Annotated in this window: 45 protein-coding genes, 1 tRNA gene and 1 pseudogene (1 of these 47 cut by a window edge); 16 read left to right on the top strand and 31 right to left on the bottom strand. The window is 54.5% G+C overall.

The features are described 5' to 3' along the window. Window positions 1-1,458, bottom strand: a 1,458-nt coding sequence (locus L6R44_RS19710) for a hypothetical protein (protein ID WP_237425178.1), incomplete at its 3' end; no start/stop codon positions are given. Between the two features lie 48 nt (window positions 1,459-1,506). After that, window positions 1,507-1,601 (bottom strand) — tRNA-Sec (locus tag L6R44_RS19705). Window positions 1,602-1,892: 291 nt separating this feature from the next. Between L6R44_RS19705 and L6R44_RS19700 the strand changes: the two genes are divergently transcribed. Together L6R44_RS19700 and yicI are read left to right on the top strand one after the other, a co-directional pair. After that, window positions 1,893-3,284: a glycoside-pentoside-hexuronide family transporter gene (locus tag L6R44_RS19700; protein ID WP_237425177.1), complete on the top strand. Its 1,392-nt coding sequence runs from the start codon at window positions 1,893-1,895 to the stop codon at window positions 3,282-3,284. Between the two features lie 12 nt (window positions 3,285-3,296). Beyond that, a complete protein-coding gene (gene yicI, locus L6R44_RS19695) occupies window positions 3,297-5,615 on the top strand; it encodes an alpha-xylosidase (protein ID WP_237425176.1) in 2,319 nt (772 codons plus the stop codon). Between the two features lie 63 nt (window positions 5,616-5,678). Here yicI and L6R44_RS19690 read toward each other — a convergent pair whose 3' ends face one another. Both L6R44_RS19690 and xanP read right to left on the bottom strand, forming a co-directional pair. Continuing rightward, window positions 5,679-7,382 carry an AsmA family protein gene (locus L6R44_RS19690; protein WP_237425175.1) on the bottom strand — a complete coding sequence of 568 codons (1,704 nt, stop codon included), beginning with the start codon at window positions 7,380-7,382 and terminating at the stop codon, window positions 5,679-5,681. A gap of 119 nt (window positions 7,383-7,501) precedes the next feature. Continuing rightward, the gene (xanP, locus tag L6R44_RS19685; protein WP_119916675.1) at window positions 7,502-8,893 is read right to left on the bottom strand and encodes a xanthine/proton symporter XanP; all 1,392 of its coding nucleotides are present in this window, start codon (window positions 8,891-8,893) and stop codon (window positions 7,502-7,504) included. A gap of 225 nt (window positions 8,894-9,118) precedes the next feature. Between xanP and gltS the strand changes: the two genes are divergently transcribed. Further along, a complete protein-coding gene (gene gltS, locus L6R44_RS19680; protein WP_237425174.1) occupies window positions 9,119-10,321 on the top strand; it encodes a sodium/glutamate symporter in 1,203 nt (400 codons plus the stop codon). 2 nt (window positions 10,322-10,323) lie between these two features. Here gltS and recG read toward each other — a convergent pair whose 3' ends face one another. The 5 genes from recG to gmk are packed head-to-tail and all read right to left on the bottom strand — an operon-like array spanning window position 10,324 to window position 16,190. After that, window positions 10,324-12,405 carry an ATP-dependent DNA helicase RecG gene (gene recG, locus L6R44_RS19675; RefSeq protein WP_237425173.1) on the bottom strand — a complete coding sequence of 694 codons (2,082 nt, stop codon included), beginning with the start codon at window positions 12,403-12,405 and terminating at the stop codon, window positions 10,324-10,326. A gap of 3 nt (window positions 12,406-12,408) precedes the next feature. Further along, window positions 12,409-13,098, bottom strand: coding sequence for a tRNA (guanosine(18)-2'-O)-methyltransferase TrmH (trmH, locus tag L6R44_RS19670; protein WP_045328600.1), 690 nt, complete (start codon window positions 13,096-13,098; stop codon window positions 12,409-12,411). Between the two features lie 4 nt (window positions 13,099-13,102). Continuing rightward, window positions 13,103-15,217, bottom strand: coding sequence for a bifunctional GTP diphosphokinase/guanosine-3',5'-bis pyrophosphate 3'-pyrophosphohydrolase (spoT, locus tag L6R44_RS19665; RefSeq protein ID WP_032644393.1), 2,115 nt, complete (start codon window positions 15,215-15,217; stop codon window positions 13,103-13,105). A gap of 19 nt (window positions 15,218-15,236) precedes the next feature. Then, the gene (gene rpoZ / locus L6R44_RS19660; protein ID WP_000135058.1) at window positions 15,237-15,512 is read right to left on the bottom strand and encodes a DNA-directed RNA polymerase subunit omega; all 276 of its coding nucleotides are present in this window, start codon (window positions 15,510-15,512) and stop codon (window positions 15,237-15,239) included. Between the two features lie 54 nt (window positions 15,513-15,566). Beyond that, window positions 15,567-16,190, bottom strand: a complete 624-nt coding sequence (gene gmk, locus L6R44_RS19655; protein ID WP_032644394.1) for a guanylate kinase — start codon at window positions 16,188-16,190, stop codon at window positions 15,567-15,569. A gap of 251 nt (window positions 16,191-16,441) precedes the next feature. Here gmk and ligB point away from each other — a divergent pair, with 251 nt between their 5' ends. Beyond that, window positions 16,442-18,112 carry an NAD-dependent DNA ligase LigB gene (ligB, locus tag L6R44_RS19650; protein WP_237425172.1) on the top strand — a complete coding sequence of 557 codons (1,671 nt, stop codon included), beginning with the start codon at window positions 16,442-16,444 and terminating at the stop codon, window positions 18,110-18,112. 2 nt (window positions 18,113-18,114) lie between these two features. On the opposite strand, the gene L6R44_RS19645 is transcribed toward ligB, so the two are convergent. Both L6R44_RS19645 and L6R44_RS19640 read right to left on the bottom strand, forming a co-directional pair. Then, a complete protein-coding gene (locus L6R44_RS19645) occupies window positions 18,115-18,732 on the bottom strand; it encodes a trimeric intracellular cation channel family protein (protein WP_023334014.1) in 618 nt (205 codons plus the stop codon). 204 nt (window positions 18,733-18,936) lie between these two features. Beyond that, window positions 18,937-19,800, bottom strand: a complete 864-nt coding sequence (locus L6R44_RS19640) for a YicC/YloC family endoribonuclease (protein ID WP_237425171.1) — start codon at window positions 19,798-19,800, stop codon at window positions 18,937-18,939. 125 nt (window positions 19,801-19,925) lie between these two features. On the opposite strand from L6R44_RS19640, the gene rph reads away from it, so the two are divergent. Both rph and pyrE read left to right on the top strand, forming a co-directional pair. Beyond that, entirely contained in the window at window positions 19,926-20,642 is a 717-nt protein-coding gene (rph, locus tag L6R44_RS19635; protein ID WP_006177715.1) for a ribonuclease PH, read from the top strand. A 67-nt stretch (window positions 20,643-20,709) separates the two neighbouring features. Continuing rightward, window positions 20,710-21,351: an orotate phosphoribosyltransferase gene (gene pyrE, locus L6R44_RS19630; RefSeq protein ID WP_032644404.1), complete on the top strand. Its 642-nt coding sequence runs from the start codon at window positions 20,710-20,712 to the stop codon at window positions 21,349-21,351. An 82-nt stretch (window positions 21,352-21,433) separates the two neighbouring features. Here the strand turns inward: pyrE and slmA are convergent, their stop codons facing one another. The 3 genes from slmA to coaBC all read right to left on the bottom strand — a co-directional run bounded on the left by slmA (window position 21,434) and on the right by coaBC (window position 23,798). After that, window positions 21,434-22,030 carry a nucleoid occlusion factor SlmA gene (gene slmA / locus L6R44_RS19625; protein ID WP_008502690.1) on the bottom strand — a complete coding sequence of 199 codons (597 nt, stop codon included), beginning with the start codon at window positions 22,028-22,030 and terminating at the stop codon, window positions 21,434-21,436. 120 nt (window positions 22,031-22,150) lie between these two features. Next, complete coding sequence (gene dut, locus L6R44_RS19620) at window positions 22,151-22,609, bottom strand: dUTP diphosphatase (protein WP_008502691.1); 459 nt, start codon at window positions 22,607-22,609, stop codon at window positions 22,151-22,153. Then, on the bottom strand, window positions 22,587-23,798 hold the full coding sequence (gene coaBC / locus L6R44_RS19615) for a bifunctional phosphopantothenoylcysteine decarboxylase/phosphopantothenate--cysteine ligase CoaBC (protein ID WP_237425179.1): 1,212 nt from the start codon (window positions 23,796-23,798) through the stop codon (window positions 22,587-22,589). Before coaBC ends, dut begins: the two co-directional genes overlap by 23 nt. A 171-nt stretch (window positions 23,799-23,969) precedes the next feature. Between coaBC and radC the strand changes: the two genes are divergently transcribed. From radC to mutM, 4 genes are all read left to right on the top strand, one after another. Further along, window positions 23,970-24,638, top strand: coding sequence for a RadC family protein (gene radC, locus L6R44_RS19610; protein WP_032644406.1), 669 nt, complete (start codon window positions 23,970-23,972; stop codon window positions 24,636-24,638). A gap of 218 nt (window positions 24,639-24,856) precedes the next feature. Then, window positions 24,857-25,093, top strand: coding sequence for a 50S ribosomal protein L28 (gene rpmB / locus L6R44_RS19605; RefSeq protein ID WP_002436699.1), 237 nt, complete (start codon window positions 24,857-24,859; stop codon window positions 25,091-25,093). 22 nt (window positions 25,094-25,115) lie between these two features. Then, on the top strand, window positions 25,116-25,283 hold the full coding sequence (rpmG, locus tag L6R44_RS19600; RefSeq protein ID WP_003024094.1) for a 50S ribosomal protein L33: 168 nt from the start codon (window positions 25,116-25,118) through the stop codon (window positions 25,281-25,283). Between the two features lie 72 nt (window positions 25,284-25,355). Next, on the top strand, window positions 25,356-26,165 hold the full coding sequence (gene mutM / locus L6R44_RS19595; RefSeq protein ID WP_023309890.1) for a bifunctional DNA-formamidopyrimidine glycosylase/DNA-(apurinic or apyrimidinic site) lyase: 810 nt from the start codon (window positions 25,356-25,358) through the stop codon (window positions 26,163-26,165). 2 nt (window positions 26,166-26,167) lie between these two features. Here mutM and coaD read toward each other — a convergent pair whose 3' ends face one another. The 7 genes from coaD to rfaQ all read right to left on the bottom strand — a co-directional run bounded on the left by coaD (window position 26,168) and on the right by rfaQ (window position 33,060). Beyond that, a complete protein-coding gene (coaD, locus tag L6R44_RS19590) occupies window positions 26,168-26,647 on the bottom strand; it encodes a pantetheine-phosphate adenylyltransferase (RefSeq protein WP_032644407.1) in 480 nt (159 codons plus the stop codon). 3 nt (window positions 26,648-26,650) lie between these two features. After that, window positions 26,651-27,421: a glycosyltransferase family 2 protein gene (locus L6R44_RS19585; protein ID WP_237425170.1), complete on the bottom strand. Its 771-nt coding sequence runs from the start codon at window positions 27,419-27,421 to the stop codon at window positions 26,651-26,653. Continuing rightward, a complete protein-coding gene (waaA, locus tag L6R44_RS19580; RefSeq protein ID WP_032644409.1) occupies window positions 27,421-28,695 on the bottom strand; it encodes a lipid IV(A) 3-deoxy-D-manno-octulosonic acid transferase in 1,275 nt (424 codons plus the stop codon). The genes L6R44_RS19585 and waaA overlap by 1 nt, the downstream gene beginning before the upstream one ends. Window positions 28,696-28,761: 66 nt before the next feature. Continuing rightward, window positions 28,762-29,751 (bottom strand): glycosyltransferase, encoded by a 990-nt coding sequence (locus L6R44_RS19575; RefSeq protein WP_032644410.1) that lies wholly within the window; start codon window positions 29,749-29,751, stop codon window positions 28,762-28,764. Between the two features lie 11 nt (window positions 29,752-29,762). Beyond that, complete coding sequence (locus tag L6R44_RS19570; protein WP_237425169.1) at window positions 29,763-30,863, bottom strand: glycosyltransferase; 1,101 nt, start codon at window positions 30,861-30,863, stop codon at window positions 29,763-29,765. A gap of 2 nt (window positions 30,864-30,865) precedes the next feature. Next, complete coding sequence (locus tag L6R44_RS19565; protein WP_237425168.1) at window positions 30,866-31,993, bottom strand: glycosyltransferase family 4 protein; 1,128 nt, start codon at window positions 31,991-31,993, stop codon at window positions 30,866-30,868. Beyond that, the gene (rfaQ, locus tag L6R44_RS19560; protein WP_237425167.1) at window positions 31,990-33,060 is read right to left on the bottom strand and encodes a putative lipopolysaccharide heptosyltransferase III; all 1,071 of its coding nucleotides are present in this window, start codon (window positions 33,058-33,060) and stop codon (window positions 31,990-31,992) included. The genes L6R44_RS19565 and rfaQ overlap by 4 nt, the downstream gene beginning before the upstream one ends. A 150-nt stretch (window positions 33,061-33,210) precedes the next feature. Between rfaQ and L6R44_RS19555 the strand changes: the two genes are divergently transcribed. After that, window positions 33,211-34,167 carry a polysaccharide deacetylase family protein gene (locus L6R44_RS19555; RefSeq protein ID WP_237425166.1) on the top strand — a complete coding sequence of 319 codons (957 nt, stop codon included), beginning with the start codon at window positions 33,211-33,213 and terminating at the stop codon, window positions 34,165-34,167. A gap of 24 nt (window positions 34,168-34,191) precedes the next feature. Here L6R44_RS19555 and L6R44_RS19550 read toward each other — a convergent pair whose 3' ends face one another. The 6 genes from L6R44_RS19550 to rfaD are packed head-to-tail and all read right to left on the bottom strand — an operon-like array spanning window position 34,192 to window position 40,389. Next, a complete protein-coding gene (locus L6R44_RS19550; protein ID WP_032644414.1) occupies window positions 34,192-35,406 on the bottom strand; it encodes an O-antigen ligase family protein in 1,215 nt (404 codons plus the stop codon). Then, complete coding sequence (locus tag L6R44_RS19545; protein WP_237425165.1) at window positions 35,394-36,302, bottom strand: glycosyltransferase family 2 protein; 909 nt, start codon at window positions 36,300-36,302, stop codon at window positions 35,394-35,396. Before L6R44_RS19545 ends, L6R44_RS19550 begins: the two co-directional genes overlap by 13 nt. Before the next feature lie 5 nt (window positions 36,303-36,307). Continuing rightward, window positions 36,308-37,417, bottom strand: coding sequence for a glycosyltransferase family 9 protein (locus L6R44_RS19540; protein WP_237425164.1), 1,110 nt, complete (start codon window positions 37,415-37,417; stop codon window positions 36,308-36,310). 3 nt (window positions 37,418-37,420) lie between these two features. Continuing rightward, window positions 37,421-38,404: a lipopolysaccharide heptosyltransferase RfaC gene (gene rfaC / locus L6R44_RS19535; RefSeq protein WP_237425163.1), complete on the bottom strand. Its 984-nt coding sequence runs from the start codon at window positions 38,402-38,404 to the stop codon at window positions 37,421-37,423. 3 nt (window positions 38,405-38,407) lie between these two features. Further along, a complete protein-coding gene (rfaF, locus tag L6R44_RS19530; protein ID WP_237425162.1) occupies window positions 38,408-39,454 on the bottom strand; it encodes an ADP-heptose--LPS heptosyltransferase RfaF in 1,047 nt (348 codons plus the stop codon). 2 nt (window positions 39,455-39,456) lie between these two features. Further along, on the bottom strand, window positions 39,457-40,389 hold the full coding sequence (rfaD, locus tag L6R44_RS19525) for an ADP-glyceromanno-heptose 6-epimerase (RefSeq protein ID WP_237425161.1): 933 nt from the start codon (window positions 40,387-40,389) through the stop codon (window positions 39,457-39,459). A 215-nt stretch (window positions 40,390-40,604) separates the two neighbouring features. On the opposite strand from rfaD, the gene kbl reads away from it, so the two are divergent. From kbl to L6R44_RS19510, 3 genes and pseudogenes are all read left to right on the top strand, one after another. Continuing rightward, window positions 40,605-41,801 carry a glycine C-acetyltransferase gene (gene kbl, locus L6R44_RS19520; protein ID WP_237425160.1) on the top strand — a complete coding sequence of 399 codons (1,197 nt, stop codon included), beginning with the start codon at window positions 40,605-40,607 and terminating at the stop codon, window positions 41,799-41,801. A 9-nt stretch (window positions 41,802-41,810) separates the two neighbouring features. Continuing rightward, entirely contained in the window at window positions 41,811-42,836 is a 1,026-nt protein-coding gene (gene tdh / locus L6R44_RS19515) for an L-threonine 3-dehydrogenase (protein ID WP_032644421.1), read from the top strand. A 282-nt stretch (window positions 42,837-43,118) separates the two neighbouring features. Continuing rightward, a pseudogene (locus L6R44_RS19510) lies at window positions 43,119-43,454 on the top strand (IS4 family transposase); the annotation flags it as partial. 151 nt (window positions 43,455-43,605) lie between these two features. Here L6R44_RS19510 and L6R44_RS19505 read toward each other — a convergent pair. Further along, the gene (locus tag L6R44_RS19505; protein WP_237425159.1) at window positions 43,606-44,685 is read right to left on the bottom strand and encodes a glycosyltransferase family 9 protein; all 1,080 of its coding nucleotides are present in this window, start codon (window positions 44,683-44,685) and stop codon (window positions 43,606-43,608) included. A 315-nt stretch (window positions 44,686-45,000) separates the two neighbouring features. Between L6R44_RS19505 and L6R44_RS19500 the strand changes: the two genes are divergently transcribed. Beyond that, complete coding sequence (locus L6R44_RS19500; protein ID WP_237425158.1) at window positions 45,001-45,801, top strand: glycosyltransferase family 2 protein; 801 nt, start codon at window positions 45,001-45,003, stop codon at window positions 45,799-45,801. A gap of 3 nt (window positions 45,802-45,804) precedes the next feature. On the opposite strand, the gene L6R44_RS19495 is transcribed toward L6R44_RS19500, so the two are convergent. Genes L6R44_RS19495 through gpmM form a run of 3 tightly spaced genes read right to left on the bottom strand, consistent with a single transcriptional unit; the run spans window position 45,805 to window position 49,578 of the window. Then, the gene (locus L6R44_RS19495; RefSeq protein ID WP_237425157.1) at window positions 45,805-46,737 is read right to left on the bottom strand and encodes a divergent polysaccharide deacetylase family protein; all 933 of its coding nucleotides are present in this window, start codon (window positions 46,735-46,737) and stop codon (window positions 45,805-45,807) included. Window positions 46,738-46,740: 3 nt separating this feature from the next. After that, the gene (gene envC / locus L6R44_RS19490; protein WP_229267856.1) at window positions 46,741-48,000 is read right to left on the bottom strand and encodes a murein hydrolase activator EnvC; all 1,260 of its coding nucleotides are present in this window, start codon (window positions 47,998-48,000) and stop codon (window positions 46,741-46,743) included. Between the two features lie 33 nt (window positions 48,001-48,033). Continuing rightward, window positions 48,034-49,578, bottom strand: coding sequence for a 2,3-bisphosphoglycerate-independent phosphoglycerate mutase (gene gpmM, locus L6R44_RS19485; protein WP_032644428.1), 1,545 nt, complete (start codon window positions 49,576-49,578; stop codon window positions 48,034-48,036). 246 nt (window positions 49,579-49,824) lie between these two features. Here gpmM and L6R44_RS19480 point away from each other — a divergent pair, with 246 nt between their 5' ends. After that, window positions 49,825-50,039, top strand: the start of a protein-coding gene (locus L6R44_RS19480) for a rhodanese-like domain-containing protein (protein ID WP_023309913.1). It continues 217 nt past the right edge of the window; the window shows 215 of its 432 coding nt (coding positions 1-215); the start codon lies at window positions 49,825-49,827; its stop codon lies off the right edge, out of view.

Raw genomic sequence — 50,039 nt, 5'->3', positions numbered from 1 at the left:
ATTTAATATATTTTTTGGTGATTTAAATAATTCTTCAAAAAAACAGATTCTATCTTTAAGTAAATGGAAGTCTCTTGTTTTTTCCTTTAGGGTGTTAAGTGTGTTTTTATTTTCTTCTAAAGCAAAAAGTTTAATGTATTTTATATAAAGGTTTGCGCCAGAAATGGATTTTACAGCATTAATTCCTGCTCGTCTGTTCCAGTTAAGAATGTCAGCTATTAATTTATTAACAAGCCTTTTATAATACATCATATTTAAGAATGGTAAGGTAGAGTTAATTATATTTTCAATATTGCTTACATTACCATTTGTTGGAATTATAGATTCAAGAGCAATCCAAAGGTTAATTAACTGATTTTGCTCGGAGCCACTATTTAAAGCAAGTGAATGTAGTTGTGCAGCATTCGTAAATTTATCAAAAGAATCTTCTTCAAGTCTGAATTTGGAAATGAATTCATTAAGTATTCGTGATGATTTTTGTGCTTTCATGTCAACGCATTTATGCATGGCGTTAACTTGTTTTCCTCTTTTAGTAAGTTGTTCACTTTGTTTATTTATTATCAAACAGTCATCTTTGAAATCTAAAGTTTCCTTATGATGGAATAATGAAAAGAGAGTCCCGAATATTTTTAGTAAATGATCAGCTTTTGCTTTTGCAGAGTCGAAATCACGCGCGGGTATATCATCTAATAATAAATATACACCATCATGTCTTGATAATATATTTCGCGTATTTTTATCTGAAAAAATGCCTTCTTTTATCGGAAATTCTTTGTCAATGACAATTTTGAAATTTTCGCACGCGTCTTTTAATTTTTCAAAAAGAAAGGATGCTTTATATATAACGGTGTATTTTTCTGTTTTGCTTGGGAATTTTTTAAAAAAGTCATTTATATCTGAGTTACTTTCAATTCTTTCAGAGTCATGGTAGAAATATTTTAATGTTGCATCATATATATATTTGTCGCTAAACCCAAAGTTTAATAACGTTGTGGCATAACTGCGAGCAAGTTTTCTTATTCTGTTGAAATCTGAGTTCGCTATTATAGCATCTCTAAGTAATTCTTCATTTTTTTCTTTATATTTTCTTAATGAAAGGTAATTAGATAGAATTTCAATGGTGGTTTTCTTAGATGAAATGTCTATTTTCTCATTCTTTAATATGGTATTTATATCTTTCAATTCCTCATCAATAAGTCTTTGAGCTATTTCATCTTTCTCAAGGTTTTCGCAAAGTTCACTCAGAACATGTTTAATATTTGGTTCTTTTATATCACCAGACTCAACGGCGGCAATGACGATTAATGCCTCATTACAAAGTAAGCTGGCGTTCATTGCGGATGGTTTATATGTGTCGAGGCTGAAGGTAAAAAACATTTCCTCAAAAGTTTGCGCGAAATAAAGTAAATGTTGTGACTGACTTGGATTAACCCATTTTCGAATGCCACGATAGCGCATAACATTGCCCTCAAATTGCTTAAAATTTATGGGAATATAGTGCATTTTTGGCGGAAGATCACAGGAGTCGAACCTGCCCGGGAACGCTGGCGTCCCCAACTGGATTTGAAGTCCAGCCACCTCACCGGAGATGACGATCTTCCGCGCCTCGATTGCTACATGGAGGCGGGGCGCATTATAGCTACTTTCAGGCATTTACCACATACCCCGACACACTTTTTTCACCCCTCTTTTGACCTGTACCCCCCTGTTTCAGTTAATTCTTAAGAAAATCCTCAGGTTAGCATTTCGTGCTCATCAACTTTTATCCCGATCACAAAAAACAAGAAACGTAATGTTCTAACCAGAAAACGCAATACCCGCTCATGAAACAATGGTTTAAAACCAATGCAACCGGTCTCAGCGCCCCCTACCGCGTGAAGGATGAATAAAATATGAGCGAAGTACTATCAGTAAAAGAGAAGATTGGCTACGGCATGGGAGACGCCGCCAGCCACATCATTTTTGATAACGTCATGTTGTATATGATGTTTTTCTACACCGATATTTTCGGTATTCCCGCCGGCTTTGTCGGCACCATGTTCCTGCTGGCCCGTGCGCTGGATGCAATCTCAGACCCGTGCATGGGGCTGATTGCCGACCGCACCCGCAGCCGCTGGGGCAAGTTCCGCCCGTGGATTTTGTTCGGCGCCATTCCTTTCGGCATCGTCTGCGTGCTGGCCTACACCACGCCGGACCTCAGCCTCAACGGCAAAATGGTGTATGCCGCCATTACCTATACGCTGCTGACCCTGCTCTACACCGTGGTTAACATCCCGTACTGCGCATTGGGCGGGGTGATCACCAACGACCCGACGCAGCGTATCTCCCTGCAATCCTGGCGCTTCGTGCTGGCGACGGCGGGCGGCATGCTCTCCACGGTGCTGATGATGCCGCTGGTGAACCTGATTGGCGGCGACGATAAGGCGTTCGGCTTCCAGGGCGGCATCGCCGTGCTGTCGGTGGTCGCGTTCCTGATGCTGGCGTTCTGCTTCTTCACCACCAAAGAGCGCATCCAGGTGCCGCCGAGCACCACCTCCATGCGGGAAGACCTGCGCGACATCTGGCACAACGACCAGTGGCGCATTGTCGGCGTGCTCACCATCCTCAACATCCTCGCCGTCTGCGTGCGCGGTGGCGCGATGATGTACTACTGCACCTGGATCATGGGCTCGCCGGAGGTGTTCGTCGCGTTCCTTACCACCTACTGCGTCGGCAACCTGATCGGCTCCGCGCTGGCGAAACCGCTCACCGACTGGAAGTGTAAGGTCAGCATTTTCTGGTGGACCAACGCCGCGCTGGCGGTGGTGAGCGTGGCGATGTTCTTCGTGCCGATGCATGCCACCGTGGTGATGTTCGCCTTTATCTTCGTCATCGGCGTGCTGCACCAGCTGGTGACGCCGATCCAGTGGGTAATGATGTCCGATACCGTCGACTACGGCGAATGGACCAACGGCAAGCGCCTGACCGGGATCAGCTTTGCCGGCACGCTGTTCGTGCTGAAGCTCGGCCTGGCGCTGGGCGGGGCGATGATCGGCTGGATGCTGGCAGGCGGCGGCTACGACGCGGCAGCCAAAACTCAGAACAGCGCGACCATCAGCATCATTATCGGCCTGTTTACCCTAGCCCCGGCGGTCTGCTACGTGCTGAGCGCCATTATCGCCAAACGCTACTACACGCTGAAAACCCCTTTCCTGACCAAAATCCTGGGCGAGCTGGCGCAGGGCGCGCGCCGCAATCAGCAGGCGTTTGAAAACCTGCCGGTCAGCAAAGAATTGCAGAACTAAGAGGACGAAAGCATGAAAATCAGTGATGGAAACTGGCTTATTCAACCGGGCCTGAACGTAACCTATCCGGTTCAGGTGTTCGACGTGGAGCAGCAGGGAAATGACCTGGTGGTGTTTGTTGCGCCGCGCGACGTGCGCGAGCGCACCTGGCAGCTCGACACGCTCATGTTCACGGTGCGCCTGTTTGCCCCGCAGGAGGGGATTGTCGGGGTGCGCATCGAGCACTTCCAGGGCGCGCTGAATAACGGCCCGCACTATCCGCTGAACGTGCTGAAAGACGTGAAGGTCGAGATTGAAAACAACGCGGAATTTGCCGAGCTGAAAAGCGGCAGCGTCAGCGTGCGCGTCACCAAAGGCGAGTTCTGGGCGCTGGACTTCCTGCGCAACGGCCAGCGCATTACCGGCAGCCAGCTGAAAAACAACGGCTACGTGCAGGATACCAACACCGACCGCAACTATGTGTTTGAACGTCTTGACCTCGGCGTGGGCGAAACGGTCTACGGCCTGGGCGAGCGCTTCACCGCCCTGGTGCGCAACGGCCAGACGGTCGAAACGTGGAACCGCGACGGCGGCACCAGCACCGAGCAGTCTTACAAAAACATCCCGTTCTACCTGACCAACCGCGGCTACGGCGTGCTGGTCAACCATCCGGAAAACGTCTCGTTCGAAGTGGGGTCCGAGAAAGTCTCCAAAGTGCAGTTCAGCGTCGAGGGGGAGTACCTGGAGTACTTCGTGATCGACGGCCCGACGCCGAAAGAGGTGCTCAACCGCTATACGCGGTTTACCGGACGTCCGGCGCTGCCGCCCGCGTGGTCGTTCGGCCTCTGGCTCACCACCTCGTTCACCACCAACTACGATGAAGCGACGGTTAACAGCTTTATCGACGGCATGGCCGAGCGCGATCTGCCGCTGCACGTCTTCCACTTCGACTGCTTCTGGATGAAGGCCTTCCAGTGGTGTGATTTTGAGTGGGACCCGGTGACCTTCCCGGATCCGGAAGGAATGATCCGCCGCCTGAAGGAGAAAGGGCTGAAGGTCTGCGTATGGATTAACCCGTACATCGGCCAAAAGTCGCCGGTATTCCAGGAGCTGAAAGAGAAGGGCTACCTGCTCAAGCGCCCGGACGGCTCTCTGTGGCAGTGGGACAAGTGGCAGCCGGGGCTGGCAATTTATGACTTCACTAACCCGGAAGCGTGCCGGTGGTATGCCGACAAGCTGAAAGGCCTGGTGGACATCGGCGTTGACTGCTTTAAGACAGACTTTGGCGAGCGCATCCCGACGGACGTGCAGTGGTTTGACGGATCCGATCCGCAGAAGATGCACAACCACTACGCCTACATCTATAACGAGCTGGTGTGGAACGTGCTGAAAGAGACGGTGGGCGAAGAAGAGGCGGTGCTGTTTGCCCGCTCGGCGTCCGTGGGCGCGCAGCAGTTCCCGGTGCACTGGGGCGGCGACTGCTACGCCAACTACGAGTCGATGGCCGAAAGCCTGCGCGGCGGGCTGTCGATTGGCCTCTCCGGCTTCGGATTCTGGAGCCACGATATCGGCGGATTCGAAAACACCGCCCCGGCGCACGTTTACAAGCGCTGGTGCGCGTTCGGGCTTTTATCCAGCCATAGCCGCCTGCACGGCAGTAAATCCTACCGCGTGCCGTGGGCGTACGATGACGAGTCCTGCGACGTGGTGCGCCACTTTACGCAGCTGAAGTGCCGGATGATGCCGTATCTGTATCGTCAGGCGGCGCTGGCGCGCGAGTGCGGTACGCCGATGCTGCGGGCGATGATGCTGGAGTTCCCGGACGATCCGGCGTGCGATTATCTCGACCGCCAGTACATGCTGGGGGATGCGGTGATGGTCGCGCCGGTGTTCTCCGAGGCGGGCGACGTGCAGTTCTGGCTGCCGGAAGGCCGCTGGACGCACCTGTGGCATAACGACGAAATCCAGGGCAGCCGCTGGCATAAGCAACAGCATGATTTCCGGAGCCTGCCGGTCTATGTGCGCGATAACACCCTGCTGGCGCTGGGCAATAACAGCCAGAAACCAGACTATGCTTGGAACGAGGGCACGGCCTTCCAGCTGTTTAAACTTGAGGATGGCGCAACGGCGGTGAGCGAGGTGCCTGCGGCGGACGGTTCAGTGGCATTTACGCTGAAGGCGTCGCGTCAGGGCGACGTTGTGACCCTGACCGGCGCGGGCGAGGCGCGAAACTGGTCGGTGTGCTTGCGCAACGTGCAGAAGGTGGGCGGCGTGAAGGGCGGTTCACACGCGGGAAGCGAGTGGGGCGTGGTGGTGAAAGGCGAAGGGGATGAGGTGGTGGTTTACCTTTAATTGTATTGTACGGTCTGAGGCCCTCTCCCACAGGGAGAGGGAATGGTTTGCTCCCTCTCCCTTTTAGGGAGAGGGCTGGGGTGAGGGTGGTGTCGTTACCTCTCCACCCGTCATGGTCTGCTCTACCTGCTGTTTATCCATATTCACCGCGCTCAGCTTGCCGTTTACCGTCGGCTTCAGCGGTGCATTCGCCTGCATGCTGCCGCTGGCGGTGAGCTGAATATTGCCATCACCCGTCACCGGTAGCGCTGGCCAGCCCCACTGCTGCAGCACGTTGAGCGGCACGCCGCGCCCGTTCAGGCTTACGGTGGTCTGCCGCTGCGGAAGCTGCGAAACCGTCGCCGTCGCTTCCAGAATGCCTTTCTCGGTAAACGCGCTCAGGTCGGTAATGTTCACCGTGGCGGCGTTCGCATTCAGCGCCAGCGACGGACGGCGCACGTCCACGCGGTTGAAGGTTGCCGCCGCGCCGTTCAGGGTTGCGCTGCCGCCCCACACGCCCCACTGGCGATCTTTCGCCAGCTGCAGGTTAGCGCCGTAGCCGTCCAGGGAGGTGATCTGCCACGGGAAGGCGGGATCGATGTCGATGACCAGGTTGCGGCTCAGGCCGAATTTTTGCAGCGTGACGCTGTTCAGCCATTCCGGCAGCGGCTCAATCCACAGCGTTTTCCAGTTCTGCGGCAGGGTGTACTCCAGACCGGCGAGGGCGACATCGTCCAGCACCAGCGCTTTACCGTCGCGCAGCCAGTTACCGGAAGTGCGCACCATGCCGCCCTCCCAGCGGGAGGTGAACTGGCGCAGCGCCATACCCTGCGGGGAAAACTCCGCGTTCAGGATCGGGTCAAACAGATGAAGCGAGCCGTAGATAAACTCGCTGGCGTTCATGGACAGGCGACCCTCCTGGCTCTGCCAGTCGCCTTTGCTCAGCGTCAGGTTGCGCAGGCTTAAATCAAGATCGGTCACCGCCCAGTCCGGCCCCTGCAGCCGGGCGTCGGTCACGTCCAGACGGCCTATTTGCAGTGAAGGAAGGGTGGCCAGCGGCGCAAAGAAGTCTCTCAGGGTTTTATCGCTCTGCAGGCGAATCTCGTTCAGGCGCATCGTGTCGATAATCCAGCTTCCGTCGGCGTTGCGCAGGGCGGAGCCGGTGAGTGAGCCGCGAGCCATATCGGCACCGATGGTGTTAAGCACCACTTCCTTGCCGTTCAGCTGGCCCTCGATCAGCACGTTGGTGGCCGGTACGCCGTTGAGGGTCAGCGAGCCTGCGCTCATCTGAATCTGTGCGCTTTTCCCCAGTACGTTGCCTGCTTCCGGCTGCCATGGGCTGACGCAGCCCGTCACCTTCTGCGCGCTCAGGTCCCATTCGGTATTCGGGCTGTTAAAGGCCATGTTGTTCAGCTGCAGGCGATCCGCCTGGAAAGGCAGCGGCGCGGTCTGCGGGGAGAGATTCAGCGTGCCGTCGAACAGGGTAATGGTGTCCATGTGCAACGGGTCGGTTATCTGACGGCTGCTCAGGCCAATATCGACTTTTTTGGCTACCAGCGTGGCGGGTTGACCGTCCCGACCAAAGGTGACGTTTTCCAGAATGATGTGGGAAGGCGACGAAAAGCGGTGATTCATCTTGTCGAAACTGAGTTCGTAATCGGTATTCACCGTTACCCAGCTGCTGACCTGAGCAGCGCCCCAGCGGGTCTGGAGCAGAATGTAGAACGCCAGCAGCACAACGAGCAGGGCTACCAGAAGATAGACAAGCAGCTTTCCAATAAATTTCATGGTCTTCCATCCCGCAAAACGCACATAAGGGAGTTATGCACGATTTATGCGCAATCCTCAAGGCGGGAATGGTGTAATTAGATGTCACGGCAGGCATTGACTGCCTGCCGTGAAGGGGATCAGTTCTTTTCAGGCGGGAAAACGAGGTTCAGCACGATAGCGGTAATACCGCCTGCGGCAATGCCGGAAGAGAGCAGGTTTTTCACCCAGTCCGGCGCAAACTGCAGGATCAGCGGCTGCTGGGAAACGCCCAGCCCCACGGCCAGCGACAGCGCGATAATCATGATCGCGCGGCGGTTCAGCGGCTCGCGGGAAACGATACGCACGCCGGAGGCCGCGATAGTCCCGAACATGACCAGGGTTGCGCCGCCTAACACCGGCTCAGGGATGTGCTGAACAAAGCCGCTCACCGCCGGGAAGAGGCCGAGGACGATCAGCATCAGCGCCACCACAAAACCGACGTAGCGGCTGGCGACGCCGGTCAGCTGGATCACGCCGTTGTTCTGGCCGAAGCAGGAGTTCGGGAAGGTATTGAATACCGCAGAAACAAACGAGTTCAGGCCGTTCGCCAGCACGCCGCCTTTCAGGCGCTTCATGTACAGCGGGCCGGAAACGGGCTGCTCGGAGACGTCCGAGGTGGCGGTGATATCGCCGATGGTTTCAAGAGAGGTGATCATAAAGACCAGCATCAGCGGCAGGAGCAGGCCCCAGTCAATGCCCAGACCGTAGTACAGCGGCGTCGGAACGGTAATAAGCGCGCTGTTGGTCGGCGCGGTGTTCTCCGGCAGCATGCCCAGCGCCCACGCCAGCAGATAACCGGCTGCCATGGCGATCACCAGCGAAGCCACGCGCAGGTAAGGGTTACGCTGGCGGTTAAGCAGAATAATGATCGCCAGCACCACGCCCGCCAGCAGCAGGTTTTTCGGCGCGCCGAAGGTGTGGTCGCTCATGGCGGCATAGCCGCCGCCGATGGAGGTGAGGCCCACCTGGATCAGCGACAGGCCGATAATCATCACCACCACGCCGGAAACCAGCGGGGTGATGACGCGGCGCGCCAGATGCAGGATGCGGGAGATGACCATCTCCGTGCAGCTGGCCAGCATCAGCGTGCCGAACAGCGCCGCCATCATGGTTGGGACATCCGCACCGCCGGTTTTCAGCGCCGTACCGCCCATGATCAGCGGCGCCACGAAGTTAAAGCTGGTCCCCTGAATCGACAATAATCCCGACCCCACCGGACCCCACGCTTTAATTTGAATAATCGAGGCCACGCCGGAGGCGAAGAGAGACATGCTGATAATGTGCTGCGTGTCCTGCGCCGGTAAGCCGAGCGCCTGGCAGATCAGCAGCGCCGGGGTGATCACCGCGACAAACATCGCCAGAAGGTGCTGGCAGGCGGCGAAAAGCGTCTGCGGCAGCGGCGGGCGATCCTCAAGGCGGTAGATCAGTTCGCTATTTTGCTTCTGCGCAATCGGTTGCGCATCTGGCGACTCTATGGTGTTAACGGACATCGGCGGCAATCCCACGGTGGAAAAGCGGGCATTTTATCTGACCACCTGGTAAAAGCAAACGATTGCCAGCAAAAAAAGGGAAGAAAATCTGCCGCTGTGAGCAGGTTTTCTACAACCCGTCGGGAAAAAAAATTACACTTTTTCGCGCCGGGGCTCATGAAGAGCACAAACCGGCCTAGGATAACGCCGCGTGTGTATGGAACACGCGCAAAACAGGAGCCTTCTATGATTCATCTCGATACGTTGTCGACCCTTGTTGCCGCAACGCTGGTCTTACTGCTTGGCCGTAAGCTGGTACACAGCGTTTCCCTTCTTAAGAAATACACTATTCCTGAACCTGTCGCCGGCGGCCTGCTGGTGGCGCTGGCCCTGCTTATACTGAAAAAAAGCATGGACTGGGAAATCGATTTTGATATGTCCCTGAAAGATCCGCTCATGCTGGCCTTCTTTGCCACCATCGGCCTGAACGCCAACCTGGCGAGCCTGCGTGCGGGCGGTAAGGTACTCGGGGTATTCCTGATTGTGGTGGTGGGGCTGCTGCTGATGCAAAACGCGATTGGCATCGGCATGGCAACGCTGCTGGGGCTGGATCCGCTGATGGGTCTGCTGGCGGGATCAATTACCCTTTCGGGTGGTCACGGTACCGGCGCGGCGTGGAGCAAGCTGTTTATTGAGCGTTACGGCTTTGAAAACGCAACGGAAGTGGCGATGGCGTGCGCCACCTTTGGCCTGGTGCTGGGCGGCCTTATTGGCGGCCCGGTGGCCCGTTATCTGGTCAAACACTCCACCACGCCGGACGGCAGGCCGGACGATGAGCTGGTGCCGACCGCGTTTGAAAAGCCGGACGTCGGGCGCAGCATTACCTCGCTGGTATTGATTGAAACCATTGCGATGATCGCCATCTGCCTGACCGTGGGTAAAGTGGTTGCGCAATGGCTGGCAGGGTCCGCGTTTGAGCTACCGACCTTTGTCTGCGTGCTGTTTATTGGGGTGATCCTGAGCAACGGTCTGGCGCTGATGGGCTTCTACCGCGTGTTTGAGCGAGCGGTATCGGTGCTCGGCAACGTCTGTCTGTCGCTGTTCCTGGCGATGGCGCTGATGAGCCTCAAACTGTGGGAGCTGGCCTCGCTGGCGCTGCCGATGGTGGCGATTCTGGCGGTTCAGACCCTGTTTATGGCGCTGTACGCCATGTTCGTAACCTGGCGCATGATGGGCAAAAACTATGATGCGGCGGTGCTGGCGGCGGGTCACTGCGGGTTTGGTCTGGGGGCGACCCCAACGGCTATTGCCAACATGCAGGCGATCACCGAACGGTTCGGGCCGTCGCACATGGCGTTCCTGGTGGTGCCGATGGTCGGAGCGTTCTTTATTGATATCGTCAACGCGCTGGTGATTAAGCTGTACCTGATGCTGCCGATGTTTGCCTGAGATCAGGCGTTGGAATAGCGCTCGGTTTCCGGCATCCAGCGCTCAATTAACGCTGCCGCCTGTTCGGGGTAGCGTTCATGAATATGGCGGGCGAGACGCTGAACCTCGGGGATCATGGCCTGATCGCGCAGCAAATCCGCCACTTTGAATTCGGCATTACCCGTCTGACGCGTGCCCAGCAGTTCGCCGGGGCCGCGGATCTCCAGGTCTTTTTGCGCAATCACAAAACCGTCGTTGCTGTCGCGCAGCACCTGCAGACGCATCTGGGCGGTTTTTGAGAGCGGCGCTTTGTAGAGCAGCACGCAGTGGGACGCTACCGCACCGCGGCCAACGCGCCCGCGCAGCTGGTGGAGCTGGGCAAGGCCGAGACGCTCCGGGTTCTCGATGATCATCAGGCTGGAGTTGGGGACGTCCACGCCCACTTCAATCACCGTCGTCGCGACCAGCAAATGCAGCTCCCCCTGCTTAAACGACTGCATCACCGCCTGTTTTTCAGCAGGCTTCATGCGCCCGTGTACCAGACCCACGTTCAGCTCCGGCAGCGCCAGCTTAAGCTCTTCCCACGTGGCTTCCGCAGCCTGCGCTTCCAGCAGTTCAGATTCCTCGATCAGTGTACAAACCCAGTAGGCCTGGCGCCCTTCGTGGGTGCAGGCGTTGCGCACGCGGTCGATGATATCGCTGCGGCGCGTGTCAGGAATGGCGACCGTGGTGACCGGCGTACGGCCCGGGGGCAGTTCGTCGATGGTGGAAGTATCCAGGTCGGCGTAGGCGGTCATCGCCAGGGTGCGCGGGATCGGCGTGGCGGTCATGATCAGCTGATGCGGATGGAAGCCCTGCTGCAGGCCTTTTTCCCACAGCGCCAGGCGCTGGTGCACGCCGAAGCGGTGCTGTTCGTCGATAATCACCAGCGCAAGGCCGCTAAACTGCACCTGCTCCTGGAAGATAGCGTGCGTGCCGACAATCATCTGCACCTGGCCGCTGGCGATGGCCTCCTGCTGCGCGAGACGCGCTTTGCCTTTTTGCTTCCCGGCAAGCCAGCCCACTTCAATCCCGAGCGGCGCGAACCAGGCGCGGAAATTGTTTGCGTGCTGTTCAGCCAGCAGCTCGGTCGGCGCCATGAGCGCGACCTGTTTACCGTGGGCAATCGCGCGCAGGGCGGCCAGCGCGGCAACCAGCGTTTTACCGGACCCCACGTCGCCCTGCACCAGGCGCATCATCGGCACGTCGAGCGCCATATCGCGTTCGATCTCGGCCGTCACGCGCGCCTGCGCGCCGGTTGGCTTAAACGGCAGCGAGGCCAGCAGCTTATCCTTGAGCGCATCATTCTGGCTTAACGGCTGCGCGTGGAAACGCTGCGCGCCCGCGCGTAGCGCCAGCATGCTCAGGTTATGGGCCAGTAATTCCTCAAGGATAAGACGCCGTTGGGCGGGGTGTTTGCCGCTCTCTAAATCGCTGAGCAGCAGCGTTGGCGGCGGGCGGTGCAGGGTGCGCAGCGCCTCGGGCAGGCTCATCATGCCCTGCGCCAGCTCGGATGGCAGAAGTTCGGTAATGGCGCAGGTATCCAGCAGCTCCAGCGCCTGATCGGTGAGCTTGCGCAGCGTTGCCTGCTTGATGCCTTCCGTCGTCGGGTAAACCGGGGTGAGCGTCTCCTGCAGCTCCGGCGTGCTGAGATCGCCCTGCACGCGGTATTCCGGGTGGATCATCTCTGCGCCGTATTTCCCGCGTTTGGCTTCGCCATAGGCCAGCACCCTGCGGCCCGTCGCCAGGCTATTTTTCATCGCCGCGCTGAAGTTGAAAAAACGCATGGTGAGAATGCCGGTGCCGTCGCTGATCTGGCAGGTCATCATCCGGCGTCCGCCGAATGTGATGCTGCAGTTCAGGACTTCACCTTCAACGGTGGCGTAAATAGCGGGAAGGAGATCGCCAATCTTATAGAGCTGGGTGCGGTCTTCGTAACGCAGGGGGAGGTGAAGCAGGAGATCCTGCACCGTGTGCAGGCCAATTTTTGCCAGCTTGTTGCTTTGCGCCGCGCCCACGCCCGTCAGGCTGTTCAGCGGGATCGCATCCAGCAGGCGGCCTTTCATCGCTTACCCGGCGTACTGCATGGTGGCCCACCACTCGGCATCGGCTTCAATTTCGCCCTGCGCGTTGACGTGGGGGTAAGGCAATTTTTTCTGCTTCGCAACGCGAGCCAGCACCGGATAGCCGCCTTCGAACAGCAGGCGCTGCTGTTCCTCTTCCGGCAGCATGCTGTTGCTGCGCTCGTACATGCCGGCGTTCTGACGCTGGCGCTGCGCTTCATACAGAATGAGCGCGGAGGCCACGGAGACGTTGAGAGACTGGACCATGCCGATCATTGGAATGATGATGTCCCGATCCGCCAGATCCAGCGCTTCCTGAGTGATCCCGGTTTTCTCCTGGCCCATCAAAATGCAGGTCGGGCGGGTGTAGTCGATCTCGCGGAAATCTACGGCTTTAGCGGACAGGTTGGTCGCGAGGATCTGCATCCCGCGTCCTTTCAGGTGCGATACGGCTTCGCCAATGGTGTGATGATGTTTGACAGACACCCAGCTGTTGCTGCCTGCCGCCGCCGAGACCGTATTGCGCATACGGCCGTCAGGCCAGACGGCGTGCACTTCATGCACGCCGACGGCATCAGCGGTACGGACGATAGCAGAGACGTTATGCGGTTTATGAACCTGTTCCATGCAGACCGTCAGGTCAGGCTGGCGCCTGGCGAGCATTTCGCATATCCGCGCGTAGCGTTGTGAATTCATACCGCTAGTTTCGGTTACGGGTGACTTTAATCACGTCCGGCATGACGCGGATCTTGCGCATAATGTTCGCCAGATGCACGCGGTCGCGGGCGGTAAGACGAATAAAGGCGCTATATACGCGGCCGTCTTTTTCTTCCGTATTCAGGCTCTGAATGTTGGACGAGGCCGTGTTGATCGCTGCCGTCAGGTTCGCCAGAGCACCCTGGTGGTTGAACATATCCACCTTAATTTCGGTGATAAATTCCTGCGCCGTCTCTTTATCCCACTCGACCGCCATAAACTTCTCGGCTTCTTTCTGATAGCCGCGAATGTTACGACAGGATTCGTGGTGGATAACCAGCCCTTTGCCAGGGCTGACGTGCGCAATAATCGGGTCGCCTGGGATTGGACGGCAACATTTTGCGAAGGTGATCAGCACCCCGTCCGCGCCTTTGATCGGCAGATGCGCATGGCCGGATGCGCCTGGAGCAGAAGGTATCGCTTCGCCCTGCTGCAGGTTTTTCGCTACCACGACGCTCATGGCGTTACCCAGGCCAATTTCCGCCAGCAGATCGTCCAGCGACGTGAGCTTCATACGGTCAAGTTCGCGCTGAATATGCTCAGGTGGAATCTCGGCCAGCTTGCGGCTGCCGCCCAACGCGTGGTTGAGCAGACGACGCCCCAGGCTGACGGAATCATCACGCTTGAGGTTTTTCAGCAGCTGGCGAATTTTGGCGCGCGCTTTGGAGCTTACGACAAAGTTCAGCCAGGCCGCGTTCGGACGTGCGCCCGGCGCGGTAATAATCTCTACCGTCTGGCCGCTGGAGAGCGGCTGAGACAGCGGATAAGGCTGTCTGTCGACGCGTGCGCCGACGCAGGCATGCCCGATATCGGTATGCACGGCGTAAGCGAAGTCGACCGGCGTTGCGCCCGCAGGCAGTTCGACAATGCGGCCTTCCGGGGTGAAAACGTAAATCTCATCCGGGAAGAGATCGGATTTCACGCTCTCGATAAATTCAAACGAGCTACCCGCACTCTGCTGAAGCTCCAGCAGGCTTTGCATCCAGCGCTGGGCGCGGATTTGTGCGGTTGTGCTGCTTTCGCCACCGTGCTCTTTATAGGCCCAGTGCGCGGCGACCCCCATCTCTGCCATCTGGTCCATGTCTTCGGTGCGAATTTGCACCTCAACAGGGACGCCGTGCGGACCGATCATCGAGGTATGCAAAGATTGATAGCCGTTCGCTTTTGGAATGGCGATGTAATCTTTCATGCGCCCCGGACGCGGTTTGTAGAGGCTGTGCATTTGCCCCAGCACGCGATAGCAGGTGTCCGAGTCGTGGACGATTACGCGGAAGGCGTAGATGTCCATGATCGAGTGAAAACGCTGCTCTTTGAGCACCATTTTGCAGTAGATGGAGTACAAATGTTTCTCGCGACCGCTGACGCGGCACGGAATTCCCGCTTCCTGTAAGCGCCCTTCAATTTCCGAGAGGATCTTCTGAATCATCTCTTTACGGTTACCGCGTGCGGCTTTCACCACCTCTTTAATCACGCGATAGCGGTTCGGGTACAACGCTTCAAAACCCAGCTCTTCCAGCTCGGTTTTAATGTGGTGAATACCTAAACGGTGCGCCAGCGGACTGTAAATTTCGAGGGTTTCACGGGCAATGCGGCGACGTTTATCCGGGCGAAGTGAGCCCAGCGTGCGCATGTTGTGGGTACGGTCAGCGAGTTTGATGAGAATGACGCGGATATCCTGCACCATCGCCATAATCATCTTGCGGAAGTTTTCGGCTTGCGCCTCTTTCTTGTCGCGGAAATTCAGCTTATCAAGCTTAGAGACCCCTTCCACCAGTTCGGCAACGCTTTTACCAAACAGCTGTTCCATGTCCTGGTAAGTGGCAGGGGTGTCTTCGATCACGTCGTGCAGCAGGGCGGCCATCAGCGTTTCGTAGTCGAGTTTCATCTCGGCCAGAATACAGGCCACCGCTACCGGGTGCGTGATATAGGGTTCACCGCTTGAACGTGTCTGGCCCTCGTGAGCGTCACGTGCAACGAGATACGCCTGCTGAAGACGCTTAATCTGGTCTTCAGGCAGGTAGGTTTGAATCAGTTGATTCAGGCTTTCAAACAGATACAAGGGCGACCCGCAGGTTTAATTAACGACGACCTTCAGCAATAGCGGTAACGGCCTGCAGTTCTGCGGCTTCCTGCTCTTGCTGCTCCTGGCGCTCACGTACGTCGAGGATCTGGTTGTTGATCAGACCTTCTTCGATTTCGCGAAGTGCAATAACGGTGGTTTTATCGTTTTCTTCCGGTACCAGCGGATCTTTACCGCCTACCTGCATCTGACGAGCGCGACGCGCGGCGACCAGCACCAGGTCAAAACGGTTACCAATTTTCTCTACAGCGTCCTGAACAGTTACGCGTGCCATACTTAAAATGCTCCACAGGTGAAGAAATGACTGGGCATGATACTGAAAGTGGGTTCAGTCTGCCAACAGTTTGGTGATTAATGCGTCATGTCGCTGCTTCTGGCGGCTCATACGCAGGCGTTCTGCTCGAAGGATGGTTTTGAGATCGCTCAGCGCGGCATCAAAATCATCATTCACAATAAGGTAATCATATTCCGCGTAATGGCTCATTTCTGCAACTGCCTGTTCCATACGCTTTGCGATCACGTCTTCGCTGTCCTGGCCGCGGCCACGCAGGCGGCGATCCAGCTCATCTTTCGATGGCGGTAAAATAAAGATACTGCGCGAGTCAGGCATTTTCTTGCGAATTTGCTGTGCACCCTGCCAGTCGATATCCAGGAACACATTCACGCCCGTGGCCAGAACCTGCTCAATGGTTTCACGCGAGGTACCGTAGTAGTTACCGAATACTTCAGCGTGTTCAAGAAACGCGTCTCTGCCGATCATCGCTCTGAATTCGTCGTGATCCACAAAGAAATAGTGTTCGCCGTGCACTTCACCCGGACGCGGCGCTCGCGTGGTGTGAGAAACAGAAACCTGTGTGTCGTACAGCGGTTGGGTTTTTAACAGTGCCTGAATAAGGCTGGATTTACCCGCGCCACTAGGGGCAGAAACAATATAAAGCGTGCCTTGAGCCATGAGAGTCTTTTGTATGTGTTAACGAAGAAGTCCTACATACGGGCTTATTATACACGTCACCGCCGTGTGACGTAGCCTTTGTCACACTTTTTCCCCTTGATTATTGAATTTTGCGTGCCGTTTTCAGGTTTTATCCGTGGTTTTCAGCAATCAAAAGAAATACCGGATAGCGTCTCGCATTGTGAAGCGTTGCCGTTAGCCTTGCTTCAGGCATCCGGGTATACCTTCTGCAATGCAAAGGAGGGGTGGCGATGTGGCAATGGATTAGCGGGTTAGTAATGCTGTGGTGTGGCTATAGCGCAGCGGTGTGTCCGGTGTGGTCACAGGCAAAAGCAGAGAAAGAGATGGCGTCGTTAAGTGCGCAAATCAAGCGCTGGGATGAGGCTTACTGGAAGCAGGGCGTGAGTGAGATCAACGATGAGGTCTACGACCAGCTTCACGGGCGGTTAACGCAGTGGCAGCGCTGCTTTGGCAGTGAGCCTTTAGAGGAGAAACTCCCTGCGCTGGCGGGAAGCGTAAAACATCCTGTTGCCCATACGGGCGTACATAAAGTGGCCAGCAAAGAGGAGTTGAGGCAGTGGATGGGTGCCCGACAGCACCTGTGGCTGCAGCCCAAAGTTGACGGAGTGGCGGTAACGCTGGTGTATCGTGACGGGAAGCTAGCTCAGGCCATCAGTCGCGGTGATGGCCTGAAAGGGGAAGACTGGACCGGAAAGGTGCGTTTAATCCCGTCTATTCCACAAACGCTCACCGGCGCGCTGGCGAACAGCGTCTTACAGGGCGAGCTTTTTTGGTTAAGCGACAACCACATTCAGCAACAGATGGGCGGAATGAACGCGCGCGCAAAGGTGGCGGGAGCGATGACGCGGCAAAAGGATGACGCGCTATTGAGCAAGATCGGCGTATTCATCTGGGCCTGGCCGGACGGACCGAAAGATATGCGAACTTCCTTAGCTGAACTGTCTCAGGCCGGTTTTACGCTCTCTGCACGGTATTCGCTTCCCGCCGAATCTGTAGATGTCGTTGAGAAACAGCGCGAGGCCTGGCACGTGACCGCATTACCCTTTGCCACGGATGGCATTGTGGTGCGTTCGGAGGATGAACCTGCGGGCGAAGGCTGGTTACCGGGAGAAGGTCACTGGGTTGTTGCATGGAAATATTCTCCTGCAGCCAAGGTTGCTGAGGTGAGCGGCATTCATTTTTCCGTGGGGCGAACGGGCAAAATTTCCGTTGTAGCAGCGCTGGAACCGGTGCAACTGGATGATAAACAGGTGCAGCGGGTGAGTCTGGGCTCGGTTGAGCGCTGGCAGAGGCTGGATATTGCCCCGGGGGATCAAATACAGATCAGCCTCGCCGGTCAGGGTATCCCCCGGTTTGATAAGGTGCTCTGGCGCGGGACTGACAGGCATAAGCCGGAGCCGCCGGCCTCGCGTTATCATGCGCTTAGCTGTTTCTATGCTTCGCCGGAATGTATGGAGCAGTTCTTTGCCCGGCTGACGTGGCTCAGCTCAAAGCAGGTATTCGATATCGAAGGATTAGGCGAGTCAGGGTGGCGAACCCTCTGGCAGGCGCATCATTTTGACCATCTCTTTTCATGGCTGTTATTAACTCAGGAACAGCTGCAGGCTACGCCGGGTTTTTCCTCTGCGCGCGGGCTCGCGCTCTGGCATCGATTTAATCTGGTGCGCGAGAAGCCGTTTATCCGCTGGCTTATGGCTTTGGGTGTTCCATTGACCCAGGCTTCGCTGAAGGCGATGGGAGACGTATCGTGGCAGAAGATGATCGGACGTAACGTAAAGGACTGGCAGACCCTGCCGGGAACGGGCGAGGAGAAAGCGCGACAAATCGTTAACTGGATGCACGCACCTCAGATTGATGTGCTGGCGAAATGGCTCGCTGCACAGCACATCAACGGGTTCTGAAGCTAGTGTGCGCTGTGTTTGTAATGAAAAACGGGCAGCCCGAGCTTCAGACGCAGCGCCAGCATGCGGGCCGTAAAGCCAAACAATAGCGTGGAGATAACCACTACATCGTGGTTAGAAACGTAATGCTGCAGGGCGATATAGAGCACCGCTGCGGCGAAGGAGATGCCGGCATACAGCTCTTTTTGAAAGACCAGAGGAATGCGTTTGCAGAACATATCGCGCAGTACGCCGCCGAACACCCCCGTGACCACCGCAGCAATGGTGGCGATAACCGGCCCTTCACCCATATCGAGCGCGATTTGCGCGCCGATGATAGAAAAGACGATCAGCCCCAGCGCATCCAGCACCAGGAAAAGGCGGCGCAGGTGGGGCATAACGGGGGCAACGATGGTAGTAAGTACGGCAGCCGTCGCCACGATAATCACGTACTCGGGGTGTTTAACCCAGCCGAGCGGGTAATGGCCAAGCAGGATATCGCGCACGGAACCGCCGCCCAGCGCGGTCGCGGTAGCAATAATGATTACGCCGAAGGTGTCCATACGGCGACGTCCGGCAGCAAGTGCGCCGGTCATGGCTTCTGCGGTGATGCCAATAAGATAAAGAATGTGAAGCAGCATAGACCCTCCGGTGTGAACGCGTGGAGGTTAGCGATTTGTGCGCAAGATCACGATTGAGATTTTCTAAGGCGAGTCGGTTTGCCTTATAAATTTTTATCACATTTTACTGTATATGTTTGATGAAATAGGGCAGGGCGGAAAAGTGATAGCAGTGAAGGATTAGAAATAGTAATGGGTGGTGCGGCCGACACCACCCGAAAGGCATCACTCGATATTCTGGATCTGCTCGCGCATCTGCTCAATCAGCACTTTCAGCTCAATCGCTGAATTGGTCACTTCTGCATTGATCGACTTAGACGCCAGGGTGTTCGACTCGCGATTGAACTCCTGCATCATAAAGTCCAGACGGCGGCCGACAGCTTCTTTCTTCTTCAGAATGTTGTAGGTCTCTTTGACGTGCGCTTCCAGACGGTCCAGCTCTTCAGCGACATCAATACGCTGCGCCATCAGCACCAGCTCTTGTTCCAGACGGGTATTCTCCAGCTGAACTTCCGCTTCTTCCAGTTTGGCGACAAGGCGCTCGCGCTGCCAGTGCAGCACTTCTGGCATATGGGTGCGGACTTTGGCCACTTCGGCGCTCACGCCTTCAAGACGCTGCTCAATCATCGCTTTCAGCGCCTGGCCTTCGGTTTCGCGGGCAACGATAAAGTCGTCCAGCGTGCCGTCGAGGGCTGCCAGGATTTCAGCGGCAATGGCGTCCAGATCCTGCTCACCGGCGGCCATAACGCCAGGCCAGCGCAGAATATCAACCGGGTTGATTTCGCCTTCGTCGCTCTGCATTTTCACCCAGTTCGCCGCATTGACGAGCTGTTTCGCCAGTTTTTCATTGAGGATGAGTTCACCCTGCGCGCTGGCATCGGGCTCAAAGCGCAGGTTACATTCCACTTTCCCGCGCGTCAGACGTGTACGGATACGTTCACGTACAACAGGCTCAAGGCTGCGAAACTGCTCCGGCATACGGAAATACGTTTCCAGGTAACGCTGGTTTACCGAGCGCATTTCCCATGTGGCGCTACCCCAGCTACCCTTGATTTCACGCCGGGCGTAGGCGGTCATACTGCGGATCATAGACATTCCCGTTTTTAAAGGAGAGATGGGGGGATTATAGCTTTCGGGGGCTTCACAGGATAGGAATAAGCGCCCTTTATCCGTATAATGCGCAGCCACATTCGTTTCAAGCCGGAGAATCCATCATGCGTCCATCAGGCCGTAGCGCCAATCAGGTGCGTCCCGTCACCCTGACCCGTAACTATACAAAACACGCTGAAGGCTCCGTGCTGGTTGAGTTTGGTGACACTAAAGTGCTGTGCACCGCCTCCATTGAAGAAGGCGTTCCGCGCTTCCTGAAAGGTCAGGGTCAGGGCTGGATCACCGCAGAATACGGCATGCTGCCGCGTGCGACCCATACCCGTAACGCCCGTGAAGCGGCAAAGGGTAAGCAGGGCGGTCGTACCATGGAGATTCAGCGTCTGATCGCGCGTGCGCTGCGCGCCGCCGTTGATCTGAAAGTTCTCGGCGAGTTCACCATCACGCTGGACTGTGACGTGATTCAGGCAGACGGCGGCACGCGTACCGCGTCCATTACCGGTGCCTGCGTGGCGCTGGCGGATGCCCTGAACAAGCTGGTTGCTGCCGGTAAGCTGAAAACCAACCCAATGAAGGGCATGGTTGCGGCGGTTTCCGTGGGTATCGTTAACGGCGAAGCGCTTTGCGATCTGGAATACGTTGAAGATTCCGCTGCAGAGACCGACATGAACGTGGTGATGACCGAAGATGGCCGCATCATTGAGGTGCAGGGCACGGCGGAAGGCGAGCCGTTCACCCACGAAGAGCTTCTCTCCCTGCTGGCGTTGGCCCGAGGGGGAATCGAATCCATTGTAACGACGCAGAAAGCGGCGTTAGAAAATTGATTTTAAAGGCGACCAATGAGTCGCCTTTTTTTTGCCTGTAAGACAGAAAAACCAAAGGAGCAAATCCATGAAATCGTATCAGCGCCAGTTTATTGAGTTTGCGCTTAACAAGCAGGTACTTAAGTTTGGCGAATTTACGCTGAAATCCGGGCGCAAAAGTCCCTATTTCTTCAACGCCGGGCTGTTTAATACCGGGCGCGATCTGGCATTGTTAGGCCGTTTCTATGCCGAAGCGCTGGTGGATTCCGGGATTGATTTTGACCTGCTGTTTGGTCCGGCCTATAAAGGCATTCCGATTGCGACCACCACCGCGGTGGCGCTGGCGGAACACCATGACCGCGACGTGCCCTACTGCTTCAACCGCAAAGAGGCCAAAACCCACGGTGAAGGCGGGAATCTGGTCGGCAGCGCGCTGCAGGGCCGCGTCATGCTGGTGGACGATGTGATCACCGCGGGCACGGCAATCCGTGAATCGATGGAGATTATCCAGGCAAACGGTGCGACGCTGGCTGGCGTGCTGATTTCACTGGATCGCCAGGAGCGTGGTCGCGGAGAAATTTCCGCTATTCAGGAAGTCGAACGCGATTACGGCTGCAAAGTGACGTCGATTATCACCCTGAAAGATCTGATTGCGTATCTGGAAGAGAAGCCGGAGATGGCGGACCATCTGGCGGCGGTACGTGCATACCGGGAAGCGTTCGGGGTTTAATTGCTACGCCCGGTGGCGCTACGCTTACCGGGCCTACCCGTTCGTAGGCCGGATAAGGCGAAGCCGCCATCCGGCGATGGCATTACTGTAATTGTGCTGCCACTAACGGCCAGCGGGCGTCAAAATCGTCCGTTGGACGGTATTTGAACTCGCTACGCACAAAGCGGGAGAGCATCCCTTCACAAAACGCCAGTATCTGGCTCGCCAGCAGCGTTTCATCAATGCTGTAACCCTCGCCTTCACGCATTTTCTTCTCGCGCAGTACCTGGCGCAGCTGTGCTTCAATACGCTCGAAAAGCTGGTTAATGCGGCCCTGCAGTCTGTCCTGTTCAAACATCAGCGCGTGGCCGGTGAGGATGCGGGTTAAGCCCGGATTGCGTTCACCGAAGCCCAGGATTAACAGCACAATCAGACGCAGACGCGCGGTGGTGTCTTTTTCGTCTTTCAGAATCAGGTTGATGCGCGTGATCAGGCTGTCTTCAATAAATTCGATCAGGCTGTCGAACATCCGGGTTTTGCTCGGAAAATGACGGTACAGCGCCGCCTCAGACACGCCTACAGAGGCGGCCAGTTTAGCGGTGGTGATGCGTTGACTGCCATCGCTGGATTCAAGCATCAGAGCCAGAGATTGAAGTATTTCTTCGCGACGATTCCTTTTCGCGGTTTGTTTTTCTGCCATGTTACAAAATACCCCTGAAAATAAGCACTTGCCAGGCTGGCATCCACACAGCGACCGCAAACTGGCGTTTGCGGTTTGTTATTGCATTATGGCGCTGTGAGATGCGTATCTGTCGGGCCGTTATTTGCGCCCGGAATGGCCGAAGCCGCCTTCGCCACGGTCGGTGGCGTCAAAGTCTGCCACCAGGTTAAATTCTGCCTGTACCACCGGTACAAAGACCATCTGTGCGATACGCTCGCCCGGTTCAATGGTGAAGCTGTCCTGGCCACGGTTCCAGACGGAGACCATCAGCTGCCCCTGGTAGTCGGAGTCGATCAGGCCGACCAGGTTACCCAGCACCACGCCGTGCTTATGACCCAGGCCAGAACGCGGCAGGATCACCGCTGCCAGTGACGGGTCAGCAATGTGAATCGCCAGGCCCGTTGGCACCAGGGTAGTGGCGCCCGGCGCCAGCTCTACGGCGTCATCGAGACAGGCGCGCAGGTCAAGACCGGCAGAGCCGGAGGTGGCATAGGTTGGCAGCGGGAATTGCTCGCCAACACGCGGGTCCAGAATCTTAACGTCGATTTTTTTCATCATAACGGGTAACGATCTCGTCGAGTAATTGTTGGCCCAGGAGTTCCTTGCGCTCAAGCGGTAAGACTTTATCTCCATCCTGCCAGAAAAGGTGCAGTGCGTTGCTGTCGCTGTTAAATCCTTGTGTGGCCAGCGATACGTCGTTCGCGCAAATCAAATCGAGGTTTTTGCGGGTACGTTTTTGCCGGGCATATTCTTCCACATTATTCGTTTCTGCGGCAAACCCAACAACGTATGGACGATGGTTTTTTAGTGCGGCGACACCGGCAACAATGTCCGGGTTTTTCACCATTTTTAGTGTTAATTCATCGCCTTGCTTTTTAATTTTCGCCTCGGCGATCGTCTCGGCACGATAGTCTGCCACGGCCGCACAGCCGATAAAAATCTGCTGGCGTTGCGCATGCGCCTGTACGGCGGCTTCCATCTCCAGCGCGGTGGTAACGTCGATACGCTTAACAAACGCAGGTGTAGGCAGCGATACCGGGCCGCTCACCAGCGTGACGTTCGCGCCGCGTCTTGCGGCGGCGGCGGCAATCGCAAAGCCCATTTTGCCGGAGCTGTGGTTGGTGATGTAGCGCACCGGATCCAGCGGCTCGCGCGTGGGGCCCGCGGTAATCATGATGTTGAGATGTTGCAGATCGTTGACAGGCGAAAAATGGGCTGCGGCCATATCAACAATCGTCAGCGGATCAAGCATGCGGCCCGGGCCGACGTCGCCGCAGGCCTGGCTGCCGCTGTCCGGACCCCAGATAAGCAGGCCGCGTGAGGCCAGCGTCTCCAGATTGTGCTGGGTGGCCGCGTTACGGTACATCTGCTGGTTCATGGCAGGAACGACGGCGACAGGCGCAGGCGTGGCCAGACAAATGGTGGAGACCAGGTCGTTTGCCATACCGGCCGCCACGCGCGCGATTAAATCCGCCGTGGCGGGGGCGAGGATAACCAGGTCAGCCCATTTACCCAGCTCAATATGGCCCATTGCGGCTTCGGCGGCCGGGTCGAGCAGGCTGTCAGAAACCGGGTATCCTGATACGGCCTGCAGGCTCAGGGGAGTGATAAAGGCTTTACCGCCTTCGGTTATCGCGACCCGCACGTCTGCTCCGCGCTCGCGCAGACGACGCACCAGTTCCGGCGCTTTATAGGCAGCAATGCCGCCGCTCACGCCAAGAACGATTTTTTTACCGGCCAGGCTCATCATGATTCTTTCCTGTTGGGTTTCACCAGAGAGCGGGCATTTTATCACAATCCCCAAAGCGGGGTGATTTTGTGCTTCGTCCACTTTGCGAGGCGCTACGCAAGAACGCAATCTAGCCGTCGAGCGACGGATTGCCCTGTGGCAGCATGAGGTAAAAAAGGGAGAAAGAGCATGGAAGAAGAGGATGAGCTGCTGCTACCGCGCGAAAAACTACTGCGTTATGGCGTCACCCTGTTGAAAGACGATGAACTGCTGGCGCTCTTTTTGCGTACCGGAACGCCCGGAAAAACGGTGTTCACGCTGGCAAAAGAGCTGATATTACATTTTGGTTCGCTGTACGGTTTACTGACCGCCGATCTGGCGCAGTTTAAGCACGTTGAGGGGATCGGCGTGGCAAAATATGCCCAGTTGAGGGGCATTGCTGAACTTGCCCGCCGTTTTTACAATGTCCGCATGGAGGAGGAAGATCCGATCCTGACGCCCGCGATGACGCGCGAATTTGTGCAAAGCCAGTTAACCGATATTGAACGCGAGATCTTTATGGTGATCTTTGTCGATAACAGAAACCGGGTGCTGAAACATAGCTGTCTCTTTGCGGGCACATTGAGCCACGTTGAGGTGCATCCGCGTGAAATTGTGCGCGAAGCGATAAAAGTGAATGCAGCGGGCGTGATCCTCGCGCATAATCACCCCTCTGGCTGTGCAGAACCGAGCAGAGCTGACAAAGAAATCACCGAGCGCATTATCAAATGCTGTCAATTCATGGACATTCGTGTGCTGGACCATCTGATAATTGGCCGCGGAGAGTACCTTTCTTTTGCAGAACATGGCTGGATTTAGGCTATTTCTCGCGATCCATCGGGATCTTTGTCTGTTCGGGACTTGAGCACACCGCCGAGTCAGCGTATACTACGCCACCTTTGAGAATCTCGGGTTTGGCATTTGGGCCTGGCAATCGAGAGTTCACTTAGAACTATGCGATGACCGGGCTGTAAAGCCTGACGAGGCGCCGATACCCCATACGAAGCTCGAGCTAATTTGATTTTTGGAGAATAGACATGTCCCGAGTCTGCCAAGTTACTGGCAAGCGTCCGGTGACCGGTAACAACCGTTCCCACGCACTGAACGCGACTAAACGCCGTTTCCTGCCGAACCTGCACTCTCACCGTTTCTGGGTTGAGAGCGAGAAGCGTTTTGTCACCCTGCGCGTATCTGCTAAAGGTATGCGTGTAATCGATAAGAAAGGCATCGATACAGTTCTGTCCGAACTGCGTGCCCGTGGCGAAAAGTACTAAGTACTTAAAGAGGAAATAAATCATGGCTAAAGGTATTCGCGAGAAAATCAAGCTGGTTTCTTCTGCTGGTACAGGTCACTTCTACACCACCACGAAGAACAAACGTACTAAGCCGGAAAAACTGGAACTGAAAAAATTCGATCCAGTTGTACGCCAGCACGTACTGTACAAAGAAGCTAAAATCAAATAATTTTAGCCTCCTTGTATCGAAAAACCCCGCAACTGCGGGGTTTTTTGCATTCTGTATCTCAACGGAGGAACCATGCCTGAATTACCTGAGGTAGAAACCAGCCGTCGCGGCATTGAGCCCCATCTGGTCGGCGCGACGATTCTTCACGCGGTTGTCCGTAACGGACGTTTGCGCTGGCCGGTGTCCGATGAGATCCACGCGTTAAGTGACAAACCTGTTCTTAGCGTGCAGCGCCGCGCGAAATATCTGCTGCTGGAGCTGCCCGACGGCTGGATTATTATCCATCTGGGGATGTCCGGGAGCTTGCGCATCCTTACCGAAGAACTGCCCGCGGAAAAGCACGACCACGTCGATCTGGTGATGAGCAACGGCAAAGTGCTCCGTTACACCGACCCACGGCGCTTTGGCGCGTGGCTTTGGACGAAAGAGCTGGAAGGCCATAACGTGCTCGCGCATCTGGGCCCTGAACCGCTCTCAGACGCGTTTAACGCGGAATACCTGAAAGCGAAGTGCGCGAAGAAGAAAAGCCCGATTAAGCCCTGGCTGATGGATAACAAACTGGTGGTCGGCGTGGGGAATATCTATGCCAGCGAATCGCTGTTTGCGGCCGGGATCCATCCCGATCGGCTGGCCTCTTCGCTGTCGGCGCAGGAGTGCGAGCTGCTGGTTCGGGTGATAAAAGCCGTATTGCTGCGCTCGATTGAGCAAGGCGGGACTACGCTGAAGGACTTCCTGCAAAGTGACGGCAAGCCGGGCTATTTCGCCCAGGAGCTGCAGGTGTATGGCCGTAAAGGCGAACCGTGCCGAGTCTGCGGCACGCCAGTTATTGCCACGAAGCACGCCCAGCGCGCCACGTTCTACTGCCGTCAGTGCCAGAAATAGGGCTACTTTAGCTTTTCCATCAACGCCTGGTGGACGTTAGCCGGCAGGAAATGAGTGACATCGCCGTGATGGCGCGCCACCTCTTTTACCAGCGTGGAAGAGATAAACGACCACTCTTTGGAGGGCATCAGGAACACGCTCTCCAGCTCCGGCATCAGGTGGCGGTTCATGTGCGCCAGCTGCATCTCATATTCGAAGTCTGCCACCGCGCGTAAACCCCGAATCAGAATATTGGCCTGCTGGGCGCGGGCGAAGTTAGCCATCAGATCGCTAAACCCGACCACCTCAACGTTCGGCAGATGCGAAATGGCATCGGTGGCGAGCTTTACGCGCTCGTTGAGGTCAAACATCGGCTTTTTGCTGGGGCTGGCGGCAATCGCCAGGATCACCTTATCGAACATGCACGCCGCACGTGTGATGATATCAAGATGACCGTTGGTGATCGGATCGAAGGTACCCGGATAAATCGCTTTTGTGCTCATGGCTCACGTTTTCTCTGAGTAGCCGCGGCAGAGCGCCCACAGCTCGGTGTATTTGTTAAAAGTATACTGGGCATTCACGACGGCGAGTAACCATCCCTGTTTACCGTCCAGCACGCCACCACGCAGCAGCAGCGTTTTCAGAAACGCGCCCAGCGTGTGGGTGAATATACCCGTCAGCGAGGCCTTCTTGCCGCGCTGGTGACGCTCCTGCGCCCATGCGGTGGCATAGTTAAGCTGTTTGCGCTGGAAGCTCGCGAAATCACGGCAGGTCAGGTGCAGCAAATCGCCCGTCAGGGGGATGACCTGAGCGCTATCGCAGCTCAGGGATTCATGGACCAGATTGTTGTTGTACTGATAACGCTCGCGCTCGTAGAGGCGCATTACGCGATCAGGATACCAGCCGCTGTGGCGCATAAAACGGCCAAGGAAATAGTTTCGGCGGGCAATGCTGTATACGGCGCCAGGCTGGGGCGAGGAAAGCACCGCCTGAATGGCCTGCTGGAGTTCTGGCGTAACGCGCTCGTCAGTATCAAGCACCAGGACATAATCACCGGAAGCAAAACCCTGCGCGCGCTGGCGCTGGATGCCATAGCCTTGCCAGTCCGTATTGGTAAAGACCTTTGCACCCGCTGCGCGGGCAACGTCCACCGTGTTGTCCGTGCTGCCGGAGTCAAGAATGACTATCTCGTCAGCCCAGGCAACGGAGGCAAGGCAGTCCGGAAGCAGGTCGGCGGCGTTTTTGGCGATCATCACGACCGACAGACGCGTTGACATCAGTGGCTCCGCTGGGGCAGGTAAGGTTGCAGAAGCTGCAAAAGACGGGTGAGCGCACCCTGATTCTGGTGCAGCACTTCAACGGCATGGCGGCCGTACCACAGGCGATAATCTTCGTCAGTCAGCAGGGTCGAAACCTCTTTAACCACCGAATCCGCATCGGTCACGGTAATTAAACCCTCCGCCTGCTGTAATTTCGCGCAGATATCTTTGAAGTTAAACGTGTGCGGCCCCATCAGCACCGGAATGGCGTGAGCTGCCGGCTCGAGCGGGTTATGACCGCCGCGTTCGACCAGGCTGCCGCCGACAAACGCGAGGTCAGCAATGCCGTACAGCAGCATCAGTTCGCCCATCGTATCGCCAATCACCACCTGGGTGCTGCCGGAAGGGATCTCACCGCTGCTGCGCAAGGTGAAGCTGAAGCCGCCTTTCTGGACCATTTCACGGGCATCTTTAAAACGCTCCGGATGGCGGGGCACGAGGATCAGCAGTAAATCAGGGAATTTTTCCAGCAGCTTGCGGTGAGCCTGCAGGATGATCTCTTCTTCACCGTCATGGGTGCTGGTGGCAATCCAGACCTGACGACGCGGGGCCCACTGGCGACGCAGCGTGATCGCGCGGGCGGCGAGTTCAGGGGTAACGGAAATATCAAATTTCAGGCTGCCCGTTACCGCAAGCTGGTTGCGTTTGAGGCCCAGAGAGATAAAGCGTGCCGCATCTTCTTCATTCTGCGCGGCAATCAGCGTGATCTTGCTGAGCAGGCGGCGCATAAATTTACCCAGCTTGCCGTACCCTTTCGCCGAGCGCTCGGACAGGCGCGCGTTGGCAATCACCAGCGGGATTTTACGGGCATGCAGGGCGGAAATCATGTTCGGCCACAGTTCGGTTTCCATCACAATCACCAGCTTCGGGCGAACGGTATTCAGGAAACGATTCATGGCGCAGGGCAGATCGTAAGGCAGATAGACGTGCTGCACGTCTTTACCGAAAGCGGATAACGCGCGCTCCGAGCCGGTTGGCGTCATGGTGGTGACGGTGATCGGCAGCGACGGGTAGCGGTGACGCAGGGCGCGAACCAGCGGGATCGCCGCCAGCGTTTCACCGACAGAAACGGAATGCAGCAAAATACCGTCCGGTACGACCTTATTGCGGCAGAAGCCATAGCGTTCAGCCCAGCGTTTACGATACGCAGGCGCTTTCCGGCTACGAAGCAATAGTCTCAGCCACACCAGTGGCTGAATGATGTAGAGCAGAGCGGTATACAACAATTCCAAGCGATTATCCGTTTTTTTAGTTTCGGCGGGCAAATTCTAAGCATTTAGGCCAGGTAAAGCTATCTCTTATGCCAGATACCGTTTTAAACGGAAATAACGTCGACCCAGCCGCCAGCGCAAACGCGGACTTTTAGCACTTTTCCAGATGAGTTTCCAGATGCCTGTTTCGAAGAACTCTCTAATAATTAATGATTTCTTCTTTTCATCCTTCATGTTGTCGAAGGTATGAATAATGCCCAGCCCCTCTTTGGCAATTTGCCAGTGGCAGGCAGGGATCCCTTTCACCTTATCCGGGTAGCGCTGATTGATGGCATCGAGCATCTGCAGGATTTTCATGTAGTGACGCGCGGAGCGAATCAGCGTGTCGTCATTGTCCGGCATATGGGACACCGATGCAGAGTGAATGTAGTAGTCGTAATAACGTTCACTGGTGTACTGAACCCGCTCAGCCGCGAGCAGGACTTCGGTGGTCCACGGAATATCCTGATGGCGCAGACCCGGTTCGAAATGGAAGCTGTGTTTACGAATAAAATCGTGACGATAGATATTCAACCAGGTGACGTGAAGGAATTTACGCGAATCCAGCGCCATTTTTAACCACGCAGGGCCCGTCATGACCCCTGTCGACGCCAGTTTGTCTTCAGGGAAGATCGGCCGTGAGGGTTTCTTGTTATTCTCCCAGACGTAGTTCCCGTTACAGGTGGCGACATCCAGATCCTGCGTGACGGCCATATCCAGCAGGCGCTGGTACATGCCGGGTTTAAATACATCATCAATATCCGGGAAGGAGAGATATTGACCCGTCGCAACGGCCAGACCGGTATTACGCGCGATGGAGACGCCCTGATTTTGCTGTTCGATTACCTGCATCTGCGGGAGTTTTTCGCGCCAGTTTTCAACGATCTCCATCGAACGGTCGGTAGAGCCGTCATTGACAATGATGACTTCCATGCTGTCGATGCGTTGATTTACAAGACAGGTAAAAAACTGATCCAGGAAAGCTTCACCGTTATAAACGGCAACCACCACGCTTAACAATGGGGCTGAATTTTGCATAAGAAACCTGATTATTTTTGATTGTCGACCAGAGCAATATATTGCTGGCAAATGGCTTTGATACCGAACGACGCGATGGTTGCATCGCCAAGGACCGGCGGGGCGGTATAAATATCCGCCAGCGTTTTTGCCAGTGATTCGTCGTTCAACTCTGCCAGCCCGCGCGCTAAGTCTCCGGTAAGGATTTCGGCTGGGCCGCCCGGGCAATTTGTACTGACCGGTGGCGTCTGGCAGATAATGGCTTCAACCAGCACATTACCAAAACCTTCGCAGTCAGAACTTAACACTAAAAGGCGTGCCCCTTTAATCCAGGGATAGGGGTTGGAATCGAACGGCCGGAAAACCGTTTTGTTTTCAATACCCAGCTCGGCAGCCAGCTGCTTGAGTTTTTGAATTTGAGCGTCAGATCCGTTGCCCATCATGACCAGCGTTGTGTCAATTTTACTCAGGGCGAACGCACGCAAAAGGCGATCGTGGCGTTTGTGCTCATGGAAGCGGCCAACGTGAATAATGTAATCCTTTCCCTGCATTTCAAAGGGTGCGTCCGCCAGACGCTGAATTTCAGGAATATCAAAAGGATTATGGATAACCGCTTTGCGTCGAAGGGTAAGCGCCAGCGTCTCGGAAAGATCTTTCAACACGGCGCCTGAGACGGCGACAACGTTTCGGTTTTCGTAGGTATGACGAATTTTAAGGTGTTTAAACCAGCGTGAAAGCCCGCTGCGATGGCGAAGATAGGAGAACGAGAACATGCCATGTACGCAGAACCAGACTTTGTCGCGTTCCAGCGCGCGGCTGTGCGCCACAATGCGGTCTGTTTTATGCAGGTGAGAGAACGCCACGTCAAATTTGCCGCTGCGCTCAGCCCGCTCAATCGCCCGATCCAGCAGCTGGGCGCGGCGTGGGATCTCCGTCAGCTTCCGCCACGGTTTTTTGCAGGTATCCTGAACAACCTGATAATCGATGCCTTCCGGGATGGTGTAGTCGCACACTTTCCGCAGAGAGAAGAGAGAGACCTGATGCCCCATTTCTATTAACCCGCGGGAGAGTGTAAGAACCGTTTTTTCAGCTCCTCCACCGGGTAAACCATCAATAATCATTAGGATGCGCATTTTTAATCCAGTAATTTTTGATAAAGCGAAATAAGCTGACTTGACAGTTTTTCAGGGGTGGCGTCTTTCACACGTTCCCGTGCCGCGCGTCCCATATCGTTATTTTTTTCCAGAGAAGGAGTGGCGGATATCGCTTCCTTCAATGTGTTGATATCAAGTGCGTCACAATAAAATCCGTTCTGGCCCTGCTGAATAAATTCTGCTCCACCGCAACTCTCTGAAGTAATGACGGGCAAGCCGCAGGCCATCGCTTCAAGAATGACGTTAGGGAAGGGATCATACAGAGTTGGCAACAGTAAACCATCGGACAGCTGATAAAAAGGTAGCGTTTCTTTTTGCATCCCCAGGAAACGGATTTGCCCTTCGCAGCCAAGTGAACGGGCAAGGTCGCGATAACGGCTTTCTGCTTTATCCTGGCCAACCACAATCAGCCACGCCGCTGTTCCAGCGATAGCGCGTATGGCGCTCGCCAGGCCTTTTCGTTCAAACCCTGAACCGACAAAACAGAACACCACGGCATCGGCCGGCAAGCCGAACTGCTGACGCAGCGCGGCACGCTGTGCTTCCTGAGCCGGAACGAAGCGGCTGGAATCAATTGAATTATAAATTACATGTATTTTATTTGCGTCAATATCAAAGTCTTCGACGATTTCGCGCTTGATCATCTCCGCGTTACAGATGACAGCTTTTAGCTCAGGCGCCTGGTACATTTCTCGTTCGGCATGCATCACGTAGCGGTGATAGCGATCAACCATCAGCATCTTTGCACGCCACGCGGGTAGAATGCGCGCGCGCTGCAGTAGCCAGCGGCGGTGGACGCCATCGCCTGCGCGATAGATGTCGCAACCCGGGATACGCTCATGGCTTTGCACAATATCAAACTGCTGCTGCTGCCACAGCGCGCGCGCGGCCTGTGCAAATCCGCGTTCACGACTGATGCGACCCCATTTTTGCGGATTGCAAATGTGAATATGCCAGTCGTCTTGCTTCTCTCCCTGCCACTCACGCGTGATGACGTTGAGTTCTAAATTTTGGTTGCTCAACGCGGTAAGGGCGCGCGAAACGAAGCGTTCCGCTCCGCCATCAGGGCGATACTTTTGGCGAACTATCGCCAGGCGATGGGGTTTCATGACAGATATCTCCTCGCGGCGGAGACGACAGCATCAACGGGAATGGCGTCGAGATAGCGTTCTTTCGTTTTGGTATCAATGGCGTCCGGATCGGGCAGCGGGCCGTAGTCGCCAGCCCAGATGACCTGGCCGTTGACCTGCCATGGAGACCAAAACGTCAGTTTGGAAGGACCAAACAGCGCCACGCAGGGCGTCTGCAGCGCGGCGGCCATATGCATCGGCACGGAGTCCACGCCAATAAACAGAGAGGCGCGATCGATAAGCGCGGCCAGCTGGCGTAGCGTTAATTGACCCGCCAGCGAGACGACGCCGGTCTTCGGCGCGGCAGCGAGAATGCGTTCGATCATTGCCAGCTCCTTTTTATCCGGCCCCGCGGTGAGAACTACCGTATGACCATCCTGCTGCAGCGCAGTAATAGTCTGCGCCATTTTGTCTTCATCCCAGCATTTGAAAAACCAGCGGGATGTCGGCTGAATCACGATGTAGCGTTCACCCACTCCGTTTTGCACCAGTTTTTGATGCGCGCGCTGCCAGTCTTCTTCAGTGTAGGCCATGGTGACGGCGGGCTGCGCCGGGACCGGTAATGGAGACAGAATGGAGAGGTTTTGCTCAACGGTGTGCAGGGATGGGTGATTCGCAACGGGGACTAATTCACTGTGACAAAAACGCCAGAATGCATTGTTGCGTTTGTTAAAGGCAAATCCGAGGCGAACCGGCGCGCCGGTGAAGCGGGTGACAATCGCGCTACGCCACTGATCCGCAAGGTTAATCACCAGATGATAATGCTGCTTTCTTAACGCCCGCAGCAGCTGCCACTCTTTTTGAAGATGCTTCAGCGTGCCCAGCTGCTTCCATTTTCTATCGATGCCATAAAGGGTACCGATCGCCGGATGCGCGGCGAGCATATCGCGCGTTTCTTCATACAGCAGAACATCAATCTGCGCCTGCGGCCATTTTTGACGTAACGAATTAATGACGGGAGTGGTCAGCAACATGTCGCCATGATGGCGGAGTTTGATAAGTAAAATGCGCAAATCGGGCGTATCAGGTAAGTTATTCATCATCATCTTATCGGCGTTGTACTGTTGGCAATTCTAATAGACCTGATAGCGACTTGCACTCTTTCTCCATAATCTCAGGAATTTCCCGCCAAGGGTTTACTCGGGCTTTGGAGAGTGCGTAACATAGCGCTAACTTCCCTGTCTTGCGGACTCATTATGAAAAAACCAGCGTTTATCATCACGATTGATACTGAGGGCGATAATCTCTGGCAAAATCACCGCGTTATTAAAACGGAAAACGCGCGCTATCTTGCGCGGTTCCAGACGCTTTGTGAACGTTTCGGCTTTAAACCCGTGTGGCTGACCAATTACGAGATGGCGGTTGAGCCCGTTTTTATCGAATTCGCCAGAGACGTGATTGCCCGCGGCCAGGGCGAGGTGGGGATGCATCTCCACGCATGGAATAGCCCACCGGAACACGATCTTACGGGAGACGACTGGCGCTGGCAGCCTTATTTGATTGAATTTTCGGATGAGGTGATGCGCGAAAAAGTGCTGTTCATGACTCGCCTGCTGGAAGAGACCTTCCAGACCAAAATGCTAAGCCACCGTGCCGGTCGTTGGGCATTTGATAGCCGCTACGCCAGGTTACTGATTGAGCTGGGCTATCAGGTTGATTGTTCCGTTACGCCGCGCGTGAACTGGCGCAACGCGAAGGGTGCACCACAAGGCAATGGTGGAACGAATTATCAGCATTTTCCGGACCACGCTTACTTTATTGATATTGATGATATCTCACGGGCTGGCAATAGCCCATTACTGGAAGTGCCGATGAGCATTCAGTATAAACACCCGGCCTGGCTCAACACGGTTAAGCAGGGTTACGATCGTCTGCGCGGTAAATACCGCTCACCCTCCGTCAACTGGCTGAGGCCGTCCGGTGGCAATGCGGCGCAAATGATTCAGGTCGCACAGCAATGCCTTTCTCAGGGAAATGATTACGTTGAGTTTATGCTCCATTCGTCGGAATTTATGCCCGGCGGCAGTCCTACGTTTAAGGACGAGGTGGCGATCGAGGGGTTATACCAGGATCTGGAAGCGCTGTTTAGCTGGTTATCCGACAAGACGGTGGGAATGACGCTGGCGGAGTTTTATCAATACAAGAAAAAATAATGCCCGCCAGGCGGGCATTATTAGTTACTGGTGTTGTCGGGTTTGTGAAAAGAGTGTACTTAGCGCAAACACGGTGACAAAGAAGATAAGCGCCTCTGAGCTCAACAAAATGACGTCCGTCAGACCATAGAGCAATAAAAGAAGCATGGTCGTCAGCAGCAGGCCGTTTCTGTTTTTAAGCGCATAAGCGATCATCGATATATAGAAAAAGAAGAGTACTACCAGCCCGGGGATCCCCTGCAGAGAGTATTTTTCAATAAACTCGTTGTGTAGATGGATTTTTAAATATTCGAGTGCTGCAGTGAGATGTGGATGTCCATTTTTCACATATTGCTGTGTCCATGTTTCACGGCCTTCACTCGACTGCCCTAATGGATGCGCAAGCCCATTCTGAATGCCAACCTCCCACATGGAAAAACGTGCCCCAAGTGAAGTTGTATCGTACCCTTTTTGATAGCTATCTAATTCAGTTTGCGTTTGCGCTAGCTTAGGAGCAATCAGCGGCTTGTAGCTAACAATAACGATACCCGCCACAATGCATAAGAAAATCAGCGTGGATTTAAGATGGATTCTTCTGAAGTGGTAGAGCGTGAGTACAATTGCCAGGAGTAAATATAATCCCATTGCGGCACGTGTACCCGTTAAAAGAATGATAAAATAAGATATTAATATGGTGAAGCCGGCGACAACATACAATTTTACACTCTTCTGTAGATAAAGGCTGTATACAAACGCCAGTGACAATACAGAGTATACATAGGCCGACACGGTCGCACGGTTTATGGCCATCTCAATACGTCCCATGCCCTGTGATGCTTGCCATAAACCATAGCCAGTGGCAAGGACAAACCCTGCACCTGAGGCATACAAGAAATATTTGTGGAAGGATGTTTTATCAATATAAGACTTAAACCGGTCAAGATAGAAAATGAGAACACTCGCGAGAATCAATTTTTTACTTGCACCGAGATAACCGTTATAAACGTTCAGTCCTTCGCTATGATATTCATACACCAGATACCAGCCAAGATTAAGCAACCCAATTAATAAAATCGGTAATGCAATGGTAAATGGACGCACTGTGATTTTTTTATATTCGCATGCTAAGCCGATGATGCTGGCATAAATCGCAATATAGAAAAACTCTCGCTGTTTACCTGAGCTCAGTAACGCCAGCGCAAGCGAAATAAGGCTCAAAAGCAGCGTAAGCTGATAAAGCCGCAGTTTTACTTTTTCCATAATGCCTCAATAACCCTTTTTTTGTAGCTGAAACGAACATCGCTGGAGAAGAAAAAAGAGAACGAATAGAGTGCTCTTACCCGCTGTTTAACCCGTGTGAGTTGTGCATCAGTAAGATGTTGCCGGTGGTTACTGTAAATATCAAACCAGTGACAATTAATGAGATGCCTGAAGGCATGCGGGAACTTTTTTTCCATTTCTAATGTGCAATCAACCAGCATGGCGATTTTACCGGCGTCCAGACGACTCGATAAGCTGTCGCCACGTTTGATGTAATAATAGTGTCCCTTCCTTTGGTACACTATTTTACTCGCTTGCATCAGCATGCCGGGAAATACGGCGAAATCTTCATAACAGACCATCGAAGGAATCGGGTTATTTACATACAATTTTCGATGAATGAATTGCCCAATAAGATGCGCCTGAAAATCTTTGTGCTGCAGGAACCGCTTTATTGCCTCATGTTGTGACAAAGCAACAGGCGAGAACCCCTGCCAGTCGGCGGTGATTTTTTTTGTGTCGCGAATTTCCAGCAGGCGCGTCAGTAGCATATCAGTGCGCGCTGTTTTGAGAAACGCTATGGCGTCCCGGATGCTGCCCGGTTTCAATCGGTCATCGCTATCCAGCATGGTAATGTACTCGCCTGACGCCAGCGAGAGTGCGCTGTTTCGAACATGACCGACGTTACGGTACTCAACGTATCGGGATTGCACATTCGGAAGCGTTGGCAACCATGCCTCAATAATATCCTCTGTGGAATCATTAGAACTGTCATTAAAGATAATGATTTCTACATCATCGCCCGCATTATCAATCGCGTTTTGCAGGCTTTGTAGCGTTGCGTCAAGCGTATCCTGGGCGTTATGTGCGGCAATAATGATGCTTAGAAAAGCCATAACAATTAGTTTCCTTGGGCATCAACGGTATATGCGGCCGCGTTAGCGGTTGCTAACGCGCAAATGAAATGTCTAATGCTGTCCAGCGATTCATCTGTTACAGAAAAGAGTTCTTCCCGGCTCTGTGAGAAGTAATAGCGTGTTTCAAAAACATACGAGCAAATATTGTCATCATTACCAATCAGCAACACGTTGCCAAGCGGGCGCTGTTCGTAGTGGCAGCAGGGGCCAAACAGCAAGACGACCGGCACGCCTACCGCATCGGCAATGTAAACATTTCCCGAGTCGGACGCGATATAGCAATCCATCTTTGAAATGGCCCACGGGAGTTCTTCAAGCGAGATTTTGCCGATCAGATTGATAAAGTTGGGCAGTTCGCCGTAAGCGCGGGTGATGTCGTCCATCCACGATTGTTCATTTGGAGCGCCAAAGACATAAAACTCGCAGGGCAGGTCGGCGAGACGATCGGCAATTTGCTTCCAGATGACCGGTGGAACGGTTTTCGCTTTATTCCCTGCGGCAACGCTGATGCCGATTCGGATCACGCCGGGTTTATCGAGGATTGCTGGATAGGTCGCGGGTTTGAAAAGTGGCTTTGTAGCGTGCTTTGGCGAGTCTTGCCAGGCTAAAGAGCGATCGGCCAGTTTCAGATAGTTTGTGACCGACAGCGTCTTTTTACCGTGTTCAACGATACCGTCTGCCGTTGCATAGAAAATACCGTGATACCACCTGCGCGTGTAGATGCTTAAGAATTGTTTGTTTTTAGCATTACATACGGAGGCTAAAAAGAGGTTCACGCTGTTGGGCTGCAGAAGATAGACATTGTCATAGCGGTTCATGATCCGGCAGGCAAAGACCAGCTTTCGCCACAGGTTACGCTTATGCTGCTCGATAAAAAAAAACTCGTCGATTGTCTCATCATGCTTCGCCAGCGCACCTACGCTACGACTGACGAGCACGTCGCTTTTTTGCAGGTATGCCAGAAGGGGCGTTGCATTAACAAAATCGCCGATTTTAGCTGTCTGAATGACCAGGTTTTTACCTGTCTCTTTACGGAACAGCTTCCGGATAAGCTTCACCGGAAAGAGTAAAATCAGCAGAAATACGTAACTCATGCGTTAAATATCCCTGTTGGAAAGCCAACGGCTGCCCTGTAAAAATGAAAAAATCGCATCTGCGCTGATATCCTTCGTTTGCTGGGTCGGGCTGACCATCTGATGCTGGTTTTTACCGTAACCCCCGATCAATCCAGGATCGGTCGGGCCAAAAATCGTAATATTCGGGCGATCCAGCGCCGCGGTTAAATGGCTCAAGCCCGTATCAACGGAAACAACAGCATTCGCTCCCGCCAGCTCTGCTGCAACCTGCGCCAGCGTGAGTTTCGGCAACACCTCGACGTGCGAAAAGCCTGACGCCAGACGCTCTGCACGCTGCCGCTCATGCTCTGCGCCCCACGGGAGTTTAATATGGATGCCGGTAGGTTGCATTAGTTCAATCAGGCTTCGCCAGTGCGTTTCCGGCCAGTGTTTATCGTCGCGCGTTGTGGCATGCAGGAAGACAAGATAAGGCTGAACGCGGGGATCTGTATTGCGCAAAAAGTGCTGCGCAATGGCGTAGTCGCCCTGGGTTGCCGGTTTCGCGTAGCCCAGGCTTTTAGCAAACAGCTCGCGGGTACGTTCAACGGCGTGCTGTTGCTTTGCGATGTGGTGGCGGCGGTTATAGAACAGGCTCGCCAGCGGTTCGCGGGCGGTGTGCCAGTCCATGCCGTGCTTGACGCCATGTGCCAGACGCGTCACCAGCGCCGCGCTTTTCACGAGCCCCTGGGCGTCGATGATAGCGTCGTAATGCTGTGCCTGCACCGCCTGACGGAAGGCTTTGCGTTCGGCTTTAACCGGCGCGGAGAACCACGCTTTGCGCCAGCGGCGAATCGCTACCGGAATAGCGCGGTCAACCGCTTCATGCCAGGTGGGAATTTGCGCGAAGCCTTCTTCCACCACCCAGTCAAAACGAATGCCGGGAATGGCCTGCATGGCATCCGTCAGCGACGGCAGCGTATGCAGAACATCGCCCATCGAAGAGGTTTTAACGATCAGTACCCGCATTCGTTATCCTTCTTCGCTCAACAGCAGTTCGTTAAGCTCTTCGAGAACGCGCGCTGGCGTAATGTCGATCAGGCTCTGATGATAACCTTCCGCGGCATCGCCTTTGCGCACCTTGTGGTAGCCGGTGATCAGGCGAATGACGCGGGCTTTATGCGAAAGCGGCGGGGTGAAGTCCGGGCTGCTTGGGCCATACAGCGCGACCAGCGGGCGGTTGAGCGCAGCGGCGACGTGCATCAGACCTGAATCGTTGGAGACCACAGCCTTACAGGCAGCAATCAGAATCACCGCCTGTTCAAGCTGCGTTTCTCCTGCCAGGTTGCGGCACCAGGCCTGCTGTTCATTGCTGAGCGTCGCGAGGATTTCGTTGCCAGCCTCGTGGTCTTTTGCCGAGCCGAACAGGACAATCTGATAGCCTTCGTCAATCAGCTGTTTTGCCAGCTCCGCATAGTGATAGTGCGGCCAGCGTTTTGCCGGGCCGAACTCGGCGCCAGGGCAGAAGCCAATCATCGGGCGTTCAGACGAAAGGCCAAACGCGCTGCAGGTCTGGGACTTTTCACCGTCGTTAACCTGAAGCTGCGGCCAGAGCAGCGGCTGCGGCAGATCTTTCGCACTGCGCATCACGCCTTTGTCGTAAGCCAGCGCCACGTAGCGCTCGACCATTAATGGCCAGGCGGCTTTATCCAGCACCCGCGCATCGTTCAGCAGCCCGTAGCGCATTTCACCGCGCCAGCCGGTGCGATGTGGGATGCCCGCAAAGAAGGGCACCAGGGCAGATTTAAAGGAGTTTGGCAGAACGTACGCGCGATCGTAGCGCTTCTCGCGAAGGCTATGGCCGAGCTTGCGGCGTTCGCCGATTTCCAGCGCCCCGTGGCCGAGCGGCATCGGGATGGCTTCGTTCACTTCCGGCATACGCGATAGCAGCGGACGGCACCATGCGGGTGCCATCACGTCGATTATCGCCTGGGGATAACGCGCCTTGAGCGTGCGATAGAGACTTTGCGACATCATCATGTCGCCCACCCATGACGGGCCGATCACCAGAATTTTCATACTTACGCGTCGCGGTTCAGCCAGGCCATATATTCCGTTACGCCTTCGGCAACGGTCTTGAACGGCTTGTCGTAGCCAGCTTTACGCAGATTAGTCAGGTCTGCCTGGGTGAACGCCTGATAGCGGCCTTTCAGCTTATCCGGGAACGGAATGTACTCGATGCTGCCTTTTTTATGGTACGCCAGCGTGGCGTCAGCCACCGCCTGGAAGGACTCTGCGCGGCCGGTACCGAGGTTGAAGATGCCGGAGACGCCGTTCTCCAGGAACCACAGGTTTACGGCGGCCACGTCACCCACGTAGACGAAGTCGCGCTTAAAGCCGTCGCTGCCTTCGAACAGTTTCGGGCTTTCGCCGTTATTCAGCTGGGTGTTCAGGTGGAACGCTACGCTTGCCATGCTGCCTTTATGGCCTTCGCGTGGCCCGTAGACGTTGAAGTAGCGGAAGCCGACGATCTGGGAGTTCGCTTCTGGCAGAATCTGACGCACGTACTCGTCGAACAGGAATTTAGAATAACCGTAGACGTTCAGCGGCTGCTCATATTCGCGGGATTCGATGAAGTCCGAGGTGCGCCCGCCGTAGGTGGCCGCGGATGAGGCGTACAGGAACGGAATTTCACGCTCCAGGCAGTAGTGCAGGATCTCTTTGGAGTACTGATAGTTGTTGTCCATCATGTACTTGCCGTCCCACTCGGTGGTGGAAGAACACGCCCCTTCGTGGAAGATGGCGTCGATCTCGCCGAACTCTTCGCCGGCCATAATCTGGATAAGGAAATCTTCTTTATCCATGTAGTCAGCGATGTTCAGATCCACCAGGTTGACGAACTTGGTGCCGTCTTTCAGGTTGTCAACCACCAGGATGTCGGTGATGCCTTTGTCATTGAGAGCCTTAACAATATTGCTGCCGATAAAGCCCGCGCCGCCGGTAACGATGATCATAACGGTAACCTTTGAAGTGTGGAGTCCGGGCACAATCCCGGACGCTAATGCTTCTATCATATCATTAGTATGGCTGCCCTTCAGCCATTCACCGACATAGCGCAAGGGTACACGTGATTTATGCTGCAAAAACGACAAGAGATGACGTGTCATCTCGTCATGAACTATAGGTTTGGGTAATATGTCCCGAAATTTGCCGAGTCTGGAGAATTGCAATGCGTGGTGATTTTTACAAACAGTTAAACAGCGACCTCGAGACCGCACGTGCGGAAGGGTTGTTCAAGGAAGAGCGTATTATCACGTCTGCTCAGCAGGCGGACATCACCGTTGCCGACGGCAGCCATGTGATCAACTTTTGTGCGAACAACTATTTAGGTCTGGCGAATCACCCTGAGCTGATTGCCGCTGCAAAAAACGGCATGGATACCCACGGCTTCGGCATGGCCTCCGTACGCTTTATCTGCGGCACGCAGGACAGCCACAAGCAGCTTGAGCAAAAGCTGGCGAGCTTCCTCGGAATGGAAGACGCGATTCTCTATTCCTCCTGCTTCGACGCCAACGGCGGTCTGTTTGAGACCCTGCTTGGCGCAGAAGATGCGATTATCTCCGATGCCCTGAACCATGCTTCCATCATCGACGGCGTGCGCCTGTGTAAGGCGAAGCGTTTCCGCTACGCCAACAACGATATGGTCGAGCTGGAAGCGCGCCTGAAAGAGGCCCGTGAAGCCGGTGCTCGCCACGTGCTGATCGCCACCGACGGCGTGTTCTCCATGGACGGCGTGATCGCTAACCTGAAAGGCGTCTGTGACCTGGCGGATAAATACGACGCCCTGGTGATGGTCGATGACTCGCATGCGGTTGGCTTTGTTGGCGAAAATGGCCGTGGTTCCCACGAGTACTGCGACGTGATGGGCCGCGTGGACATCATCACCGGCACGCTGGGCAAAGCGCTCGGCGGCGCGTCAGGCGGCTATACCGCCGCGCGTAAAGAGGTGGTTGAATGGCTGCGCCAGCGCTCCCGTCCGTATCTGTTCTCCAACTCTCTGGCACCGGCGATTGTTGCGGCCTCCATTAAGGTGCTGGAGATGGTGGAGTCCGGTGCCGGGCTGCGCGACCGTCTCTGGTCCAACGCCCGTCTGTTCCGCGAAAAAATGAGCGCCGCAGGTTTTACCCTGGCCGGTGCCGACCATGCGATCATTCCGGTGATGCTGGGCGATGCGGTCGTCGCGCAGCAGTTTGCCCGCGAACTGCAAAAAGAAGGGATTTACGTCACCGGGTTCTTCTTCCCGGTGGTGCCAAAAGGTCAGGCGCGTATCCGCACCCAGATGTCCGCGGCGCACACGCCTGAACAAATTGAACGTGCGGTGGAAGCCTTTACCCGCATCGGTAAACAGCTGGGCGTCATTGCCTGAGGACGTGTGATGAAAGCGTTATCCAAACTGAAAGCGGAAGAAGGGATTTGGATGACCGACGTGCCGGAGCCGGAAGTCGGTCATAACGATCTGCTGATCAAAATTCGTAAAACGGCTATCTGCGGTACTGACGTTCACATCTACAACTGGGACCAGTGGTCGCAGAAAACCATTCCTGTACCGATGGTTGTCGGTCACGAATATGTCGGTGAAGTGGTGGGTATCGGCCAGGAAGTGAAAGGCTTCCAAATCGGTGACCGCGTCTCCGGTGAAGGTCATATTACCTGCGGCCACTGCCGTAACTGCCGCGGCGGGCGTACGCACCTGTGTCGTAATACCATCGGCGTGGGCGTGAACCGTCCGGGCTGCTTCGCGGAATATCTGGTGATCCCGGCCTTTAACGCCTTCAAAATCCCGGACAACATCTCTGACGATCTGGCCTCTATCTTCGACCCGTTCGGCAACGCGGTGCACACGGCGCTCTCCTTCGACCTGGTCGGTGAAGACGTGCTGGTCTCCGGTGCGGGCCCCATTGGCATTATGGCGGCAGCCGTGGCGAAGCATGTGGGCGCACGTAACGTTGTGATCACCGACGTGAACGAATACCGTCTGTCGCTGGCGCGCAAAATGGGCGTCACCCGCGCGGTGGACGTATCGAAAGAGAGCCTGACCGACGTGATGGAAGAGCTGGGCATGACCGAAGGCTTTGACGTGGGTCTGGAGATGTCCGGCGCGCCGCCGGCGTTCCGCACCATGCTCGACACCATGAACCACGGTGGCCGAATCGCGATGCTGGGTATCCCGCCGTCAGATATGTCTATCGACTGGAACAAAGTCATCTTCAAGGGGCTGTTCATCAAGGGCATCTATGGCCGCGAGATGTTCGAAACCTGGTATAAGATGGCGGCGCTGATCCAGTCTGGTCTGGATCTGTCCCCGATTATCACTCACCGTTTCTCCATCGATGAGTTCCAGCAGGGCTTTGACGCGATGCGCTCTGGCCAGTCAGGGAAGGTGATCCTGAGCTGGGATTAAACCCACCAGCGGGCACCCGCATGAGCGGGTGCCATTGCGACTTTTAATAGTTTGAACTTTCGGTTTTTTCTTGTAATGATTTAATCAATTATATTTATTATTATAAATATTTTACACACCAAATATATTTAGTGATTAACAGAATGTTTATTTTTCTACTGATAAAGTGAATATTCGCAAACCGCGAAAATATAGTGACAAGATTATAAATGTTCCCAATAAAGCAGGCTATGAAAAGTAAGAACACTCCTCTATGCCTGCTTCACAAGTTTGTCATAAATTTTTCAGCCAGTCCCTGCACCTGTTAAGCACAAGATTAAGCGTGTTGAACGGCACCTCAACAGCGGCCTGATGTGCAGTGATATTGCCTCCGTCTATCAGCAACTTATATCCCGCTTTATGCACAGCCTTTCATTTTGTGTCATTGACGTGGACTGGAGTGGCTATCCTTCATCCGAACTCAGTGTTTTGCGGGCAAGTCTGTTGTGTGATGGCAGAGCTAACCATCGGATGAGTAAAGTCATTTCCTCCCGCTACCAGAACAACTCTGCCGTGCAAAATGCCTTTCTCGATCAGATGGCTGTCGCCATCGGCAAAAATAAGCAGGTCATTAATGTCATGCGGCAGTCGCGGGGCTCCTGTCGGGGATGAACCCCGACAGGGTATATGCCGATATAGCGAGGGCCTATCGAAACATTATCATGGTGTACTAATGATGTTTCTGGGGATCCCTCAGTCCTGAGGCTCTTTATTAGTTAGGATAACCCCTCTAATTAAGTTTACTCAGTACTTTTGATGAAATATCATCAATGTTAATTTTATTGTGGCGCTTATCATAAATCAGCTGCTCTGAGTTCTCACCAACAGGTGAGAAAATAGTATTGCCCTCAAAGTTTTTATTGTGATCCAGCAGCATCGAAAAATAGATGGCAATGAGTTTTTTGTCATATGCACAGGAGATATGAACGATGGCTGTATCAACGGAGACCACCAAATCGGCTTTTTTAATCAGCGTGATGGCATCCCAAAGCGATTTAAAGCGACACACAGTAATTTTCTCATCATCGAAAGTAAGATCCGCCAGTTTTTTACCTTCACCAATGATAAAGACTTGAGCATCCGGGTACTGCGCAATATCATTCGCCAGTTTTTCCAGTTGAGGTTGCGAAAGACTCCGTTCCGCGACGCTCGCGAATGGGTTAAGCACAACGATCTTTTTTCCTGAATGCGGCTGTAGATAATTGTCTATGAAATCCTCATGTTCTGGTAAAACAGGTAACGAGTAACGAAGGAATTCTGGCTTAACGTTAAGGGCGTTAAGAATTTTCTTTTGTGGATAGGTTATATGAAACTCACAACTGATAGGCAGCATTAAGTTATAAGGCTTTTCCAGCCAGCCACCAAATCCAATCGCATATTTATAATGGATCTTCGCTAAAATTTGGGTATTAAATAATTCCTTCCTTTTCATCCATGAATAATGACTTATCACAAGGTCTGTCTCGATATATTTCATTGCTTTGATATTGTTGATATCGACAACATAAACTTCATCAATATCCGTCATTTTTTCGAAGAGATCGCGATTTCGCTCTTCAACGATGACCTGAAGTTGATAGCCTGCATCTTTCAGGTTACGCCAGATTCCCGTGTGACATACCGCATCGCCAATTCCAAGATCAACGAAAGGGAAAAGGATTTTCTTAACGCTGGATACGTCAATTTTTTCTTTTCGCTTATCTTGTAGTTGTCGTGATAATGAAAGTAACTTTAGCCGTCTTTTTAGTTCTTTCGTTTTATAGTTTCGCTGTCTGTTAATTTCCTTGAAATAACCAATTATTTTTTTCATAACCACGCTAAGCCAAATTAAGCATTTTACTGTGGGTAGTATAATCTTAACGCCACCGAAAAGAAAAGACTGCGGAAATAGAGCTGAGCGGCGATGATTTTATTATTATTAAACAATGACTTAATGAGTTTTATTGCTCTTTGACCCCCGTCGTTTTTATGAGGCAATCAACGCAGCACAGAGTTTTTATTGATCAACGTGAGGCATGCATGCTTTTTCTTGAAAAATAACAAATAAGGTACAGATCCGGAAGTGACAACAGTGATAGCAGGAACTATCTTGTCAGGAGTGACTTGACTGAGTTCAGGAGACCACATGTTTAAATTAACCGTATGTCTTTTGACATATAACTCTGCTCGATTATTACATAAGGTTTTAACTCCGTTAATCAGGATTGCAGATGAATTTATTGTTGTAGATTCTGGTAGTTCAGATGAGACGTTAGTCATCCTTAAGGAATTTGCCATTACGCCAATATTTCATCCGTATGCAATGCACGGCGAGCAGATGAATATTGCTATTTCCCGGTCATCTAACGACTGGGTGTTATGTATGGACAGTGATGAAATTCTTGATGAGGAAACCGTTCAGTATATCTTGGGGTTAAAGTCTGGAGAGGAGCCTCCTGCTGATTGCGGCTGGAGCCTTTCACGTTACTGGTATGTCTTAGGAGAGAGAACGCGAACCATCTATCCGATTTCTTCTCCAGATTTCCCATTAAGATTGTTCAACCGTCAGTACGCCAGATTTAACAATCGACCAGTGGATGATAAGGCGATAGGTGCGGCGCAAGTAACGCGCATACCAGGCCATGTTCGGCACGACACATTTTATTCCCTACATGAAGTGTTAAATAAGCTAAATGTCTATACCACCCGAGTCGTAAAAAATCAGACGCTCAGGCCGTCAATCGCACGTGGTGTGGCGAGTGCTATTGGAGCTTTCTTTAAATGGTATCTGTTTAGCGGGGCATGGCGGCAGGGAAAAGTTGGGGTGGTGACGGGACTCTATGCCACCTTGTACAGTTTTTTAAAATATTTCAAAGCCTGGTATCAGTATCAAGATGAACGCGAGTCCGCCGCCCGGGAGCAGACGGACTCTCAGATTGCGAAATAAGCGTCAGGCTTTCTTACCCCATCCCTGCCACTGATGCTGGAAATATTGCACCAGCGTACTCTGGCTCACGCTTTCACCAATCACAGAGAAGAAGCGGGTCGCATAGACCGGTTCTGGCGGCTGCTTCGGTGCACAGCGCTTCACGCCGCGGAACGGGTTACGCGGCTGCGTTGCGGGTGGTTGTGCGCTACCCGGGCGAGACGTATCGACCTGCGGCTCATTGAGCAGATCGCTCGGACGCACCAGCGTGATATCCGCAGGCAAGGTCGGCAGCATCTGCTGCAGGACGCGAACGGTAGACGGGTGTGGGTGACCGATAGCAATGGCTGAGCCATTGCGGCGGGCCAGCTGTACCGCGCGATTAAACTGCATGCGGATATCGGCTTCGTTCTGGGTATCATCCAGGAACACCTTGCGCTTAATCACCTTGACGCCCGTACCCTGAGCGGCACGCATCGCCTGGCTGTTGCCGATGGTCATGCTGTCGAGGAAGTAGAGATTGTAACGCTCCAGCGCCTGCATCACTTTGAGCATCCCGTACAGGCTGGACGTCATCGCGCTGCCCATATGGTTGTTCAGGCCCACGGCATACGGCACTTTGTTGTAGGCGTCGCGAATGATGCGCTCGATCTCATCGCTGCTCATATCCGGGCGCAGGGTGTCTTTTTCCAGCGGCTGCTTGCTGAGCGGCGCCATGGGCAGGTGGATCAGCACCTGGTGCCCTCTGTTGTGGGCTTTGGTCGCCATCTCATGTGCGTGGGGGGCATTCGGAAGGACGGCAACGGAGATGGCCGACGGCATCGCCAGCACCTGATTTTCATAATGTGGACGATAACCGAAGTCATCAATCACGATGGCGAGTTTACCTGCGTATACCGGTGCAGCCAGCGCCAGCGCGCTGACGACGGAGAAAATGAATCGACGAAATTGAAGCAAAACTTATCTTCCCAACCACGGCTGTGGATTGACCGCCTGACCCTGGCGACGAATTTCGAAATAGAGTGACGGGCGGCCCTGACCGCCACTGCTGCCCACAAGGGCGATGGGTTGGCCCGCGCGCACCTGCGTGCCGACGCTGACCAGCGCGCTCTGGTTGTAGCCGTAAAGGCTCATGTCGCCTTTACCGTGTTCGACCACCACCACAAGGCCGTAACCCTGCAGCCAGTCGGCCAGAATCACGCGGCCATCGGCAATGGCTTTCACTTCGCTACCTTCAGACGCGCCGATAACGATCCCTTTCCAACGTAGCTCACCCTGCAGCTGTTCGCCATAGCGATGCAGAATTGAACCACGAACGGGCCAGAAAGCCTGACCGCGAGGAGAGCCCAAACCACCGGTACGCGACATCAGGGAACGTTCGCTCTCGCTTGGCTTGTAGGTCGTCCCTTTGCGGGACGCTTCCTGCTGCTTGTCGCGAACGGCCTGCGCCTCGCGAGCCTCTTTTTCGGCGCGCGCTTTCGCCGCCGCTTCCGCACGGGCGATGCTGTTACGCAGTTTTGATTCGTTGGCGCGCATTTCGCTCAGCTGGCTTTGGCCTTCCTGAATGGAGGATTCAAGGCCGGAAAGGGTTTTCTTACGCTCGTTGCGCGCCTGCTCAAGCTTTGCCTGCTGGGCCTGCTGATCGTAGAGCAGCGTTTGCTGCTGGCTCTGCTTCTCTTCCAGCTCGGCTTTTTGCGTGGAGACCTCTTCACGCGTCTGCTTCAGCTGCGCGATCGTCTCCTGACGCGCCTGGTTGAGGTAGCCAAAGTAGGCCTGCAGGCGCTGGCCACGCTGGCTCTCTTCACCGCTGAGTATCAGCTGGAGTCCGGTATGTTCACCCTGACGGAATGCGGCATCTAGCTGAGCGGCAAGGTTGCGCTCCTGCGCATCACGCTGGCGCTCCAGTTTGGCAATTGACGCATTCATCTCGTCGATCTGCTTATTCAACTGGGCGAGGGTATTTTGCGTTTCACGAAGTTTTCGCGTGGCGGCGGAGATGGCCTCTTCCTGCTGCTTAAGCTGGGCGAGCAGGGCGGCGCGCTGCTGTTGCTGCTGGCGTACCGCGCGCTCTTTGGCGGCGATATCGGCCTGAATGGATTTCAGCTGGTCGCGGTCATCCGCGTGGGCAGATGCGGCGCACAGCAATACGCCAGCGCTGAGCGCGCTGGCGTAAAACAGAGGCCTGACTGATAACCTAAGCGGCTTCACGACCCATGTGATTGAAAAAATCGCCTTTCCCCTCATGGGGAGCGATTATTCCACGATGAACAGCGGCTTACCAGTCATCTCTTCAGGGATCGGCATACCCATCAGCGACAGCATGGTTGGCGCGATGTCAGAAAGCTTGCCGCCTTCCACTGCTTTCAGTGATTTATCACCCACATAAATCAGCGGAACGGGCAGGTTGGTGTGGGCGGTGTGCGCCTGGCCGGTCGCCGGGTCGCGCATCTGTTCAGCGTTACCGTGGTCCGCGGTGATCAGCAGCTGGCCGCCAACGGATTCAACCGCTTTCGCCACCTGCTCAACGCAGTGGTCCAGCGCTTCAACCGCTTTCACCGCCGCTTCCATCACCCCGGTATGACCGACCATGTCGCCGTTAGGATAGTTACAGATAATGGTGTCGTACTTACCGCTCTCGATCGCCGCAACCAGTTTTTCCGTCAGCTCGGCAGAGCTCATTTCTGGCTGCAGGTCGTAGGTGGCCACTTTCGGGGAGTTGATCAGAATGCGGTCTTCGCCTTTGAACGGTTCTTCAACGCCGCCGTTAAAGAAGAAGGTGACGTGCGCGTATTTTTCCGTTTCGGAAATACGCAGCTGCGTTTTGTCGTTCTTCGCCATCCATTCGCCGAAGGTATTGGCCAGCGAGGCGGGTGGATACGCGCAAGGCGCTTTGATGTCTGCCGCATATTCGGTCAACTGGATGAAGTCGAGGTTTACCACTTTCTTGCGGGCGAAGCCGTCGAAGTCGCTGTTGACGAACGCACGGGTGATTTCGCGCGCGCGGTCAGCGCGGAAGTTCATGAAGATCAGCGCGTCGCCGTCTTCCATGGCGGCATCGGCCTGGCCTTCAGCGCGAATCACGGAGGCTTTCACGAATTCGTCGTTTTCATCACGTGCATAAGCCGCTTCCAGGGCTTCAACGGCGGTCGCGAACTGGAATTCACCTTTTGCCAGGGTCAACAGGTCATAGGCCTGTTCAACGCGATCCCAGCGGTTGTCGCGGTCCATGGCGTAGTAACGACCAATGATGGAGGCGACGCGGCCTTTACCCAGCGCGGCGAATTTCTCTTCGAAGGCTTGCAGAGAGCCTTTTGCGCTGCGCGGTGGCGTATCGCGACCGTCCAGGAAGGCGTGCAGATAGATTTTTTCCGCACCGCGTTCAGCGGCCAGTTCAACCATCGCCATGATGTGATCTTCGTGGCTGTGAACCCCGCCGGCAGAGAGCAGGCCCATAATATGAACGGCCTTGCCAGCGGCAACGGCTTTATCAACCGCGCCAGTCAGCGTTGGGTTGGAGAAGAAGGTGCGTTCTTTGATTTCAACGTCCAGACGCGTCAGGTCCTGATACACAATACGCCCGGCACCCAGGTTTACGTGACCGACTTCGGAGTTGCCCATCTGGCGGTCCGGCAGGCCCACTTCCAGGCCAGACGCGTCAATCAGCGTATGCGGACGTTTCGCCCACAGCGCATCCATGACAGGGGTTTTGGCGTTGAAAATAGCGTTATCCTGGCTGTCTTCACGGTAGCCATAGCCATCCAGAATCACCAGTACCATAGGTTTTTTAGAAACCGACATTGCGACAACCTCATGCTCAAGAGTCAAAATTTGCGTAATTTTACTACAGCTGAATCGATCAAATAGCCGCAGAAGATCAAAGAAAGCGCGGAGGCAAGGTGCTGACCAGACCATTTTGAGGCATTTTTTTAGGTGGCATGCCGCAGAAAATGGATTAGGTTAGGGTCGCTGGCTGTATTTGCCAGAACGCACAGGTATACTCCTGTCCTGGTTTTTTTATCACTTAGTCGGGAGTAGTTACCCTCCATGCAAGAAATTATGCAATTCGTTAGCCGCCATCCGGTTCTGAGCATCGCGTGGATTGGCCTGCTGGCTGCTGTGCTGTTCACCACATTTAAGAGCCTGACGTCTAAGATTAAGGTTATCACCCGTGGTGAAGCGACGCGTCTGATTAACAAAGAAGATGCCGTCGTGGTCGATCTGCGTCAGCGTGACGATTTCCGTAAAGGTCACATTGCGGG

The organism is Enterobacter cloacae complex sp. ECC445 (genome assembly GCF_021892025.1).
Taxonomy (GTDB): Bacteria; Pseudomonadota; Gammaproteobacteria; order Enterobacterales; family Enterobacteriaceae; genus Enterobacter; species Enterobacter chengduensis.
Note: the sequence above shows the minus strand (reverse complement) of the source record. Positions and strands in the feature narration are given on the sequence as shown.

What these genes read in the sequence shown, in the direction of transcription:
- L6R44_RS19700 (WP_237425177.1), top strand. Translation starts at nt 1,893, where the DNA reads ATGAGCGAAGTACTATCAGTAAAAGAGAAGATTGGCTACGGCATGGGA.
- yicI (WP_237425176.1), top strand. Translation starts at nt 3,297, where the DNA reads ATGAAAATCAGTGATGGAAACTGGCTTATTCAACCGGGCCTGAACGTA.
- L6R44_RS19690 (WP_237425175.1), bottom strand. Translation starts at nt 7,382, where the DNA reads ATGAAATTTATTGGAAAGCTGCTTGTCTATCTTCTGGTAGCCCTGCTC.
- xanP (WP_119916675.1), bottom strand. Translation starts at nt 8,893, where the DNA reads ATGTCCGTTAACACCATAGAGTCGCCAGATGCGCAACCGATTGCGCAG.
- gltS (WP_237425174.1), top strand. Translation starts at nt 9,119, where the DNA reads ATGATTCATCTCGATACGTTGTCGACCCTTGTTGCCGCAACGCTGGTC.
- recG (WP_237425173.1), bottom strand. Translation starts at nt 12,405, where the DNA reads ATGAAAGGCCGCCTGCTGGATGCGATCCCGCTGAACAGCCTGACGGGC.
- trmH (WP_045328600.1), bottom strand. Translation starts at nt 13,098, where the DNA reads ATGAATTCACAACGCTACGCGCGGATATGCGAAATGCTCGCCAGGCGC.
- rpoZ (WP_000135058.1), bottom strand. Translation starts at nt 15,512, where the DNA reads ATGGCACGCGTAACTGTTCAGGACGCTGTAGAGAAAATTGGTAACCGT.
- gmk (WP_032644394.1), bottom strand. Translation starts at nt 16,190, where the DNA reads ATGGCTCAAGGCACGCTTTATATTGTTTCTGCCCCTAGTGGCGCGGGT.
- ligB (WP_237425172.1), top strand. Translation starts at nt 16,442, where the DNA reads ATGTGGCAATGGATTAGCGGGTTAGTAATGCTGTGGTGTGGCTATAGC.
- L6R44_RS19645 (WP_023334014.1), bottom strand. Translation starts at nt 18,732, where the DNA reads ATGCTGCTTCACATTCTTTATCTTATTGGCATCACCGCAGAAGCCATG.
- L6R44_RS19640 (WP_237425171.1), bottom strand. Translation starts at nt 19,800, where the DNA reads ATGATCCGCAGTATGACCGCCTACGCCCGGCGTGAAATCAAGGGTAGC.
- rph (WP_006177715.1), top strand. Translation starts at nt 19,926, where the DNA reads ATGCGTCCATCAGGCCGTAGCGCCAATCAGGTGCGTCCCGTCACCCTG.
- pyrE (WP_032644404.1), top strand. Translation starts at nt 20,710, where the DNA reads ATGAAATCGTATCAGCGCCAGTTTATTGAGTTTGCGCTTAACAAGCAG.
- slmA (WP_008502690.1), bottom strand. Translation starts at nt 22,030, where the DNA reads ATGGCAGAAAAACAAACCGCGAAAAGGAATCGTCGCGAAGAAATACTT.
- dut (WP_008502691.1), bottom strand. Translation starts at nt 22,609, where the DNA reads ATGATGAAAAAAATCGACGTTAAGATTCTGGACCCGCGTGTTGGCGAG.
- coaBC (WP_237425179.1), bottom strand. Translation starts at nt 23,798, where the DNA reads ATGAGCCTGGCCGGTAAAAAAATCGTTCTTGGCGTGAGCGGCGGCATT.
- radC (WP_032644406.1), top strand. Translation starts at nt 23,970, where the DNA reads ATGGAAGAAGAGGATGAGCTGCTGCTACCGCGCGAAAAACTACTGCGT.
- rpmB (WP_002436699.1), top strand. Translation starts at nt 24,857, where the DNA reads ATGTCCCGAGTCTGCCAAGTTACTGGCAAGCGTCCGGTGACCGGTAAC.
- rpmG (WP_003024094.1), top strand. Translation starts at nt 25,116, where the DNA reads ATGGCTAAAGGTATTCGCGAGAAAATCAAGCTGGTTTCTTCTGCTGGT.
- mutM (WP_023309890.1), top strand. Translation starts at nt 25,356, where the DNA reads ATGCCTGAATTACCTGAGGTAGAAACCAGCCGTCGCGGCATTGAGCCC.
- coaD (WP_032644407.1), bottom strand. Translation starts at nt 26,647, where the DNA reads ATGAGCACAAAAGCGATTTATCCGGGTACCTTCGATCCGATCACCAAC.
- L6R44_RS19585 (WP_237425170.1), bottom strand. Translation starts at nt 27,421, where the DNA reads ATGTCAACGCGTCTGTCGGTCGTGATGATCGCCAAAAACGCCGCCGAC.
- L6R44_RS19575 (WP_032644410.1), bottom strand. Translation starts at nt 29,751, where the DNA reads ATGCAAAATTCAGCCCCATTGTTAAGCGTGGTGGTTGCCGTTTATAAC.
- L6R44_RS19570 (WP_237425169.1), bottom strand. Translation starts at nt 30,863, where the DNA reads ATGCGCATCCTAATGATTATTGATGGTTTACCCGGTGGAGGAGCTGAA.
- L6R44_RS19565 (WP_237425168.1), bottom strand. Translation starts at nt 31,993, where the DNA reads ATGAAACCCCATCGCCTGGCGATAGTTCGCCAAAAGTATCGCCCTGAT.
- rfaQ (WP_237425167.1), bottom strand. Translation starts at nt 33,060, where the DNA reads ATGATGATGAATAACTTACCTGATACGCCCGATTTGCGCATTTTACTT.
- L6R44_RS19555 (WP_237425166.1), top strand. Translation starts at nt 33,211, where the DNA reads ATGAAAAAACCAGCGTTTATCATCACGATTGATACTGAGGGCGATAAT.
- L6R44_RS19550 (WP_032644414.1), bottom strand. Translation starts at nt 35,406, where the DNA reads ATGGAAAAAGTAAAACTGCGGCTTTATCAGCTTACGCTGCTTTTGAGC.
- L6R44_RS19545 (WP_237425165.1), bottom strand. Translation starts at nt 36,302, where the DNA reads ATGGCTTTTCTAAGCATCATTATTGCCGCACATAACGCCCAGGATACG.
- L6R44_RS19540 (WP_237425164.1), bottom strand. Translation starts at nt 37,417, where the DNA reads ATGAGTTACGTATTTCTGCTGATTTTACTCTTTCCGGTGAAGCTTATC.
- rfaC (WP_237425163.1), bottom strand. Translation starts at nt 38,404, where the DNA reads ATGCGGGTACTGATCGTTAAAACCTCTTCGATGGGCGATGTTCTGCAT.
- rfaF (WP_237425162.1), bottom strand. Translation starts at nt 39,454, where the DNA reads ATGAAAATTCTGGTGATCGGCCCGTCATGGGTGGGCGACATGATGATG.
- rfaD (WP_237425161.1), bottom strand. Translation starts at nt 40,389, where the DNA reads ATGATCATCGTTACCGGCGGCGCGGGCTTTATCGGCAGCAATATTGTT.
- kbl (WP_237425160.1), top strand. Translation starts at nt 40,605, where the DNA reads ATGCGTGGTGATTTTTACAAACAGTTAAACAGCGACCTCGAGACCGCA.
- tdh (WP_032644421.1), top strand. Translation starts at nt 41,811, where the DNA reads ATGAAAGCGTTATCCAAACTGAAAGCGGAAGAAGGGATTTGGATGACC.
- L6R44_RS19505 (WP_237425159.1), bottom strand. Translation starts at nt 44,685, where the DNA reads ATGAAAAAAATAATTGGTTATTTCAAGGAAATTAACAGACAGCGAAAC.
- L6R44_RS19500 (WP_237425158.1), top strand. Translation starts at nt 45,001, where the DNA reads ATGTTTAAATTAACCGTATGTCTTTTGACATATAACTCTGCTCGATTA.
- gpmM (WP_032644428.1), bottom strand. Translation starts at nt 49,578, where the DNA reads ATGTCGGTTTCTAAAAAACCTATGGTACTGGTGATTCTGGATGGCTAT.